The sequence below is a fragment of the Actinopolyspora mzabensis genome (assembly GCF_900101095.1).
GTDB lineage: Bacteria > Actinomycetota > Actinomycetes > Mycobacteriales > Pseudonocardiaceae > Actinopolyspora > Actinopolyspora mzabensis.
This window is the reverse complement of the sequence record NZ_FNFM01000008.1, coordinates 172,581-229,327: the sequence shown is the minus strand read 5'-3', so window position 1 is coordinate 229,327 and position 56,747 is coordinate 172,581. Positions and strand designations below refer to the sequence as shown.

Annotated in this window: 54 protein-coding genes, 1 pseudogene and 1 riboswitch (2 of these 56 cut by a window edge); of the genes and pseudogenes, 29 read left to right on the top strand and 26 right to left on the bottom strand. The window is 68.1% G+C overall.

Annotated features, from left to right (window positions below):
• On the top strand, positions 1-203 hold the final stretch of the coding sequence (locus BLR41_RS15055) for a PhzF family phenazine biosynthesis protein (protein WP_092629073.1). Its footprint begins 664 nt before the window's first position; only the last 203 of its 867 coding nucleotides appear in the window; its start codon lies off the left edge, out of view; its stop codon occupies positions 201-203.
• 213 nt (positions 204-416) lie between these two features.
• On the opposite strand, the gene BLR41_RS15050 is transcribed toward BLR41_RS15055, so the two are convergent.
• A complete protein-coding gene (locus BLR41_RS15050; RefSeq protein ID WP_092629071.1) occupies positions 417-887 on the bottom strand; it encodes a RidA family protein in 471 nt (156 codons plus the stop codon).
• Between the two features lie 352 nt (positions 888-1,239).
• Here BLR41_RS15050 and BLR41_RS15045 point away from each other — a divergent pair, with 352 nt between their 5' ends.
• Positions 1,240-2,280 (top strand): zinc-binding dehydrogenase, encoded by a 1,041-nt coding sequence (locus tag BLR41_RS15045; RefSeq protein WP_092629069.1) that lies wholly within the window; start codon positions 1,240-1,242, stop codon positions 2,278-2,280.
• A gap of 84 nt (positions 2,281-2,364) precedes the next feature.
• Entirely contained in the window at positions 2,365-2,868 is a 504-nt protein-coding gene (locus BLR41_RS15040; protein ID WP_092629067.1) for a GNAT family N-acetyltransferase, read from the top strand.
• Positions 2,869-2,936: 68 nt separating this feature from the next.
• Here BLR41_RS15040 and BLR41_RS15035 read toward each other — a convergent pair whose 3' ends face one another.
• Positions 2,937-4,109 carry a trans-sulfuration enzyme family protein gene (locus BLR41_RS15035; RefSeq protein ID WP_092629065.1) on the bottom strand — a complete coding sequence of 391 codons (1,173 nt, stop codon included), beginning with the start codon at positions 4,107-4,109 and terminating at the stop codon, positions 2,937-2,939.
• Positions 4,110-5,181: 1,072 nt separating this feature from the next.
• On the opposite strand from BLR41_RS15035, the gene BLR41_RS22540 reads away from it, so the two are divergent.
• Complete coding sequence (locus BLR41_RS22540; protein ID WP_143013085.1) at positions 5,182-5,619, top strand: hypothetical protein; 438 nt, start codon at positions 5,182-5,184, stop codon at positions 5,617-5,619.
• Positions 5,620-6,276: 657 nt separating this feature from the next.
• A complete protein-coding gene (locus tag BLR41_RS15015) occupies positions 6,277-7,218 on the top strand; it encodes a threonine/serine dehydratase (protein ID WP_092629060.1) in 942 nt (313 codons plus the stop codon).
• A 259-nt stretch (positions 7,219-7,477) separates the two neighbouring features.
• Here the strand turns inward: BLR41_RS15015 and BLR41_RS15010 are convergent, their stop codons facing one another.
• The 11 genes from BLR41_RS15010 to BLR41_RS22900 form a co-directional block, all read right to left on the bottom strand.
• Complete coding sequence (locus BLR41_RS15010; RefSeq protein ID WP_092629058.1) at positions 7,478-9,157, bottom strand: flavin-containing monooxygenase; 1,680 nt, start codon at positions 9,155-9,157, stop codon at positions 7,478-7,480.
• The gene (locus tag BLR41_RS15005) at positions 9,154-10,095 is read right to left on the bottom strand and encodes an alpha/beta hydrolase (protein WP_092629057.1); all 942 of its coding nucleotides are present in this window, start codon (positions 10,093-10,095) and stop codon (positions 9,154-9,156) included. The genes BLR41_RS15010 and BLR41_RS15005 overlap by 4 nt, the downstream gene beginning before the upstream one ends.
• Before the next feature lie 180 nt (positions 10,096-10,275).
• A complete protein-coding gene (locus BLR41_RS15000) occupies positions 10,276-10,845 on the bottom strand; it encodes an STM3941 family protein (protein ID WP_092629056.1) in 570 nt (189 codons plus the stop codon).
• A gap of 166 nt (positions 10,846-11,011) precedes the next feature.
• Positions 11,012-11,521, bottom strand: coding sequence for a hypothetical protein (locus BLR41_RS14995; protein WP_092629248.1), 510 nt, complete (start codon positions 11,519-11,521; stop codon positions 11,012-11,014).
• Positions 11,522-11,707: 186 nt separating this feature from the next.
• On the bottom strand, positions 11,708-12,322 hold the full coding sequence (locus tag BLR41_RS14990) for a DUF4333 domain-containing protein (RefSeq protein ID WP_092629054.1): 615 nt from the start codon (positions 12,320-12,322) through the stop codon (positions 11,708-11,710).
• Positions 12,323-12,464: 142 nt separating this feature from the next.
• On the bottom strand, positions 12,465-13,130 hold the full coding sequence (locus BLR41_RS14985; protein ID WP_092629053.1) for a hypothetical protein: 666 nt from the start codon (positions 13,128-13,130) through the stop codon (positions 12,465-12,467).
• Positions 13,127-13,963: a hypothetical protein gene (locus BLR41_RS14980; RefSeq protein WP_143013084.1), complete on the bottom strand. Its 837-nt coding sequence runs from the start codon at positions 13,961-13,963 to the stop codon at positions 13,127-13,129. The genes BLR41_RS14985 and BLR41_RS14980 overlap by 4 nt, the downstream gene beginning before the upstream one ends.
• Before the next feature lie 724 nt (positions 13,964-14,687).
• Positions 14,688-15,317, bottom strand: a complete 630-nt coding sequence (locus tag BLR41_RS14975) for a phosphatase PAP2 family protein (RefSeq protein WP_092629050.1) — start codon at positions 15,315-15,317, stop codon at positions 14,688-14,690.
• A gap of 16 nt (positions 15,318-15,333) precedes the next feature.
• Positions 15,334-15,795 (bottom strand): helix-turn-helix domain-containing protein, encoded by a 462-nt coding sequence (locus tag BLR41_RS14970; protein ID WP_092629246.1) that lies wholly within the window; start codon positions 15,793-15,795, stop codon positions 15,334-15,336.
• Between the two features lie 868 nt (positions 15,796-16,663).
• The gene (locus BLR41_RS14965) at positions 16,664-17,287 is read right to left on the bottom strand and encodes a DUF3558 domain-containing protein (RefSeq protein WP_176797997.1); all 624 of its coding nucleotides are present in this window, start codon (positions 17,285-17,287) and stop codon (positions 16,664-16,666) included.
• 4 nt (positions 17,288-17,291) lie between these two features.
• Positions 17,292-17,639, bottom strand: coding sequence for a hypothetical protein (locus BLR41_RS22900; RefSeq protein WP_176797996.1), 348 nt, complete (start codon positions 17,637-17,639; stop codon positions 17,292-17,294).
• A gap of 389 nt (positions 17,640-18,028) precedes the next feature.
• Between BLR41_RS22900 and cas6e the strand changes: the two genes are divergently transcribed.
• Positions 18,029-18,865, top strand: coding sequence for a type I-E CRISPR-associated protein Cas6/Cse3/CasE (gene cas6e, locus BLR41_RS14960; protein WP_092629244.1), 837 nt, complete (start codon positions 18,029-18,031; stop codon positions 18,863-18,865).
• Between the two features lie 149 nt (positions 18,866-19,014).
• On the opposite strand, the gene BLR41_RS14955 is transcribed toward cas6e, so the two are convergent.
• From BLR41_RS14955 to BLR41_RS14940, 4 genes are all read right to left on the bottom strand, one after another.
• Positions 19,015-19,212: a DUF397 domain-containing protein gene (locus tag BLR41_RS14955; RefSeq protein ID WP_092629045.1), complete on the bottom strand. Its 198-nt coding sequence runs from the start codon at positions 19,210-19,212 to the stop codon at positions 19,015-19,017.
• Positions 19,213-19,357: 145 nt separating this feature from the next.
• Positions 19,358-19,555, bottom strand: a complete 198-nt coding sequence (locus tag BLR41_RS14950; RefSeq protein WP_092629043.1) for a DUF397 domain-containing protein — start codon at positions 19,553-19,555, stop codon at positions 19,358-19,360.
• Positions 19,556-19,703: 148 nt separating this feature from the next.
• A complete protein-coding gene (locus BLR41_RS14945; protein WP_092629042.1) occupies positions 19,704-19,895 on the bottom strand; it encodes a DUF397 domain-containing protein in 192 nt (63 codons plus the stop codon).
• Between the two features lie 2 nt (positions 19,896-19,897).
• Positions 19,898-20,749, bottom strand: coding sequence for a helix-turn-helix domain-containing protein (locus BLR41_RS14940; RefSeq protein WP_092629040.1), 852 nt, complete (start codon positions 20,747-20,749; stop codon positions 19,898-19,900).
• A 139-nt stretch (positions 20,750-20,888) separates the two neighbouring features.
• Here BLR41_RS14940 and BLR41_RS14935 point away from each other — a divergent pair, with 139 nt between their 5' ends.
• From BLR41_RS14935 to BLR41_RS14885, 10 genes are all read left to right on the top strand, one after another.
• Positions 20,889-21,134, top strand: coding sequence for an HC3 family zinc finger protein (locus BLR41_RS14935; RefSeq protein WP_092629039.1), 246 nt, complete (start codon positions 20,889-20,891; stop codon positions 21,132-21,134).
• Positions 21,131-21,379 (top strand): hypothetical protein, encoded by a 249-nt coding sequence (locus tag BLR41_RS14930; protein WP_092629038.1) that lies wholly within the window; start codon positions 21,131-21,133, stop codon positions 21,377-21,379. Before BLR41_RS14935 ends, BLR41_RS14930 begins: the two co-directional genes overlap by 4 nt.
• A complete protein-coding gene (locus BLR41_RS22535) occupies positions 21,372-21,998 on the top strand; it encodes a hypothetical protein (protein ID WP_143013082.1) in 627 nt (208 codons plus the stop codon). The genes BLR41_RS14930 and BLR41_RS22535 overlap by 8 nt, the downstream gene beginning before the upstream one ends.
• 415 nt (positions 21,999-22,413) lie before the next feature.
• Positions 22,414-22,677, top strand: a complete 264-nt coding sequence (locus BLR41_RS14915; protein ID WP_092629034.1) for a GlsB/YeaQ/YmgE family stress response membrane protein — start codon at positions 22,414-22,416, stop codon at positions 22,675-22,677.
• Between the two features lie 316 nt (positions 22,678-22,993).
• The gene (locus BLR41_RS14910; RefSeq protein ID WP_092629032.1) at positions 22,994-24,592 is read left to right on the top strand and encodes a CocE/NonD family hydrolase; all 1,599 of its coding nucleotides are present in this window, start codon (positions 22,994-22,996) and stop codon (positions 24,590-24,592) included.
• 381 nt (positions 24,593-24,973) lie between these two features.
• A complete protein-coding gene (locus BLR41_RS14905; RefSeq protein WP_245694258.1) occupies positions 24,974-25,750 on the top strand; it encodes an SAM-dependent methyltransferase in 777 nt (258 codons plus the stop codon).
• A 303-nt stretch (positions 25,751-26,053) separates the two neighbouring features.
• Positions 26,054-26,803, top strand: coding sequence for a S1 family peptidase (locus tag BLR41_RS14900; RefSeq protein ID WP_218120154.1), 750 nt, complete (start codon positions 26,054-26,056; stop codon positions 26,801-26,803).
• Between the two features lie 406 nt (positions 26,804-27,209).
• Positions 27,210-27,794: a diaminobutyrate acetyltransferase gene (gene ectA, locus BLR41_RS14895; protein ID WP_092629030.1), complete on the top strand. Its 585-nt coding sequence runs from the start codon at positions 27,210-27,212 to the stop codon at positions 27,792-27,794.
• Between the two features lie 145 nt (positions 27,795-27,939).
• On the top strand, positions 27,940-29,187 hold the full coding sequence (gene ectB, locus BLR41_RS14890) for a diaminobutyrate--2-oxoglutarate transaminase (protein WP_092629239.1): 1,248 nt from the start codon (positions 27,940-27,942) through the stop codon (positions 29,185-29,187).
• Positions 29,188-29,247: 60 nt separating this feature from the next.
• Positions 29,248-29,640, top strand: coding sequence for an ectoine synthase (locus BLR41_RS14885; RefSeq protein WP_092629028.1), 393 nt, complete (start codon positions 29,248-29,250; stop codon positions 29,638-29,640).
• Positions 29,641-29,716: 76 nt separating this feature from the next.
• Here the strand turns inward: BLR41_RS14885 and BLR41_RS14880 are convergent, their stop codons facing one another.
• Positions 29,717-30,751 carry an ADP-ribosylglycohydrolase family protein gene (locus BLR41_RS14880; protein ID WP_245694254.1) on the bottom strand — a complete coding sequence of 345 codons (1,035 nt, stop codon included), beginning with the start codon at positions 30,749-30,751 and terminating at the stop codon, positions 29,717-29,719.
• A 311-nt stretch (positions 30,752-31,062) separates the two neighbouring features.
• Here BLR41_RS14880 and BLR41_RS14875 point away from each other — a divergent pair, with 311 nt between their 5' ends.
• Complete coding sequence (locus BLR41_RS14875; protein ID WP_092629027.1) at positions 31,063-33,963, top strand: AfsR/SARP family transcriptional regulator; 2,901 nt, start codon at positions 31,063-31,065, stop codon at positions 33,961-33,963.
• A gap of 377 nt (positions 33,964-34,340) precedes the next feature.
• On the opposite strand, the gene BLR41_RS14870 is transcribed toward BLR41_RS14875, so the two are convergent.
• Complete coding sequence (locus BLR41_RS14870; protein WP_092629235.1) at positions 34,341-35,183, bottom strand: SGNH/GDSL hydrolase family protein; 843 nt, start codon at positions 35,181-35,183, stop codon at positions 34,341-34,343.
• A gap of 788 nt (positions 35,184-35,971) precedes the next feature.
• On the opposite strand from BLR41_RS14870, the gene BLR41_RS22895 reads away from it, so the two are divergent.
• The 3 genes from BLR41_RS22895 to BLR41_RS14850 all read left to right on the top strand — a co-directional run bounded on the left by BLR41_RS22895 (position 35,972) and on the right by BLR41_RS14850 (position 39,914).
• Complete coding sequence (locus tag BLR41_RS22895) at positions 35,972-38,248, top strand: hypothetical protein (RefSeq protein ID WP_176797995.1); 2,277 nt, start codon at positions 35,972-35,974, stop codon at positions 38,246-38,248.
• 132 nt (positions 38,249-38,380) lie between these two features.
• Positions 38,381-39,136, top strand: coding sequence for an ESX secretion-associated protein EspG (locus tag BLR41_RS14855; protein WP_092629022.1), 756 nt, complete (start codon positions 38,381-38,383; stop codon positions 39,134-39,136).
• A gap of 79 nt (positions 39,137-39,215) precedes the next feature.
• Positions 39,216-39,914 carry a DUF3159 domain-containing protein gene (locus BLR41_RS14850; RefSeq protein ID WP_218120152.1) on the top strand — a complete coding sequence of 233 codons (699 nt, stop codon included), beginning with the start codon at positions 39,216-39,218 and terminating at the stop codon, positions 39,912-39,914.
• A 92-nt stretch (positions 39,915-40,006) separates the two neighbouring features.
• On the opposite strand, the gene BLR41_RS14845 is transcribed toward BLR41_RS14850, so the two are convergent.
• Both BLR41_RS14845 and BLR41_RS14840 read right to left on the bottom strand, forming a co-directional pair.
• Positions 40,007-41,017, bottom strand: a complete 1,011-nt coding sequence (locus tag BLR41_RS14845; RefSeq protein ID WP_092629020.1) for an N-acetylglucosamine kinase — start codon at positions 41,015-41,017, stop codon at positions 40,007-40,009.
• A gap of 223 nt (positions 41,018-41,240) precedes the next feature.
• A complete protein-coding gene (locus BLR41_RS14840; RefSeq protein ID WP_092629018.1) occupies positions 41,241-42,311 on the bottom strand; it encodes an SIS domain-containing protein in 1,071 nt (356 codons plus the stop codon).
• A gap of 238 nt (positions 42,312-42,549) precedes the next feature.
• On the opposite strand from BLR41_RS14840, the gene BLR41_RS14835 reads away from it, so the two are divergent.
• On the top strand, positions 42,550-43,308 hold the full coding sequence (locus BLR41_RS14835) for a GntR family transcriptional regulator (protein WP_092629232.1): 759 nt from the start codon (positions 42,550-42,552) through the stop codon (positions 43,306-43,308).
• Here the strand turns inward: BLR41_RS14835 and BLR41_RS14830 are convergent.
• A complete protein-coding gene (locus BLR41_RS14830) occupies positions 43,289-44,266 on the bottom strand; it encodes a threonine ammonia-lyase (protein WP_092629017.1) in 978 nt (325 codons plus the stop codon). The two genes, BLR41_RS14835 and BLR41_RS14830, sit on opposite strands and share 20 nt — an antisense overlap.
• Positions 44,267-44,495: 229 nt before the next feature.
• Here BLR41_RS14830 and BLR41_RS14825 point away from each other — a divergent pair, with 229 nt between their 5' ends.
• Together BLR41_RS14825 and BLR41_RS14820 are read left to right on the top strand one after the other, a co-directional pair.
• Positions 44,496-45,587 (top strand): hypothetical protein, encoded by a 1,092-nt coding sequence (locus BLR41_RS14825; RefSeq protein ID WP_092629015.1) that lies wholly within the window; start codon positions 44,496-44,498, stop codon positions 45,585-45,587.
• A gap of 196 nt (positions 45,588-45,783) precedes the next feature.
• Positions 45,784-46,911 (top strand): S1 family peptidase, encoded by a 1,128-nt coding sequence (locus tag BLR41_RS14820; protein ID WP_092629014.1) that lies wholly within the window; start codon positions 45,784-45,786, stop codon positions 46,909-46,911.
• Between the two features lie 380 nt (positions 46,912-47,291).
• Here BLR41_RS14820 and thiE read toward each other — a convergent pair whose 3' ends face one another.
• Positions 47,292-47,966: a thiamine phosphate synthase gene (gene thiE, locus BLR41_RS14815; protein ID WP_092629013.1), complete on the bottom strand. Its 675-nt coding sequence runs from the start codon at positions 47,964-47,966 to the stop codon at positions 47,292-47,294.
• Between the two features lie 137 nt (positions 47,967-48,103).
• A riboswitch (TPP riboswitch) is annotated at positions 48,104-48,210 on the top strand.
• Here thiE and thiO point away from each other — a divergent pair.
• The 6 genes and pseudogenes from thiO to thiG (BLR41_RS14785) all read left to right on the top strand — a co-directional run.
• Positions 48,201-49,316, top strand: coding sequence for a glycine oxidase ThiO (gene thiO / locus BLR41_RS14810; protein WP_092629011.1), 1,116 nt, complete (start codon positions 48,201-48,203; stop codon positions 49,314-49,316). Its footprint overlaps the riboswitch before it by 10 nt.
• Complete coding sequence (thiS, locus tag BLR41_RS14805) at positions 49,313-49,513, top strand: sulfur carrier protein ThiS (protein WP_092629009.1); 201 nt, start codon at positions 49,313-49,315, stop codon at positions 49,511-49,513. The genes thiO and thiS overlap by 4 nt, the downstream gene beginning before the upstream one ends.
• Before the next feature lie 2 nt (positions 49,514-49,515).
• A complete protein-coding gene (gene thiG / locus BLR41_RS14800; protein WP_092629007.1) occupies positions 49,516-50,280 on the top strand; it encodes a thiazole synthase in 765 nt (254 codons plus the stop codon).
• Between the two features lie 98 nt (positions 50,281-50,378).
• A complete protein-coding gene (locus tag BLR41_RS14795; RefSeq protein ID WP_092629005.1) occupies positions 50,379-50,861 on the top strand; it encodes a helix-turn-helix domain-containing protein in 483 nt (160 codons plus the stop codon).
• 2 nt (positions 50,862-50,863) lie between these two features.
• A complete protein-coding gene (locus BLR41_RS14790) occupies positions 50,864-51,418 on the top strand; it encodes a VapC50 family PIN domain-containing toxin (protein WP_281240963.1) in 555 nt (184 codons plus the stop codon).
• Between the two features lie 119 nt (positions 51,419-51,537).
• Positions 51,538-51,789, top strand: a pseudogene (gene thiG / locus BLR41_RS14785) (thiazole synthase); the annotation flags it as partial.
• A gap of 63 nt (positions 51,790-51,852) precedes the next feature.
• Here the strand turns inward: thiG (BLR41_RS14785) and BLR41_RS14780 are convergent.
• From BLR41_RS14780 to thiC, 3 genes are all read right to left on the bottom strand, one after another.
• On the bottom strand, positions 51,853-53,826 hold the full coding sequence (locus tag BLR41_RS14780) for an FUSC family protein (protein ID WP_092629003.1): 1,974 nt from the start codon (positions 53,824-53,826) through the stop codon (positions 51,853-51,855).
• A gap of 248 nt (positions 53,827-54,074) precedes the next feature.
• Positions 54,075-54,953, bottom strand: a complete 879-nt coding sequence (thiD, locus tag BLR41_RS14775; RefSeq protein WP_092629001.1) for a bifunctional hydroxymethylpyrimidine kinase/phosphomethylpyrimidine kinase — start codon at positions 54,951-54,953, stop codon at positions 54,075-54,077.
• A 580-nt stretch (positions 54,954-55,533) separates the two neighbouring features.
• On the bottom strand, positions 55,534-56,747 hold the 3' portion of the coding sequence (gene thiC / locus BLR41_RS14765; RefSeq protein WP_092628999.1) for a phosphomethylpyrimidine synthase ThiC. Its footprint extends 442 nt past the window's final position; only the last 1,214 of its 1,656 coding nucleotides appear in the window; its start codon lies off the right edge, out of view; it ends in the stop codon at positions 55,534-55,536.

The window sequence follows — 56,747 nt, the reverse complement described above, 5'->3', positions numbered from 1 at the left end:
TCGGCGATATCACGGAAGACCCTGCAACGGGCGCCGCCGCGGCGGCGACAGGGGCGTACCTGAGAGCTGTCGGCGCGGTGAAGCCGCCCGCCCGATTCCGGATCCGGCAGGGTGATCACGTCGGGCGTCCGAGCCTGCTGCGAGTGACGGTGCCCGATACGGGAGGCATCGTCGTTACGGGTGGTGCGGCGCGGATCGATTGACTGATCGGCGCTGCCCACGACTCGAGGCGTGCACCGCGGGGACGTCTTCACGTCCCACGGCAGACCGACGACGTCAACCGCCACGCGGGCCGTTGCGGCGGCTGAAGGAGGTCGGAAAAGGCGGGCCACGGCGAGCGAACTTCGCGCCGCGAACCGAGGGGAGGCCGGACGCCCGCACGGTGCCCCTGGCCTTTCCCTCGTTCGGAGCCGGAGCTACTCGATAGTCAAGATCAACTCGACCTCGACGGGGGAGTCGAACGGCAGTACGGCCATCCCCACCGCTGAACGCGCGTGAACTCCCGCATCGCCGAAGATCTCCCCGAGAACCTCGGAGGCCCCGTTGATCACGGCCGCTTGCCCGGTGAAGGACGGGTCCGAGGCCACGAACCCCACGACCTTGACGACGCGGGTGATCCGGTCGAGCGATCCGATGACGCTCTTCGCCGCGGCCAACCCGTTGAGGGCGCACCGGCGGGCGTAACCCTTGGCGTCCTCGGCCGTCACGAGGTCGGCCCCTTCGCCGACTTTGCCGGTCTCCGGCAGTGCCCCGTCGACCATGGGGAGCTGGCCGGAGACGTGGACGTGGTCACCGTCGACGACCGCGGGCGTGTAGGCGGCGAGCGGCGGGACCACGACGGGGAGCTCGATCCCGAGCTCGACGAGACGAGCGTCGATCCTCGACAACAGTCGATCTCCTTCTGCTTTTCGGATGTCACCTGGGCGGTGCCCGCAGGGTACTCCGGGCGTTTCGTCGGATGGCTCGGCGCTGGCGGCCTCCGAGTCGGTCGAGTGCCGCGCGAGGAACGCTCACGGCAGGGCCGGGCAGCGGCCGTACGTGGCGGTGAGGTTCGGAGCCCGGTACGAGTGGCGAACGGACCCGCCCACCAGTTCACCCGTCGGTCGGAGTTCGGCCCCGGTGTGGAACGCTCTCGTCGAACAGCACCGGGCAGGACTTGGCGCCGGTCTTCGCTCGGAAGTTCCGCGTGTCACATGCTAGGTTTTATATACAGACCTGTCTATATATTGGAGGTGTGCGATGCGCGCTGTGCTGCTCACTGGACACGGCGGTCCCGAAAAGCTCGAACACCGCGACGACGTGGCGACCCCGGAGCCCGGCCCCGGGCAGCTGCTGGTCCGGGTAGGTGCCGGTGCCCTGAACAACACCGACCTCTGGACCAGGGAGGGCGCCTACGGCCTGCCCGGCGACCCCACCGCGCTCGCCGGATGGCGCGGGCCGATCTCGTTCCCCCGGATACAGGGCGGTGACGTGGCGGGCGTGGTCGAATCAGGCGGCGCCGGAGTGCCGAGCGAGCGCGTCGGGCGTCGGGTACTGGTCGATCCGGCCGACTACCGGGACGAAGGACCCCACGCCCCGCCCGTCGGCCTGCTGGGCAGTGAGTACGACGGTGGTTTCGCCGAGTACGTGCTCGTCGCCGACCGGCAGGCCCACGACGTGACCGACTCGCCGCTGTCGGACGAGGAACTGGCCGCGCTGCCGATCGCCTACGGCACCGCGATGGGCATGTTGGAACGCGCCGGAGTGACTTCGGGCGAGAAGATCCTGGTCACCGGAGCTTCCGGCGGGGTGGGGCTGGCCGTGGTCCAGCTGGCCGCCGCTCGCGGAGCGGAAGTGCTGGCGATCACCAGCGGCGGCAAGGAGGCCGAGGTCCGTGCTGTCGGGGCGAACCGGGTGGCGCTGCGGGACGCCGCCGATCTCACCGACCGGGTGCGGGAGTTCGCTCCCGAGGGGCTCGACGCGGTGGCCGACGTCGTCGGCGGCCCGCAGCTGGGACGCCTGCTGTCGCTGCTGCGGGACGACGGCCGCTGCGTCGTCGCCGGGGCCATCGCCCAGGCGGTGATCGAATTCGACCTGCGCCGGTTGTACCTGCACAACCTCAGCTTGATCGGATCCTCGATGCACACCCGCGCGCACTTCGCCGAACTCGTGGCGGCGGCGCGTGCGGGCGAACCGCGTCCGCGCGTCGCGGAGCGCTACTCGCTCGACGAGATCCACTCGGCACAGCGGCGGTTCCGCGCGGGCGACTACGTCGGCAAGATCGTGGTGGTGCCAAGCTGAGATGGTCGAGGAAACCGAGGAACATCTCGGCTCGGGCTTCGCGGGGATCGAGGAGGGCCGAGAACCGGAACTATCCTCACCCGCGTGACCGAGACGCGACAGTGGCAGCTCGAAACCGCCGCCCCGGAGGACGCCCCTCCGATACACCGTCTTCGCAGGCAGCTGGAGGACTGGCTGTACGACCGGGGGATCGAGCAGTGGCCGCGCGGTGAGGTCTCGTTCGACAGGATCGCGAGCGAGGTCGAGCGCGCGGAGTGGCACCGCGTGCGGCTGCCGGATCTCGGCGTCGTCGCGGCGATGCGGGTGCTGTGGTCCGATCCCGACTTCTGGGGTGCGGACCCCACGCCCGCCGTCTACGTCCATGGGCTCATGGTCGACCGCTCGATGGCCCGAACCGGGATGGGCACCTTCCTGCTGGAAAGCGCCGCCGACATCGGCCGCGCCGCTGGCCTGGACACCTTTCGGCTCGACTGCGCCGAGGCCAACGACGTGCTGCGTTCCTACTACGCCGCCCACGGCTTCCAGGAGGTGGGCAGGCACGTCATCCGTGGTCTGTTTCCCGTGGTCCTGTTCGAGAAGCGGATCTGACCTCGCTCGGAGTTCCGGTTCGCCGGCCGAGACGGAATCGGAAATCGGTTCTCGTCCCAGCTCAGCGTTCACAACCCCTCGGCCGCTTCCAGCACGTCGTTAACGAGATCGGCGCTGTCCTCCACCCCGGCAGCCAGCCGGACCAGACCGGGCGGAATGTCGGCCTCGCGCAGCTGCTGCTCGTCGAGCACTCCGCTCCACATCGCGCTGGGATGCACGGCCAAGCTCTCCACACCGCCGAGGCTGGCCGCACGCCTGGGATAGCGCATCCGGTCCAGAAAAGTATTCGCGGCCTGGTGACCACCGTTGAACTCCACTGCCACCACTCCACCGAAACCGTCCATCTGTTCCGCCGCGAGCTCGTGCTGCGGATGTTTCCGCAACCCCGGGTAGTGCACCACCGCCACGCTCGGATGAGTCTCCAGCGCCTCGGCGATGGCCTGCCCGTTCTCGTTGTGCTGCCGCATCCGCAGCGGCAGCGTGCGCAGTCCGCGCAGCAGTAGCCACGCGTCGAACGGGCCGAGAGTCGTCCCGGTGATTATCCCGGTCTCCCAGATGCGGTCCACCAGTTCGGCCGGGCCGGCCACGATTCCGGCGGAGACGTCCGAGTGGCCGTTGAGGTACTTGGTCGCGCTGTGCCACACCAGGTCCGCGCCGAGATCGAGCGGCCGCTGATTCACCGGGCTGGCGAAGGTGTTGTCCACAAGGGTCAGTGCTCCGTGCCGCCGGGCCAGTTCGGTCACCGCGCGCAGGTCGGTGATCCGCAGCAGCGGGTTGCTAGGAGTTTCGAGCAGCACGAGCCGGGTTCGCGGTGTCATCGCCCGCTCGAAAGCCTCCGGATCGGTCTGATCCACCTGCGTGGTTTCCACCCCGAACCTCGGTAGCAGGTTCGTCAGCAGCGAGGCCGTTCCGCCGTAGGTGCTTTGTTGGCCGATCACGTGGTCACCCGCCGAGACGAGTCCGAGTAGACTCGTGGTGACCGCGCCCATCCCCGATGAGGTGACCAGTGCGGCTTCGGCGTTCTCCAGTTCGGCGAGCACACTCGCCACGTGGGTGTGGTTGGGGTTTCCGTAGCGGGTGTAGAAGTCGTGGCCGCGGGGTTCGTTCGCCGCCGCGCTGAAGGATCGCTGGTCCTCGGAGTGGAAGTTCGCCGACTGGTGGATCGGCGGCACCACGGTACGAGTCCCGTCAGAGATGCCGCGATCCACGTGAATCACTCGTGTGCGGTCTTCCTCAGTCATAATTCTCCCATCCGGCGGCGATGCCCGGCTCCATCGTGCATGAAATGTGCTCTTCCGGGTACATCGTGTCTCCGGCTGCGAAACGTTTCGAAACCACATTGTGTTCCAGCGCGGCGCCGAACCTCCTGCCCGGACCTACGACACCGACGACATGCCCGGTGGAGCCGCGAAATCGATGCTTGTCTGATTCCCTACCAGCACTGATCTGACACCGGCGCGTTTGAAGTGGGGTTACCGCGCCGACTATCCCCGGCGCGCCAGGAGCAGCGCAGGCTGGCCGAGCTCCTGCTGTAACCCTGGGAGGAAGTGGCGAGTTGATAATGAGCACGAGGTGTCGTCGCGGAAAAGCTGTGTCGTGCTTTTCGCGCTGATACGTAGTTTCGCCATATGAAGTTACTAGTTCGACGGAGCAGTCTTGCACCGGCTACCGTTCGACATGAACCAGCAATTACTACTATACGTAGTTTTGTTGCCCTAGAGGTTCACTCTTTCAGGGTAAAGCTAGCTCTTTGAAGGAGCAGAGTTGCGCTGTGTTATAACATGATGGCTAATTTCACTCAGAAGGTGACTTCTTGGGAGAGTCATGTCGAACAATCCGATCCAGCGGACGGTTTCGTTCTGGAGGGTGCTCCGGTCGAGTGATCGAAGTCCTGTGGAACCTGCCGATTGGGAAGGTGTACTGACTAAGTGGGGACATCAAAGTACTCACGGGCCTGTGGAGCACGAGATAGAGGGTGGCGATGTACTGAGAGGAAAAATATTCACCCACGAAAATATAGATCACTTGGTGCTGACTAAGGGGCGTGATGATGTGCCAAGGCAGCAGCATCTGGGCACGGGGGAGGTGGCCGAGGTTCCCGTGGATGGGGAAGAGTGGCAGGTCATCGAATCCTCTTTCGTTTCCTTTCTGGATTTCGGGAATGTCTTCGGCTTAATGCGGTCGGCTGGTGCTTCGCCGTCTCCCCAGGCGATAGCGAAGTAGATCAATGGGAGTGGTGTTTTTAGCGAAAAGATCATAGCTGAGCCGGTCATAGACCGTGACAAGTGGGAAAGAGTGCGCAAAGCTGGCGGAGTGTCCCGTCTGGAGATAGCGGGTCCCACGAGTCTGGCCTCTCGGCTTTCAGACGGCCCGCTGGGACAGTTGGCCGCTCTCGGGGAGACGGGGGAGTTCCGATTCGAAATCAAGCTCACGGCTGGACGTTCGAAGAAAAGAAACCATGAGGAACGTAACAAATTGTTCCGTGTGGTTGACTTCTTATGTCGCAGTGTGGATCTCGAGGAGTTGTACAAGGCAAAAGCGCAGGTCTTCGACGAGGAGGGCAATAATTCCGAGGACGGGGCCGTGGATCTGTTGAAGCAGCGCTTCAGTCAGCAGCGTTCCGTGGAGGTGAGGGGAAGCGGTTCCGTACGTTCGATCACCGAGTTGTCGGCCTTCGATGCGATTATGGCCGTGGCGAAAGAACTCAGGGAGGACTTAGCAAGTTCGGTAGGGACAGAGATCCTCCCGTGACGTGATGGCGGTGGCTGATGAAGAGCTCGCGGAGCTTACTGGACCGACCCTCCCTGGATTGGGTGCTCGTTGTCCTCCTCTTAGGAGGAAGTGTCGGGAGCCCGCTCGACGAGTGGTTCACCGCAGCCTCCGATTCGGCGCAGCTGCAGGCTATGGCGACGACGAGTCAATTGCTCGGAACTTTGTCCGCCTTCGCGACAGCGGCTTTGTTCTTCTACGCAGGTTTGGACAATCCTTCTGCTCGATCAGTGCGACGTCGTTGGGGGGGCGCACGTGGCGGGCGTCTTCCTTCGGGCGCTCTTGCTGATGTTCCTCGGTTCATTGGTGTGTACATTCACAGGGCTCGGGGTTCCCACGAAGAGCGCTACTCTGATTTTCTTTGCCGCGTTGACAGTCTCATTGATAAAAATGACTCGACTTACTCTGGTGGTTTTTTTGCTCATGCGTGGTCAATCTTATGACGACGAGGAGCTGCCGAAGCTCACCGAAACCGGCCGGTGAGAGATGTTTTGCCGCGATTAAGCCGGTACCAGGTGGTCGCCGTCGGACGGTGGTGCTCATGCCTTGGAGTGGTCTGTCCGAATCACTTCGGAGAGAGGACCGATATCCGTCCCGCCCCGCTGCGCATCTCCGGTCGGGGCCGGGCAGGCTGGAACAGTGACAACTCATTCGGATGTCGAGAAGGCAAGGCGGCGAATCGCGGACAGCGTGCGGCGTACCCCGCTCTTCGACCTGGATCCAGAGCTGGTTCCCGGCGCGGCGAGCGTCCGGCTCAAGCTCGAACAGTTGCAGCACACCGGCTCGTTCAAGGCGCGCGGCGCGTACTACCGGGTGGCTTCGGCCCTTGCCGAGGGCAGGATCGGCGAGGCCGGTGTGGTCGCGGCCTCCGGCGGCAACGCGGGTATGGCCGTGGCGCACGCGGCTTCCCGGCACGGTGTGCCCGCGCGGGTCTACGTTCCTGCCAACGCGCCGGCCTTCAAGCAGGCGAAGCTGCGGGAACTGGGTGCGGAGGTCGTGGCGGTCGGTGAGGTCTACGCCGATGCCTACCGGGCCGCCGTCAAGGAGGTCGAGGAGAACGGCGCGGTGTTCTGCCACGCCTACGACCAGCCCGAGATGTGCGCGGGTAACGGCACGCTGGGCACGGAACTGCTCGAACAGACCGGCGGCGAACTGGACACCGTGCTGTTGGCCGTCGGCGGGGGCGGACTGATGGCCGGTGTCGCCGCCGCGCTCGAATCCCGTGCGCGGGTGGTGGGGGTGGAACCGACCGGCATTCCGACGCTGCACACCGCGCTGGCCGAGGGCGGCCCAACCGACGTGGCGGTCTCCGGTGTCGCCAAGGACTCGCTCGGCGCCACCCGCCTCGGCGAGATCGCCTACGAGGTGGCGACGCGAACGGGGGTGCGTTCGGTGCTGGTCGACGACGAGCACATCGTCGCGGCGCGGAAGTACCTGTGGCAGCGCTACCGGCTGGTCGTGGAACACGGCACGGCGGCGGCGCTGGCCGCGCTGTTCGCCGGGGTCTACCGCCCTGCCGAGGGCGAGCGCCTCGCCGTGGTGCTCTGCGGCGCCAACACCGACCTCACCGACCTCGGTTGAAACCCCGCCATCCGAACACCGTCGATTTCTCGCGAAATCGCCGCGCCTGCCAAGTATTCAAGCCGAACCCCAACCACTCCCGCGGGCCGAACTCCCACCATCCTCGCAGCAGTACCGACCGCGGGTTCTCCCGTGCGGCTCTCGCGAGGAAGGCCCGACGTTGTGTAGGTCGCTACCCGATGTCGGGCCTCCCCGCAGCGAGAGCCGTGCGAGAGGTTCCGCCAAGCGACCACCCACGCAACCCACTCCGGAACATCCACTAGCGAAGCGAGAAACCCGAATACCCGCTGTCGGCCACCTGTTCGCACCACTCCCGATAAGCGGCGACCCCGCCCACGTAGGCCAGCAGCACGCGGGGTTTGCCCGGCACGTTGGCCCCGATGTACCACGAGTCGGCGGTGGGGTAGAGCGTGGCGTTGCCCGCTTCGGCGGCGTGGTCGAGCCACTCCCGCTCGGCCCGCTCGGTGGCCTCGATCTCGGTGAGGTCGTTGGCTGCCAGGTACGAGAGGCAGTCGGTGATCCAGTCCACGTGCTGCTCGATGGACACGATCATGTTGCTCAGCACCGAGGGGCTGGTCGGTCCGGTCACGGTGAACAGGTTGGGAAAGCCAGACACGGCCAACCCCAGGTAGGTCCGTGGCCCGGCCGACCAGTACTCCCGCAGTTTGCGCCCGCCCCTGCCCCGGATGTCGACCGCCTCCAGCGCGCCGGTCATGGCGTCGAACCCGGTGGCGAACACCAGCGTGTCCAGTTCGTACTCCCGCCGCGTGGTGCGCACTCCGGTTTCGACGATCCCGGTAAGCGGGGTGGACCGCAGGTCGACCAGGCGCACGTGTTCCCGGTTGAACGTCTCGTAGTACCCGGTTTCCAGGCAGGGCCGCTTGGTTCCTATCGGGAACTCGCGCGGCGAGAGCGTCTCGGCGATGTCCGGGTCGTGCACCTTGTCGCGGATCCTGGCGCGCACGAACTCGGCGGCGGTCTCGTTGGCGGTCGGGTCGACGAGAATGTCGGCGTAGCTCGCCGGGATGCCGAACAGGCTGCCCTCCCACCAGCCCTGCCGGTAGGTTTCCTCGCGCTGCTCCGGTGAGTCTTCGAGCGCCGAGCGTTCGGCGGGTTGTCGGGGCACCCCGGCGTGCGAGTCGCGCTGCGCCGCGCGCCACTGCCGGTAGTTCGCCTTCCGTTCGGTGACCTCGGTCTCGCGGAGCGGCCGGTTGAAGGCGGGCATGCTGAAGTTCGGGGTGCGCTGGAACACCGTGAGTTCGGCTGCCTGTTCGGCCAGTTCCGGGATTGCCTGGATACCGGAGGATCCGGTGCCGATCACCCCGACCCGTTGCCCGGCGAGGTCCACGCCCTCGTGCGGCCAGCGACCGGTGTGGTGCACCGCGCCGCCGAACCGTTCGATTCCGGGCAGTTCCGGTGGTTTGCTCGCTGAGAGGCAGCCGGTCGCCATGATCAGAAACCGTGTCGACACCGACTCACCGGTGTGGGTGCGCACCAGCCAGCGGTGCGTGTGCTCGTCGTAGTGCGCCTCGGTGATCCGGGTGTCGAACGTGATGTCGCGCCGCAGGTCGAACCGGTCGGCGACGTGCTCGATGTAGCGCAGGATCTCGGGCTGTGCCGCGTACTTCTCCGTCCAGGTCCACTCCTGCTCCAGTTCCGGCGAGAACGAGTAGGAGTAGGACATGCTCTCCACGTCGCACCGCGCGCCGGGGTAGCGGTTCCAGTACCAGGTGCCGCCCACGTCGGAACCGTTCTCGAACACCCGCACCCGTAGTCCGAGCTCACGCAGCCGGTGAAGCTGGTAGAGCCCGGCCAGACCCGCTCCCACCACCACCGCGTCCGGTTCGGCTGATTCGGCTTCCGGAGAGTTCGGTGCCGGTGACTCCGATTTGGACACTGCCGCCTCCCGTGCGAGTGTGGTCCTCGACGTCAGCTTCATTCCCACCGTCGTGGGAGGTACTCCTCGACCGCTTCGACGATGTAGTCCACTCCGGCCGCGCTGCCGGGAAGCACGTCGAGCTGGGTGAGAAAGCCGTGCGTCTGTCCGGTGAAGCAGTGGTGCCGAACCGGCACGCCCGCTCGACGCAGCCGTTCGGCGTAGGCGTCGCCCTCGTCGCGCAGCACGTCGTGCTCCGCGGTCAGCACCACGGCGGGCGGTAGTCCGGACAGCTCGGCCGCACGCAGCGGCGAGGCATCGAACTCGCCGCGCCGCGCGTGGTCCGGCAGGTAGTGATCCCAGAACCACATCATCGCTTCCCGGGTGAGTACCAGCTGATTCTCCGCCGCCACGTACGAGGCGGTGTCGAAGTCGTGGTCGGTGACCGGGTAGACGAGTATCTGCAGCGCGACTTCGGGGCCGTCTTCACGCGTGGCGCGCCGTGCGACCACCGCCGCGAGATTCCCGCCCGCGCTGTCGCCCGCCACCAGCAGCGGCATCTCCGCGTTGCCCAGCGCGGCGCGCTGCTTGTCGGCCCAACGCAGCGCCGCCAGCGCGTCCTCGACGGCGGTGGGGTAGCGGTGTTCCGGCGCGAGCCGGTAGTCCACCAACGCGACGGCGCAGCCGGTGCGGGCGGCAAGGGTGCGTCCGAGCTGTTCGAAAAGGGCCGCGTCACCGAGCACCCAGCCGCCGCCGTGGTAGTAGACCAGCGTCCCGCGCGGTGACTCGTTCGGTGTGAGCAGTCGGATCGGGATCGACTCGTCGTCCACCGGTAACTCGACCAGCTCCACGTGGCGCATCTCCGGAGCGGGCGGCGCATCCGCGGGTTGTTGGGCAGCCATGAACTCGCGCGCCTCGGCCGGGGTCATCTCCTGCAGCGGTTTCGAGCCCTGTTCCGTCATCCGAGCCAGCAGCGCGCTGGTCGCGTCGTCGAGCGCCAATTCGGCTCCGTGTTCGTGTCCGTTCTCGGTCCACGGTGAATATGCGACGCGCTCGGCCGTTGTGTAAACACAACTTTTTGCCGCGTGGGATCGTTCCCTCGAACGTCGTAATCCTCGTGGTGCCGGGGAGGTTGGGCGGCACGTGACGGAAGTCGTTGGAGCAGGACCTCGGGTTTCGACTCAGCGCCAGGTGGTGGTCTTCTCGGCGGCCAGCCGGATCTCGGCCGCCAGCTGCGAGATCGGCATCGCGACCATGTTCTGCGAGATGTTGACCGGTGTCCCCATCATCCTGGCGTTGCTGCGCACCAGGAAGCCACGCCAGCCCGTGGTGCGGTCGAGCACCGTGCTGGGGTCGAACAGCGTGACGCTGAGCATGCGCTGGGTGCCGTCGTTGTCGGCCATGGCCCCGGAGATCTCCCGCCAGGGCACGAAGCCCACGCCGGTGAACGAGGCGTGGTCGTACAGTCCCTCGTTGTCCAGCACCACCACGGGTTTCGGCTTGGCCAGCCGCACGGCGCCGTAGATCAGGCAGCCGCCGAAGAACACGATCGCCAGCGCGCTCAGCGCGAGGAAGACCCCCGCGAGCGGGGCCGAACTCATGGCGGTGACCGCCTGGTAGCAGATGAACACCCCGAAGAGCACGAATACCAGCGCGCCCAGGATCACCAGCGGCAGCCGGATCCGGTTCGGGTAGATCGCTAATCGGTAGTCCCGCTGCCCGGGCTGTCCGTTGCGTTGGACCCCTCTCATCCGTTCTCGCTCCTCCTGTAAGGCTGCGCGCCCCGCCGCCCGGCTCGGGAGTGCCGGCGTCGGAGCCATTCCGAGGAGTAGAGCCTGCCATGTCGGCCGGGCGAGTCGCGCATCGCGGTTGAGGATCACGGTTCGACAGAGGTCGGAGGGGTGCGGTGTTTCGGTTTCAGCCCCGGGACGCGCGCCGCCGTGGACGGTACCCGTCGATCATCTCGTCCAGTGGATACCGATCGTGCTCGGCCAGGTAGCGGTCGAGCAGTCCCGCGTCCCGTGCGGAGAGCCCGACCAGCGGTCGGCGTAGCCGGATGCTCCAGCTTTTCGTCATCCCGTCGAACAGCTCCAGCTCACCCACGATCGGGGAAAGCTCCACACCACCGGGCCAGGCCGGGAGTTCGGTGATACGCAGCTCGCAGCCCACCGGGTAGCTGCGCCCCCCGAGCTCGACCGGTTCGTCCAGTTCGGCCACGGTGGAGCGCACCTCGCCGGTGGTGACCACCCTGCCCCGGTCCCGCGTGGGGTTTCCGAAGCAGCCGCGCGTGGTGTACAGGTAAAGCCGGTCGCCCGGGGCGAGTGCGCGCACTTCGGCGCGCTTGAAGTCCGGAAACGCCATCCGCTGTTGCCGCAGCACCCAGTCGAGCGCTTGCCGGTCGCCGATGACGAGCAGATAGTTCGCCATGCGGGCAGCGTAGGGAACCCGCTCGTTCAACGGGGGCGACCGGGTGGTGTTCCCGGTCGGTACGGCAGTACCACGTGGCGTCGGAGTCTTCCGGCGCAGGAAGCTGCATCGGGAAAACAGCACGTGGGCCGAGCGAGGCCCGGCCCACAACCGCGATCGGAACCGAAACGGCGCCGCTCGGGCGCCTTACCGGGGGTAGTGCAGCTCGCGGACGCGGTAGTTCCCCTCGGTGTCGACCACCAGAATCGGCGCTCGCAGCACTCGTCCGCCGCCGAGGTCGACGGTGCAGCTGAACGATGCCTCCGGCTTTACCCTCTTCCCCGCTGGGCAGGAAACCTGTTTCACGTTCCGGTAGGCGTATTCCTCGGTGAGGATCCGCTCGGTGGCTTTTTCCACGGCCCGGGGGTCGAACACCCGCTCAGCTCCCGCCGTGTTGGCGTACAGGGTGATCCCTCCGGCGCCGAGCACCACGAGCACCCCGAGCGTGAGCAGCGTGATCTTCAGGCCGGTCCGTTTCCGCCGCTGCTGCCGGGCGTCCGCGGCGGTTCCGGCAGGCCGGGGGTAATGGGGGAGTCCGGGCTGTTGCGGGGGCGGCGGGCCGTACCAACCCTGCGGTGGCTGGTTGGCTGGTGGTTGGTGGGGTGGTATCTGGCTCGGTGGATGTTGGCCCGGTGGCGGCTGATTGAACGGTGGCTGGTGGGGCTGTTGCTGGTCGAACGGTGGCTGGTTGGGTGGCGGACCGCCGGGTGCGGGCGGCGGAGTTCCGTTGTTGGGGTTGAAGTGGGGCTGGGGATGGTTCACGAGTTCTCCCGATCGGGATCTCCGAGCGGCCCGATTCGATGTGGAAGTTGTCGTCTCCCGAGAGGAACGGCGCGAAGCACGGCTCCGCGCACGTCGCGACAACAGACGAACCGACCACTCGGCGAGGTCATTTCGGTGTGGGTCAGCCGAACAGGGCCTTGGTGTATGCCTTCGCGATGGCCTTGTGGGTGGAGTTCATGTGGCTGTAGTCGAGTTCTTCGTCGGTCAACAAGCCGCGCGCGCTGTCCGTTTCTGCCTTGACGAACAGCACTCCCCCGGCGTTCGCCATGGTGCCGGTGGCGATGGTGTACTCGACGTAGTGCCGCGCGCCCCGATCCTGATGATTGACCCAGGCCGGATGCCCGGCCACTGTGGTGCGCTTGTTGCCGTCGACGATCTTGTAGCCGTGCATCGGCTGCGCGAACAGTTTCAAACTGATCGAGAACCGCTGCGTGTTGTCCGGCCCGGACTGCTCGGTGGTTATGCGGCAGGCTTTGGACTGGTCCCTGGTGAGATAGCGGTAGTACTCGTTGCCCTCGCCCATGAGCCGGTCCAGCCGGTTGGTGTCCAGTGTCGAGCACAACATCGCACCGGCGGTCCGTGCGCCCTGGTTCATCCAGACCCGCATTATGTTGTTCGCGGGTTTCGTCGGGGTGAAGTCCCGGCAGTTCGACAGCCGGTGCGTGGCACAGACCGAGGTGTGCGCCGTGCCGCTGACCTCGGTGGTGCAACCGGCCGTGACGGCGCCGAGTAGCAGCGCCAGCGCACTCCCCAGCAGCCTGCGGAAGGTCGATCCGTTCGTCTTCATGAGGCGGCCCTGTCCAGCACGATCTTGGCGAATTCCCGGCTCCGGTCGCAGCTTTGGGTGGTGACGGAGATGTTCTGCGTCAGTGGGCCCAAATCGCCCTGGATCCCGTGCGGCTGCTTCAGGTAGGGAACGGACAGCTCGCAGGTACCGTTCCGGGGATCTTCGTGAAGGAATCCGGGGCGCCCGGCGAATGTGATCGAGCTGTAGTTCTCATCCGGGCTCGTCTCACTGGGTGGGCTGGAAACGGTGAACTCCACAGCGGCCCGTTTCTGCCTCGAGAAGTCCTCGCCCGAGTCCTCCAGAGTGCAGTCAGCCGGGTCGTGTCGAACCATCTCGGTTGCCCGCACCGGAGTGATGACGGGTTTCAGGTTGTTCACCGCCCAGCTCATCGCCTCGCACGGCGACTGCGTTCCGAGCAGCAACGTGGGCTCCCTCGGGTGCTCGTCACGCATCGGGGGGTCGAAGAACAGTGGTGCGACGGCCTTCAGATACTTCTTCCCGAACTCGCAGTTGTGGCTTTTGAACTCCTTCTCCCGCTTTTCGTTCACGATGTATACGGAGGAATTGACATCGAGTTCTATCGCGCGGTGCGCGGTGATCGGAAGCAGATAGCTGCATTGCCGGGTCTTGTGCTCGCCCACTATCATCGCTTGCTGATAGAAGCGTCCGTCGCTCGTGCGGACCAGCTTCGACTCCTGCCGGTCCTTCGGCGCCCACTTGGCGCCCACGGTGATGTCGAAGACCCAGTCCCGGCTGAAGGTCTCCATCTCCCGCCACACACGCAGCGTGCATTCGTTGATCTTGTCGCCCGGCGCGATCCGCTGGTTCGGCAAACCGGTGATATCGCTCGCCGTCTTCGGTTTGTGCAGTGCACAAGGTGCTATGGGCAGGATTTTCCGATCGATTCGTGTCGACTCGACCGCTTCCCGTCGTTTCGAGAACGGCAGCGCCTTCAAGTATTGCGGTACTTGGACGCTCGACTTCCGTTGCTCGGTCTCGGCTCCGGTCGATGCGCAGGAAGCGAGCGTCAGGCTGACCAGTATCGCTCCCACAGCCGGAGCCCATCGGCTCCGTCCGAACATGTTTCCCCCTGTTGTTGTGGCCACAGTGGTAGTCGACCGCGCTGGCCTTCCCCCGAGACGCGCTCCGAGTGCCCCCACCGCGCGATGCGAGCTCGATCTGTCGCGCTCACGTTATAGATCGGACGCGCGAGTTGTCCCGAGAGATGCGGAAAATGTGTCGCGGGTATCCACCGTGGACATCTCGGAACGATCGGCAGCTCGGACTCCCGTGGGGATCGCTACATGACACCGATGTCGAGGCGCACGTCGTGCCCGGCAGGACGACCGAACCGAAGGGGATCACGGCTTGAGTGCTCGCGCGAAGTGGCTCGTCGTGCTGGGGGCGTTCCTGATCCTGCTCGCGCTGCTGATGTGGTGGGATGGAATGCCTGGCAGCAGTTCGAGTACGACATGCGCCATCCCGAACAGAGCGGCTGGATGGACTGAACTCGCGCTCGCCGAGCGGTCGAACCGCCGATTCGCCGAGCCACACCACTCAGAGCGCGGTGTTCCCGCCGAGCAGTAGCGCGAACGAGCCGCCGCCGATGACCGCTCCGGTCAGCGCGCCGATGGTGACCTGGGCCGGTGTGTGGTCGTCGACGGCGACCCGGGACCACGCGACGGCCAGTGTCGCCAGTGCCCCCCACCACAGCGCGGGGCCGTAGAGCAGCGCCAGCACCGTTACCGCACCCGCTGCCACGGCGGTGTGCATCGAGATCTTCCAGAAGACCGTGATGGTGCCGGTGACCAACAGGCTGATGATCATGCTGATGTCCAGCGCGATCAGTTTCTCCGGGGCACGGCCCGCGATCAACAGCGCCAGCCCGATCATGCTGAGCGCGATCAGGGCGGTGAACGGCACCAGCCTGCCCTGGCGGTCGCGGACGTGGTGCCCGTCCCACCTGCCGGTGCGACTGCCCCAGACCACCACCCCCATCGGCAGCACGCTGCTGGTCAGCGCCACGACCATTCCCCACAGCAGGGTGGCACCGAACTCCGCCGTGGCCTGACCGGCCACCACCAGCGGCAGTGCCAGCACGATCACCCAGGGGGCGAGAACCTCGGTGACGACGCGGGCGAACAGGTGCTTGCGCTCGGCCGGGGAGCGGGTCTCGCGGGTCGACATCGGCACATCTTACGTCTTACGCCGTGTGGTCGCGGTCGGTCTTGCGGCGGGCGCGTTGGTGGCGGGGACGCGCGTTGTAGGCGTCGAGGCTGTCGATGAGGTTGGAGACGGTGTTGCGGTCCCGCCGGTCCAGCCCGGCGAAGCGCTGGGCGATGTCGCGTGCCTCGGTGTCGCGCCAGGTCTTCAGGTCGGCGATCTGAGCGTCGATGCGCTCGGTGACCTCGTCGTCGAAGAAGTATCCGGCGGGCACGCCGAAGAACTCCGCCAGCGCCTCCACGTAGTGGATCTTGGGATTGGTTCGGGTGCCGGTTTTGAGCTGACTGATGTACTGCGCCGACATCGCGCCCGGCAGGTGCCGGATTCCCGCCTCGATCTCGCGGTAGCTGTAGGTGCCGCGGTCCGGTGGGTGCACCGTGGCGATGAGATGGGCGAGCTTGCCCGCGAAAGTGTTTTCGCGTCCGGCTTTGTTGGCACTCATAGCGTTCTTCTCGTCCGCCAGTTTGTTGGTGAGTTTCCCCAGGTCCAAGCGTCGTAAACGACTGTTGACAGTGTTTCACCGTGATGGTTTACAGTGATAATGCTACTGTCAACAGTAGCAAACGCCGATCCGGGATCATAGCTTCCGGAGCCCAGCGCCCCGTGGAAACGCGAAATATTTCCGGGGAGTTGACCTGCGGCAGCGTGCTCGCCCCGTTCTGGGGGTACGGGGCGAGCACCTCCGTGGTCGTCCGCTTCTCTTGCTCGGTATCCCCGTGTGCTCCGGTGCTCGGTGCTCGGTGCTCGGTGCTCGGTGCCCGGCTCTCCGCTGTCCGGTGCCCGGCGATTTCGCGAGAAATTGACGCCGCTGCGCTGAGTCCGTACCTCACCGCGAACCGTCCACAGCGCTCTTTTGTGTACTCGTATGTCCGCTGTGGATGAGACTTCGATAGCTGTTCGGGTCAACGACCCCGAACTCCCGTGGTACCCCACACATCCCGGAGCGCTGACAAGACGGTTGGTCGATGATCCCCGCATGCGCGGGGCCTACGATCTCGGCGCCGTCGAGGCAGGCCGCGCGGCGGGTCTATCCCCGCGTGCGCGGGGCCTACGGCGGCATGAGTTCCACGCTCGAAACGAGCTACGGTCCATCCCCGTGCGCGGGGCCTACCTGGCCAAGCAGGTGGGAGTGCTCAAGGTCTGCGGTCCATCCCCGCGTGCGCGGGGCCTACCCACCATTTGGCGGATGTGGCGGCGGGCCGGTGGGTCCATCCCCGCGTGCGCGGGGCCTACACTCACTGCGCTGGGATTCTAGCGCGGCGAAGGCGCTGTGAACACCACTCCGTCACGCCTCATCGGACAGAACCAACTCACTCAGCGGCGGGCCAGGACGGCAACGAGAGCCGGAGGGTCTTCTTCGCCAGCGCACACGGCTCGGCACTACCGGTGTCATCCGACGGGACAGTGGCGAACGACTGCACGAGCTGATCGCTCTGCACGGCGACGTGCATCCCGCACGACCCGGACTCCATCGGCTTGACCTTGTTGGACCGCACTCCCGGATACCCGTGAACCGTTATCCGCTCGAAGTCGACGTACTCAGACTCGCGCGCGTAGTAGGTATCCAGCGAACGCCCCTGTGTGGGCGATAGCGAAACCGTCGTGGTTGCGTTTTCGTTCTCCCAGGTACAGCGATATGATCCGGGATCGGAAATATCGTTTTCCGATTTCCTACCTTGCGGCTGGACCCCGAGTTTCGACGCGGCTTCCTGGGGGAAGAGCTCGCACACCCCTACTGCGGTGGCGTCCTTGGGGCTCGGGATCGCCGAATCGGATGAGGACGCCGACGAGGACGGACTCTTCCCCGTGGTGGTGGCCGCCGAATCCCCGTTCTGCTCCGCCGAACCGGAGGAGCACCCGGCCAGCACCACGCTCAGCAACACACCGCCCGCGACGAGAGCACCACGCCGCATCCTGCTCCACGCACTTCGCACGGTCTCAGCTCCGCCTCTCGGTATCCCGCTGCGCCACCGAGGCGTTCTCCTCGGCCAACCCGTACTCGGCCAGCACCGCGTTGTACGCCTCGATCTTCTCTTGCAGTATTTTGTGAATGTCGCGAGCAGCGCTACGCAGCGACCCCTCATCACCGGTCATGCGCTGTTGGAACGCCTCGCGAGCTTTGTCGGTGGTGTCGTCAAACGCGGTGAGTTCACCGGGATTGATGTGCTGGGACTGTTGCTCCAGATCAAGAGCTTCATCTCTGGCCGCTATAAGATCTTTGATCGCCCCTCGTAGTTTGTCGTAATCGACACGTGCTGTCTCCCCACTCCGACTCACGAGTCCCATACCCGGCCTCACATCCTGCCGGGTCGGCACACGCCGTGTCAGCGGAACCACCGGATCGTCACGAGGACGCAGGGCGCTTCTCGCGCCGTTTCGGGCGCGCGGGTGAGCACACCGTGGCGGCTTCCGCCCTGATCACTCTTCGACGCGGCGATGTTTCGTGCCCGGCACTCCGGCGGCGATTTCGCGAGAAATCGACGCCCGTAGAGCCTGGATGGGTACTGGACTCATAATCGTCCACAGTGCTTATTCGTGCGAATGCTCACTGTGCGAGCGCTCGATCTCCGCGGACGACCCCACGCCGTCGTGGATCGCGGATACCGTGTGGCTGTCCGTGACGCGACGAGCACCTGGTGTGCGCGATCCGTTCGCGCTGCTGGGGTGGTGAACCGATGAGCTACCTGTCCCGCATCCGAATCAACCCGCTGCGCTCGGGCAGCCGTGACCTGCTCGGCAACCCCCGCAGGCTGCACGGGGCGGTCATGGGCGGACTGGCCGACGATCCCGAGCGGCAGCGCCCGCTGTGGCGGCTGGACAGCGACAACCCGCACCGGCCGAAACTGCTGGTGCTCTCCGAGTCCAAACCGGACTGGACGCATCTGGTCGAGCAGGCCGGTTGGCCGCACGCCGAAGGCGAGCACTACGAGCTGCGCGAGTACGAGCCGCTGCTGACTCGGCTGGCGGTGGGGGAGGAGTTCACCTTCCGGGTGACCGCGAATCCGGTGCGGAACGCGGTCGAGGCCGCGAGACCGACCCAGCCGAACGATTCGGGTAAGGGTTCGCTGGGGCGCTCGCCGCGGACGGCTCACCGTACCGCCGAGGCCCAGCTGGGCTGGTTCCTGCAACGCACCGAGAAGTGGGGATTCTCGGTGCCGGGAGCTTCGTCCGGAACGAGCGCGATCGAACACTCCAGTGTCGCGGCGAGCGCTGATTCCACCGATGCGACCGGCGGCGCCGTGACGGCCGAGGCTGCTCGTGTGGGTACCGCCGACGTGTCGGAGTTCGCGGGAGACGTGCGGATCACCGCACGGGAAAGGCACTCCTTCGCCAAGAAGCGGGGTTCGAAACCCGTGGTGCTGCACACCGCCACATTCGAGGGACGGTTACGAGTTACCTCGGTGGAGCTGCTGCGGCGGGCACTGCTGCACGGCGTCGGACCCGCCAAGGCCTACGGCTGCGGGTTGCTCACGCTCGCACCGTTGCCCCCGGATTCCGACGCGGCTGACTGAGTCCTCTCACCCACAGCGACTACGCGACGCGTTGCTGAACCGTACTCCACGACATCGGAGGAGTCACTGCGGTGGCGCGGCGATTTCGTGGGAAATTTACGCCCCGCCGCCCCGCAGCTGGGGGAAGCGGGGCGCTCGCGGCGCCTCGCTCAGCCGAAGTGGTCGGCCTTCAGTGCTTGCAGGAAGGTCTGCCACTGCTGGTGGGTGGTGGTGAAGTAGCCCGCTGTGCGGTCCTTGCTGTCGCGGACGGCCGCGCCTTCGGTGGTACGACCCACCTCGACGCAGGTCTGCGTAGCGCTGCTGCGGCTGGACTTCCGCCAACTGTTGGGCTCGTGCGAAATGCTCATGAGTGGAATCCTTGGCGCTGAGGTCGTTTCGAGTTTGGGGTTGATCGTGGATGGAGAGTTCGCTATCGACCAACAAGTGATCGCGGTGGCAGAGAATGATCTTTCGAACCCGTCATGAATCCGGGGAAAAATTCACGAGATGTGCTCAGTTGAATTGATCGACCTTCACGGCTATCAGGAAATCGTGCCACTGCCGATGCGTGGTGGTGATGTGTCCGGCTGCGCGGTCTTTGCTGTCGCGGACGGCGGCGCCGTCGGTGGTGCGACCGATCTCGACGCAATGTGAGGTGTTCTGCGAACGAGTGGATTTCCGCCAATTGTTGGGCTCGTGCGGCGTGTTCATGAGTAGGCTCCGTTGCGTTGAGCGCGCTGTCGAACTTGAGTCTCACGTCCGGAGCGGGAAGCTCACCACGCCCGAACGGGTGGTGTCAGCGGCCGGAACGGCACCCCTGTCCGATTACAGGGGTGCCGCGCTCGTAGCTGTGCCTCGCTCAGTCGAAGTGGTCGGTTTTCAGGGCTCGCAGGAAGGTTCGCCACTGCCGATGCGTGGTGGTGAAGTAACCGGCCGTGGGGTCCTTGCTGTCGCGGACGGCCGCGCCGTCGGCGGTGCGACCCACCTCGACGCAGTTCGTCTGTGTGCTGCTGCGGCTCGACTTTCGCCAGTCGACTGGCTCCTGGGACATGCTCATACTGATTTCTCCAGCTCTGTTATGACGTTTGCGATGAGCGCGGTGGACTCCGCTGCCGTCATCGAAACCTGTTTCACCTTATCCACCGCAGTACGGTATGCCGCTATATCGTCCGCTTCATGGAAGAAAAGCGCTGCGCGCCTGTTCTCCAGGTGCACGATCGGTGAGTCGGCGTCGAAGTCGATCAGCACGAACGGACCTTCAAGCGCTGGGGTCCAACCTGCAGAAGCCGGCACGATACGCAGGTCGACGTTGGGCATCTCAGTAGCACTCAGTAGGTACTTGAGCTGGTCGAGAACGACCTCGCTGCCACCTATCTCCTGATGAAGAGCAGCTTCGCCGATCAGCGCGAGGAAGCGCGCTGGATTTCGCCTTGTGAGTGCTTCACGGCGTCCGACGCGTACCACCACGCGAGTTTCAACTTCCGACTTTGGAACTTCGCCTGCGATCATGATGGCTCTGGCGTAGTCAGCTGTTTGCAGCAGACCAGGTATCAGCAGTGGAGCCACATCGGTGATGTGGCTGGCGTTGCATTCGAAGTCGATCAACGCAGCCATCTGTCGCTCACGGTCGCCACTTCGTACTGAGAGCCACTGTGGATCGTCGGTTCCACGGGCCATTTCCAGCAGTTCAGAGCGTTCTCTGCCGTTTACGCCCGTAGCGGCGAGTATCGAAGCCACGTCTTCCGTTTCCGGTGAGCGCGTGCCGGTTTCCCAACGGGAAATAGCGCTGTGGGAGAGCTCAAGTTGGTCCGCCAGTCCTCGAACCGTGTAGCCAGCAGCTTTGCGTGCCTCTCTGAGACGAGTGCCCAGTGCTTTGGCCTTTGGCGTGCCGTTGGTGCCAGCCATGCACCACATCCTAGGTGAGCGTGCGGTTCCTACAGGTATCACCTGATCGAGGCATTGATCGTTTGGTGACAAGGTGACAAATTCTGGAACCAGTGGCACCAAAAGCGCCGCTTCGCTGATTCTGATTTTGGAGGCAACCATGTCCCACCCCTTCACCTGGGTTCCAGCTGAGGAACAGCGGCACGCGAGCAGGGATCCGGTGCCGCCGCCCGCCCTGGAGTTTCCGCCGGAGCTGACCGTGTCCGCGCTGTGCGGCCGGGAGGTGCTCACGGCCACCGGCGACATCCCCTGGTTGTGGCCGACCTGCCCGGACTGCGACCGCGCCACCCGCGAACTGGTCGGTGCCCCGCCCCGCCACGACGCGAACGAAGGTGAAGCGCGATGAGCTCTGACCACATCCGGTTGGCCGGGTTCCTGCGGCTCTGCCAGTGGCACTGCGACGAGGCGGCCTTCGCGATGGGCGGCGGGCGCTTCGGCACCGATCGCTGCCGCGAACTGGCGGAAGAACTCTCCGAGACGTCGATCGCACTGCGGCGCTACGCCGACTCGCGGGACAGGCCGCCGAAATCCGCCCTTCCCGAGGGGTACGGAGCCGAAAACCGCATCGTCGAGGGCGATCCCGATGTCTGACCCGCTACTCGTGCCGATCCTGCTGGTAGCGCTGGCGATACTCCTGGCGCTCTGGCCGCAGCACCCCGATCCCGCCCCGCGCCCGCACACCAGGCACGGCGGTGCCGGACCGGGCACGTTGACGGTCCGACAACTGCAAGCCCAACTCGCGGGTATTGCCGGTGATTCCAGTGGTTCCACTGGCACCAAGCTCCGGGCCGTAGCCACGGCGAGCACGGCTACTGGTTCCAGCGACCTCCCTGAGCCCGGTGCTGTCGTGCCGACACAATCGCGATCCGAACCCGAACCGATCCGCTGGCCCGAAACCGACCCCGACGAACAGCTCGAATCCCGCGGGAGTGTTCACCACGCCTTCCGGGAGCACTACGACGAATCCCACGGCGCGATCCCGGCGACATCGAATTCACCGGCGACTCCCGACGTGGCCGCTCTCGCCGCATGGCAAACGGCATCCCGAAGCTCGAAGCCGCACCACGCGGCGGTACGCAAAGCCCCCGGCCCGCACCACCGCCACACTTCCCGGTGCCAACCGGCACCGATGCCAGTCGGCGCCTTACCCGACGCCGATCCGAACCTGGCGCTGCTGGGCCGCGTCCTCGAAGGACTGCGCCGCCTCTGAAGCCTCGTCCGTCCCCGCGAATCCACAGCGCCACTTCCGTTCCCGGGACAGCCGCTGATCTCGGAACGGCAACCGAACCACCCCGTTGACCACGGGCCACGGCGACGATCCCCGACACTCCGCCGTGGACCCGTCCGCCGTCCCGCCCCGCGCGGCTCCCTCCCCCACTCGCCGCGCGGGGCGGGGTGGCTCCCCGTCGATTTCCCGCGAACTCGCCGCGCGATGGGACAGCGGTGATGCTCGGCTCCGTGGGGACGGGTCTACCGATCGGCGACACGCCAGGCCCCGGCCTCCGGGACCGGCACCCGAACTGTGATGATCGGTGGTGCCATCGAGCCTGCTCCGTTTGGGTGACTATCAACCGGGGTAGTGATCGAACAGGCGGAGAGACCCCACCCTCGACAAGGAGTTCGCCGTGAGCATCCTCAGTTGGATCCTGTTCGGTCTGATCGCTGGAGCAGTGGCCAAGCTGATCCTGCCTGGCAAGGATCCCGGCGGCATCATCGTGACCATCGTCATCGGCATAGTCGGAGGCCTGCTCGGCGGCTGGCTGGGCAGCTCCTTCTTCGGCGGCGGCGGGATATCCGGCTTCAACCTGGCCAGCTTCGGCTGGGCGGTGCTCGGATCGCTGATCCTGCTGCTGCTTTACCGCCTCGTCTTCCACAAGTCCCGAGGCTGATCCCACCGACGGCCACCTCGCGGGGGTGGCCGGGTAGCTGAGCGCCGTGTCGGTGCCTCGCGGCGTCGGGCCGCTCCCGAAGCAGCGGCGGCCCACGCCGCGAACCGCCTCCCGCGCGCCCGCTCACCCAGCACGCACGGTGCCCCGCTCCTCCGGCCGATCCAGGAACCGGGGCAATCGGAACGCCCGTTTCGGGGCACTTCGCCGCCGACTGTTGCTACTCGTCAGTAGGACGGTGTTTACTGACCGGCCTGTGTGATGGATCACCACAAGGCCGGGGCGGCCCCTCCGCCGCGGCCGGAAGGGCCAGGCAACGGTGCGCCGAATACTCTCGACAGCCGCCGCGACCCTCATCGCCGCACTGTGCGGTTCCCTGCTCGCCCCGGCCGCCACGGCCGAGACGAACGGGGTGACCGTGCACCGGGCGAGCATCCCCGGGTCGGGTGGCATCACGCTGCGAGCCAAAGTCATCGAACCCACCGGCGAGTCGGCCGAGCCACGACCGCTGCTGGTGATGCCCGCCAGCTGGGCCACCCCCAACATCGAGTACGTGGGGGCCGCCGCCCGGCTGGCCTACGAGTCGGGCTACGTGGTCGTCAGCTACACCGCTCGCGGGTTCTACGCCTCCGGCGGCGAGGTCGAGGTCGCGGGCGAGGAGGACGTCGCCGACGCCAGCGAGGTCATCGACTGGGCCGTGGCCAACACCTCCGCCGGGGAGGAGAACGTCGGCATGGCCGGAATCTCCTACGGGGCGGGCATCAGCGCGCTGACCGCCGCGTCCGACCCCAGGGTGGACGCGATAGCGGCCATGAGCGGCTGGGCCGACCTCGTCGCCTCGCTGTACCCCAACCGCACGGTCAACGCCTCCGGCGCGGAACTGCTGCTGGGAGTCGGCGAACTCACCGGGAGGTTCGGCGCCGACCTCACCGAGCTGGAGAACGCCTACCGCGAGCACCGCACCGAGGAGGCGCTGCACTTGGCGGAGGAGCGCTCCCCGATCAATAAGCTCGACGAGCTCAACGCCAACGGCACCGCGGTTATGCTCGCCAACTCCTGGCAGGACTCGCTGTTCCCACCGAAGCAGATCACCGACCTGTTCAGCGGCCTGACCGGCCCCAAGCGGCTCATGCTCGCACCCGGGGACCACGCCACGGCCGAGCTCTTCGGGGCGGCGGGCCTGCCCAACCACATCTGGGACACCGCGGCCCGCTGGTTCGACCAGCAGCTGCGCGGGGTGGACGAGGGCATGGCCGACAGCGCGGTGGAGATCCAACCGATGAACGGTTCCGAGTGGAAGCGGTACCCGGACTGGCGGTCGGTTACCGACCACGCCACCACCCGCGAACTCACCGAACCCGGCCGGCGCCACCTGTTCGCCCCCGAGACCGGCGGGCTGAGCACCGAGCGCGGCCCCGGATGGCGGCACTCGATCGACAGCGGTGATCCCACGCTGGCCAACAGCGGCCTCGTGCTGGTCAGCGGCGCGCTGCAGGGCTACGCCCGGATCCCGGTCGGCGTGTCGGTGCCGCTCGTGGACCGGGACGACGCGGCGGTGTGGGCGACCGAGCCCTACGCGGACGGCGTGAACGTCACCGGCACCCCGCGGCTGCGGGTGAACGTCACCCCGGAAGACGAGAGCGTCTCGCTGTTCGCCTACCTCTACGACGTCGGTCCGCTCGGCAACGGGAGCCTCATCAGCCACAAGCCGGTAACACTTCGCAATGATTCCCCCGGGGTGCGGAGCCGGGTGGACATCTCGCTGCGACCCACTTCCTGGCAGGTGGCCGAGGGGCACCGACTGGTGCTGGTGGTCGACACTGTGGACGGTCGTTACCGCGACGAGAGCTCCGGCGGCGAGGTGGCGTTCGGTTCCTCGGCCGAACAGCCCGCCACATTGCGCGTTCCGGTGGGTTGACACGATTTCCGCTCCGACGCGCGCCTGCTGTTCAGCTCGCCGGTGGTGTCCGTGCCGGTGGTGCGGGCACCACTGTGACCGGCCGAGAACGGATCCGAAAAACCGCTCGAACCGTTCGGATCCGTTCGGTTGTGCTATCCGGATTCGATCGAATACGAATAGTGTCCGAAAAGTAGCGCAACGGAGTTTTTCTCGATGTTCGCGGTATGTTTTCGCCACGGGCGGCGACACCGCTCCACAATCGCCGCCCGCGGCTGTACCGTGGCGGATATGACGGATGTTCGTCCACCGGACGCGTTACAACGCGAAGGTGCCGATGATGAGCCACCGAGAAGACCCTTAAGGCGCATATCGGGAGATCTGCAGGTCAGGGGCGTGGACATGCAGCGCCCCAACGCCGCACGCATGTTCGATTATTACCTCGGAGGTACGGCCAATTTCGCGGTGGACAGGCAGGCCGTCGACCGGCTGGTTGCCGAGGTCCCCGAAGCCCGGGTTTACGCACGTGCCACGCGGGCCTTTCTCGGACGATTGATCCGTTTTCTTAGTCATCGCGGAATCGATCAGTTTCTCGATCTGGGGTCGGGAATGCCGACCGTCGGGAATGTGCACGAAATAGCCCGCCGGTGCCGCTCCGACGCGCGAGTCGCCTATGTGGATGTCGAGCCCGAGGTCGTGGCGCACGCCAGGCAACTGCTGCGCGGAGTCGACAACGTGACCGTCACCCACGCCGACATCCGAGAGCCGGAAACGTTGCTGGCGGCGCCGGAGGTCACCGAGCTGCTCGACTTCACCCGCCCGGTCGCGATACTGGCCGTGTCGATCCTGCCCTACATTCCGGACGCCGACGATCCAGCCGCGATCGTGGCCGCCTACCGGGACAACTGCGTGCCGGGCAGCTATCTGGCCGTCTCGCACAGCACACCGCTGACGATGTCCGAGGAGCAGGTGCGCCACAGCGAGTCGGCCTACCAGGGCACCCGCACGCCGCTGGCCGTTCGTGAGATCGAGCGGATCCGCGAGCTGCTCCCCGGCTACTCGCTCGTGGAGCCCGGGCTGGTCCCGCTGCCGCAGTGGCGGCCGGAGCCCGACATCAACGCCCAGCAGGACGCCACCGCATCCGCCAACGCCGTAGGAGCGCTCGGCTACCTTCCTTGAGAAAGGTTCTCGGCGCTCGGGAGGCTCAGGTGGTCGCTCGGGGCGTCGATTTCGCGAGAAATCGACGCCGCGCCGAGCGCGCATCCGATGCACGTGCAGGGGACACGTGCGTGGTTCGTGGGGGCCATCCGTTTCCGGGTCGGCCCGGAACGGTCGAGGGCAGCCCGGTTTCGAGCGTTACCAGGTCACATGCTTCGTTGGCGATTAGTGACCAAATTGTTGATTCCGCCACTCGATCGAGTGATCTTTAGGGGTGTCCTGATCACGCAGCGACACAGCTGCTGTCCCAAAAGGAGCCCCAGCTTGTCACTAGCAAGAATCCTCACCCGGACTGCCGCCGCCGCACTGATCGCGGTCGGCATGGCCGCTCCGGCCCAGGCAGCCGTCTCCGCGCCGGTCGCCGATGACTCCGGCCCGGAGACGATGATCATCGACGGTAGCTACGCCGACGATGCCCCGTGGGCGGCGCGGATGTTCGCCGACGGCAGGCAGGCGTGCAGCGCCTCGGTGATCGCTCCGAAGTGGATACTCACCGCGCAGCACTGTGTCCAGGGCGCCAATCAGGTCAGCTTCCGAGTGGGCAGCCTCGACCAGACCCAGGGCCGTGAGGTGTTCGCCGTCCCGGGCGGGGTGAACGTCCATCCCAGCGCCGACCTGGCACTGGTCAATGTGGGCAGTTCGGTCGACGTCGAGTACGCCCCGATCGGCGCCCCCGGTGCCGCCGAGGTCGGCGAGACCGTGCAGACCTACGGCTGGGGCGCCACCTGCACCGACCGCCCCGAGATCGAGTGCCAGTCCCAGCGGCTGAAGGTCGCCGACGTGACCGTGACCGACACCTCCTGCTCCGACTACCGCGGCGGAACCGCGATCTGCGCCTACCGCGGTGACGGTATCCCCGCGGGAGGTGACTCCGGTGGCCCGATGTTCGCCACCGCCGCCGACGGGGAGTACGTGCAGGTGGGAGTGGCCTCCACCAGCGACCGCTCCTCGCGTACCGCCTACACCAACGTGACCAGCTACAGCAGCTGGATCGGCTCCCTCGCGGGCGTGTGACGCGGTTTCCTCCCCGCGACAGCTCCACTCGGTTTCCCCGTCGCCGTTCCCGGCGGCGGGGAAATGTGTTCGGAACCACAATTTTTGGGACTTCCGCCCGCGTTGTTTCGGGCCGAGAATTGATCTTTCCCGAACTCTCGGTGTCTCGTTACCGTGGAAATCGGTCGCGGCACGGGGCAATGATCGTATCCAGTGCGAAAAATGGATATTTTCGCTGTTTTCGCAGTTCAAAGCGCTTGCATTGATCTTTTCGGGATAAGCGGAGCTCGCCGTCAGCGACCATGCCCCGCGGTCGCAAGAAATTTGTTGTGCTTGTCACGGGGTATTTCGCTCCACGCCTGGTGGTGGAAATGTCGATCTTTTCTCGCCTGGCGATTTCACCGGTGCGTGGTTAGTTTCGTGAGACATGACCGGCGAAAATCCTGGCCATCGTGGCGCACGGCCCGATGGCGTGAGTGGGTCAGCCGGGCGGGTGGAGATCGACACTCCGACCGTCGCGGACGGCCCGGAGCTGTACCGGATCACGCGTGATTCGGGGGTGCTGGATGTCAACTCCCCCTACGCATACCTGCTGTGGTGCCGCGATTTCGCGACCACCTCGTTGGTGGCGCGTTCGCACGACGGGGTGGTGGGCTTCGCGATCGGATACGTCCGACCCGACGCCGTGAACACCCTCGTGGTGTGGCAGATCGGCGTCGACGCGGAGCTGCGCGGTCGCGGGGTGGCGAGCCGGCTGCTGGAACGACTGCTCGACACGGCGGCGCGGAACGGCATCCGCTACCTGGAAACCACCATCACCGCCGACAACGCGGCCTCGATCAACCTCTTCTCCGCGCTGGCGCGCGACCACGGCGCTCCGCTCGAGGTGAGCCCGCTGTTCCCGGCCGAGCTCTTCCCGGACTCCCACTTCGGCGAGGACCTCTACCGCATCGGACCGTTCGCCACCGCCGGTGCCACGGCACCCGGCACGCCCACGGAGTCCGTCGTGTGAGGTTCCACACCACACCCACCCGAGCCGGTTCGCGGTGAAAACCCGAGCCGCGAACCATCCAGCCGTGCGCACGCACGGCACGACACCCAACCGGCCCGGCGGCCGAGGCGTCACGAGCGCTTCGAACCGGACCGAACGGAGGATCGTGAAAGACGTCTTCGCAACCCAGGAATCAGAGGTCCGCAGCTACAGCCGGACCTGGCCCGCGGTCTTCGATCGTGCGCTGGGCAGCTGGATCTACGACGAGCACGGGCACGCCTACCTCGACTTCTTCGCGGGGGCGGGCGCGCTCAACTACGGGCACAACAACCCGCTGCTCAAACGCAAACTGATCGAATACATCGAGCGGGACGGGATACACCACGGGCTCGACCAGGCCACGGTCGCCAGGGGCGAGTTCCTGCGCACCATCGACGAGAAGCTGTTCCGGCCGCGCGGGCTCAACTACAAGGTGCAGTTCCCCGGGCCCACGGGCACCAACTCGGTCGAGGCCGCGCTGAAGCTGGCACGCAAGATCACCGGACGCGAGTCGATCATCAGCTTCACCAACGCCTTCCACGGCATGACGCTGGGCTCGCTCTCGGTCACCGGCAACTCGATGAAGCGCGGCGGGGCGGGCGTCCCGCTGGTGCACGCCACGCCGATGCCCTACGACAACTACTTCGACGGCCAGGTAGACGACTTCCTCTACTTCGAGTCGTTGTTGCAGGACAGCGGCAGCGGCCTGAACGCGCCCGCCGCGGTGATCGTGGAGACCCTGCAGGGCGAGGGCGGCATCAACGACACCCGCGCCGAGTGGCTGCGCGGGCTGTCCGAGCTGTGCGAGCGGCACGGCATCCTGCTCATCGTCGACGACGTGCAGATGGGCTGCGGCAGGACCGGCCCGTTCTTCAGCTTCGAGCAGGCGGGCATCGAGCCGGACATCGTCTGCCTGTCCAAGTCCATCGGCGGTTACGGGAGTCCGCTGGCGCTGACCCTGATCAAGCCGGAACACGACGTCTGGGAACCCGGCGAGCACAACGGCACCTTCCGCGGCAACAACCCGGCCCTGGTCACGGCCACCGAGGCGCTGCGGCAGTACTGGAGCGACGACGAACTGGAACGCGCCACCCTCGCCAAGGGCGAGCGCGTCGGCGAGGCGCTGCTGGAACTCGGCTCCGACTACCCCGGCCTGCTGGCCAAGGGGCGTGGCCTAGCACGCGGCCTCGGTTTCGCCGAGCCCGAGATGGCGGGCAAGGTAGCCAAGGCCGCCTTCGACCGGGGGATGATCCTGGAGACCTCCGGTCCCAGCGACGAGGTGGTCAAGGTGATGCCCCCGTTGACGATCACCGAGGACGAGCTGGAGCGGGGCCTCCGGATCGTTCAGGACTCCGTGCGCTCGGTACTGGCCTGAAGCACCCGCGCCGAGAACCCCGAAACCGCCCCGAGAACCCCGAAACACCGAGGAGACGAGTTGATCGTTCGTACCGTCCGCGACGTCGAGGACACCGAATCCGACATCAAAACCGAGAACTGGCGCAGCAAACGGATCATCCTCGCCAAGGAGAAGGCCGGGTTCTCGGTGCACGAGACCACGCTGTACGCGGGCACGGTCAACGAGTTCTGGTACGCCAACCACATCGAGGCGGTGTTCGTGTACGAGGGCGAGGGCGAGATCACCGAGCACGCCACCGGGGAGACGCATTCCCTCGGGCCGGGCTCGCTGTACCTGCTCGACGAGCACGACAAGCATCAGGTGCGCCCCAGGACCGACATGCGCACGGTCTGCGTGTTCAACCCGCCGGTCACCGGCAGGGAGGTGCACGACGAGAACGGGGTGTATCCCCTGGTGACCGAGGAGGAGTGAACCGAGGGGCCGAGCGAGCAGCGGCCCCGTAGCCGCGGGAGTGGTCGTCCTCGGTGCGACGTCGCCGGGGCGGCGCTCAACCCAGGCTCAGGTACCGCCGGTCGTTGAACTTCTCGCCCACGCAGGACGCGCCGAGGTCATGGCCGATCCGCTCTATCACGTCGGCCAGCTCCAGCCGGTTGAGCCAGTCCCGCGGCAGCGCGGCGGTGCCGTGCCTGGCACCCAGGATCGCTCCGGTGATGGCCGCGGTGGTGTCGCTGTGCCCCGAGTGGTTGGCGGCCAGCCACAGCGCGTCGCGGAACTGTTCGCGCTTGGGCAGGGCCAGCGCGCAGTAGGCCCCTATGGCCAGCGCCTCCGGGCCGACCCAGCCCTGTCCCAGCCGCTGGACGTATGCCGTGCGCACGTCGATGCGGGCGAGGGTCGCGGCGTCGGCCAGTCCCGTGGCGGTCTCGCCGTCCTCCCGCAGCACCCTGCCCGCCGCTTGGTCCACCGCATGCGGAATTCGCCTGCCCTGCACCGCCAGCAGGTGAATCAGCGCGGCCATGGCTCCCGCCGAAGCCCATCCCCCGGGAGCGCCGTGGGTCAGCGCGCCGAACTGGCAGCCCAGTGTGTAGGACATCTCGACGGTGGGTGCGAATCCGGCTCCGGCCGCGCGGTCCACCGCGCCGCAGCCCTTGGAACTGTTGATCGGTTCCTCGGGGGTTCCCAGCAGGTCCTCCTGCAGCGCTCGCAGGCTGGTCAGGCCAGGGGAGCGGTTCACGTAGAGCTCCGGCTCGGCCAGCAGGCCGGTCGCGCCGTAGTGCGGTTTGTCCTCCTGCTGGGTCAGCAGCCACCTGCGATAGGCGGCGCCCGTCGCCTCCACCGGCCGCCACCGGCCGCCGTTGTTGCCGGTAGCCCAGGCGTGCAGGTATCCCTCGCCGGTGAACAGCAGCATCTGCGCGGCGTCGCCGAGCAGTGCCTGCGCCGGTGGTTCGGTTACTCCGTCGGGACCGTAGCGCGCACGGATGTCGCCGTGCTCCTCGAACTCGACCGGAACTCCGAGGGAGTCGCCCAGCGCCGCACCGAGCAAGCACCCCACGGCACGATCCACCACCGTGGACGACGTCGACACCCGGGATACCTCCACAGTGGTCTTGCGCGCGTTCTGATCCTCACCCGACTCTACTGGCCCGTCACAGCCACTTGGTAGCGATCTGTGCAATTGCACGGTGGAGTTTGCTCACAGATTGTGATGTTCGGCGAAATATGAAAGTTGATCTTAGTCTGTTGGGGTGAAGCCGGGTGAATCCGAACACGTTTGTCGGTTTTAGTGGTTAACGTGGGTCGGTTTCGGGCCGGTCGTTCGCGGGGCGACACCCCTGCGATCGCCGGCACGGAACCGGGAAAGATATACGCGAAAGTGGGATCGAGCTTCGGGGGGATATGCCACCGCACGACAACCCGGCCGAGCACCCGAAGAGCGGCTACGAGTTCGGGCTACTCGGGCCGCTCGAAGTGCGTTACGGCGGGCAACTGCAGCCGTTGGGCAACTCGGCGATGCGCAGTGCGTTGGCCTGCCTGCTGCTCGAACCGAACCAGGTCGTGTCGATGGACAGCTTGATCGACACCCTTTGGGGGGAGCAACCACCGCGCACGGCGCGGACCATCGTCCACGGCTACGTGTCGCGTATTCGCAAGCTGTTCACCCCCGAGGAAGGCACCGCGGATCCGGAAAACCCCGCGCTGGTCACCCGTGCCCCCGGATACCTGCTCCAGGTGGACAGCGACCGGATCGACGCGCACCGGGCTCGAGCCCTTGTCAACCAGGCCGGAAACCTCGAACCCGGAGAACGTTCCCGAGTGCTCTCCCGCGCACTGTGGCTGTGGCGTGGCCCGGTGCTCTCCGACATCTCCTCGGAGCGGCTGCACCGCATGGTCGCCCCCAACCTGGACGAACTGCGCATGGTGGCGCTGGAGGAGCGCATCGGGGCCGATCTGGAACTGGGCGAACACCACGGGATTCTCGTCGAGCTGTCCGAGCTGGTCGAGAAGCACCCACTGCGCGAGCGGCTCACCGGCCAGTTGATGCTCGCCTACTACCGATCGGGACAACGTGCCAGGGCCCAGTCCTGCTATCACACGCTGCGGGAACTGCTGGCCGACGAACTCGGCATCGATCCGGGGCCGGAACTGCGCTCGCTGTACGAACGACTGCTGCGCGACGACGAGACGCTGACCGCCCCGAACCGGGCCGTCGCAGCCTCCGCCACCCCCGCCTGTGACGTGACCCCGGTACGACCGGCCGAGCTGCCCCCGCCGGTGGCAGGTTTCGTCGGAAGGACCACCGAGTCCGCGGCGCTGGACCGGATGCTGTCCGAACAGGACAGCGAATCGGCCAGCGTGCTCGCCGCGATCACCGGCATCGCCGGGATCGGCAAGAGCGCGTTGGCGGTCACCTGGGCCCACCGAGTCGCGCACCGCTTCCCGGACGGCCAGCTCTACGCCTCGCTGCGCGGCTTCGACCACGAGCGTTCCCCGCTCCCACCGGGTGAGGTGCTCACCGGTTTCCTCAAGAGCCTGGGCATCGCCGACGACGCCATACCGATCGACCTGAACGAACGGGTAGCCCTGTACCGCTCGCAGTTGGCGCGGCGCCGCGTGCTCATCCTGCTCGACGACGCCAGGGACGCCGAGCAGGTGAGCCCGCTGTTACCCAGCAGCGACGGATCGTTCGTGCTGGTCACCAGCAGGAAACGACTCGACGGTCTGGTGGTGCGCAGCGGGGCCAGGGCGCTGCCGCTGGAGACCCTGCCCACCACCGCGGCCGTGGAGCTGCTGGACCGGGCAGGTGTGCCGGGCAGATCCCGCTCCGAGCCGCAGGCCGCGCGAAAACTCGCCGCCCTGTGCGGCGGGCTGCCGCTGGCGTTGCGCATCGCCGCCGCGCGACTGGCTGCCAACCCAGGGCGCGCGGTGGGCGACCTCGTCGGCGAGCTCACCGACGAGCAAAACCGGCTCACCGGGCTCGACATCGACGACACCGACATCAGCGTCCGCCGCGCCTTCGACATCTCCTACCGCAACCTGCACCCCAGCCAGGCGTGGACATTCCGGCTGTTGGGGCTGGTTCCCGGCCACACCTTCACCGCGCACGCGGTGGCCGCGCTGTGCGGCACCGAGCCCGAGACGGCCCGCCGCAGACTGCGAGCACTGACACTGGCCCACCTCATCAGCGAACCCAGGCCGGACCGGTTCGCGATGCACGACCTGTTACGGGTCTACGCGCGCGAACTCGTGTTCGCCGCCGCAGACGAGACCGGGGAGGAATCGGAGACCGCGCTGCGCGGGCTGCTGGAGCACTACCTCACCGCCGCCGACCATGCCAGGAGATTTCTGCGCCCACCGCGTGACGAGTTGGACTTCTCGGCGACGGAGTGGGAGGTTCCGGAGATCACCGGCAGGGCCGATGCGCTGGAGTGGTTCGACGCCGAGTGGCCCAACCTGGTGGCCGCCATCGAAACGGCAGCCGACCGGCGATGGCACCGGATGGCCTGGTGGCTGGTGCGCCTGCAGTTCAACTACCTGATGGTTCGGTGCCCCTGGGAGGACTGGGTGACCATCTACACCAGCGGACTCGAATCGGCGCGCCGCATCGGCGACGAGACCGGCACGGTACTGATGCTGGCCGGGCTCGGGGTGGTGCACTCCCGCTCGGGCAGCCCCGAGGTGGCCCTGAGCTACTACGCGGAGTCCCAGCGGCTCGCGACGAAGCTGTCCGACTGCGGCGAGCTGGCCATGACGCAGGTCAACATGGCCAGCGCGCTGTTCCGGCTGGGACGCTACCCGGAAGCGCGGCAGCACTGTGAGGACGCGCTGCGGACCTACCGGTCGCTGGGGGACCGGTACCGGGAAGCGGGAGCACTGAACAATCTGGCCCAGGTGGAGCAGGTGATCGGCAACCGTGCGGAGGCGCTGACGTACCTGCACGAGGCCGAAAAACGCTACCGGGAAGCCGACGATCTCGAAATTCTGGCCATGGTGCTCAACAACTGTGGTGAAGTGAGTGTCGAACTGGACAGGATCGACAGCGCGCGACGCTACTACGGGGAGGCGCTCGAAGTGGCGCAGCGCTGTGGCTCGACCATGCGCCAGGCCGCGGCGTATCTGGGGTTGGGTGACGTCGCCTCGCTGCGCGAGGATCACCAGGTGGCTCGGCGGCGATGGGAGACGGCACTGTCCATTTTCGAGGCCGGCGGCTCGCCGCGCGCCGCGGAGCCGCGGGAACGGTTGCGCCTCGGTGCGACACCCACCGGGGAAGCCGAGGTGCGGCGCTGCTCCGGCGTTTAGTCAGCGTTTAGCGTGCTCTTAGTGATACCTGCCAACGTGTGAATGTGCGTTCCGACCGACCGTTTCGGTCCCGGTCACGATCGCACCGAGGCGGCTCTCGGGGGGCGTGAGTCGGCCGAGAAGAGGCGGTGCGGAGAGCTCGACCCGTCGAGTTGTCCACCGCCCACAACAAAGGGGTCAGGTTATTCCCGGCTTCTTCGGAACCGGGAAGGACATGGGGGTGGGTGCGGACTCCGTGTTCTGGGGGATTCCACAACGACACGGGGTCCGCGCTCGCGTTCCTGCCCGGCCCACACCGAGGGCCGGGCGGTTCGACCCGTCGCCGCTCCGTTCCGGCGGTGACCGGTAGCGCTTCGTCGGCTCCGGACGCGGCAGGGTCAGCTGTGCTCCGAAGCGCTCTGGAGGGGGCGCGGCGAGGGTCGCTTGGGCTCTCTGCCGTCTCCCGAGGACGTGCCGCGCAACCGGCGGCCGACCCACGGCCCCAGATGTTCACCGATCCAGCGCAGATCCTCGCCGCGCCGTTCCGACCAGGAACGCTCCGTCCGAGACGGCCACGGTTGTCGCCAGTCCTCGTCCACTCGCAGCCCCAGGATCTCCGCGGCGTGCAGTGCCACGCGGTGGTGTCCCTCCCGGGACAGGTGCAGTCTGTCCTCGCTCCAGGCACGCTCATCCTGTAGCACCCGCATCGACCAGAGGTCCACGACATAGCAGCCGTGTCGCCGCGCGATCGCCCAGAGGTGTGAGTTGTAGGTGCCGACCTTGCCGCGTACCAGCCGCATCACCGCCGTCCGCCGCGTGTCGAAGCCGGTGCCGATCAGCACGTCCGCCCCCGTCGCACGCAGTTCGGCCACCGCGCTCTCGAAGCGGCTCGCCAACTCGTCCGGGTCGGCGAACGGTCGGATCATGTCGTTGCCCCCGGCGGTGAACGCGGCGAGATCCGGCCGCATCTCCACGGCGTGTGGCAACTGCTCCCGCAGGATCTGGTCGAGCAACTTCCCCCGCACCGCCGTGTTGGCGTAGCGCAGCCCGGGGTGCTCGGTCGCCAGCCGCTCCGCCAGCCTGTCGGCCCAGCCCCGGAACGTCGCCCGGTCGGGACCCGGATCGTTCAGCCCCTCCGTGAAGCTGTCACCCAGCGCCACGAACGTCCGCCACTTCCGAGCTCCGCTCCCGGACTCGTTCTCCGGCGTGAATTTCCCCGAGGTCGCTGACTCCTCACTCATCGGGACCGCCTTTCGTGTTCTCTCGTCTTCGCCCGCGGTGCCGTAGCCGGAAAACACATTGGACCTCGGTTGGTCACCTACGCCAGCGTCGGTGACCACTTCAGTGACCAACGGCACGTGGATGCTGTGGCGGAGCTCCGCGTGCGTGGTCGGGTAGCCGGCACGTGAGTCGGCGCCTTGGGAGTGTTGGGCCGGCTCTTGAGTAGCGACCTACGCGGCGAGCGGCCCGGCCTTGCAATGCATCCGACTCACGCACCGGGGATACGCGCGCTGCTTACGCCGCATGGTTGCTTCCCGACGAGGGTTCCGAGGGGCGCGGAAGTTTCGTGGGAAATTGACGCCGCCCCGAGGTCGGGCGGCGGTGCCGCCTGCCGGGGTGGTCGGAGCGAGGCCTGCGTCGAAGCGGCGCGGCGATTTCGTGGGAAATTGACGGCAGCCGGATGAGGAACCGCCCCACGAGTGGGGCGCGAGCGGGGCGCCCATGTCGCTCGTCGGAGTTAACGCCGCAGTGTGCCGTGGGCCCTACTTGCGAGTGATGGTTGTGTTCGGGTGAACAGTCCGTTTCGTATCGTTGAGTCGGTGCAGTGTTCCGTCGGTTACAGCAAAACCCCCCGCGCGCGTGGCGCGGCTGCTAACCTCCGGCGGGAGTAACGAGACGATCAAGGGGATATCGACGATCGGAAGTGGTCGGTGGTGCTACCTCGATCACTTGAATGGGGAACGCGAAGCATGCCTGCTGACGTCGGAGCGAGTGTGTCTGCCGACAGCATCGAAGCTCTGGGGGAGTCGTGACGAGTCCGCGGGAACCGATGCCCGGTTCGATGGAGCGGCACGAGGTTCGGCCGGGGTTTCCGCGGTCGGAGCAGTGGCCCGCCTCCGTACCATCGGGTACCCCCGTCACCGGGGCGACGCCGCCCGAGGAGTTGCGCGGAACCGATTCCGCCGCTGAACCGGTGCGGCGTGGCTCCGCGCAGCCGAACGAATCCGACTCCGCGCACGCTCACCGACCCGCGGGGCCCGGTTCGGCCTCCCGAGCTCTCGGGTCCGCGACTCGGTTCGACCTGCGCGCCGAATTCGCCACCGCCGCGGCCCAGTCCGATCCGCTCGCGCTGTACAGCCGCCTCGACCGACTGCTGGAGCGTTTCGAGTACGAATGGTCCAGCCCCCCACATCGGAAGCGGGGGTGGGCCGAGCAGACCGAGAACGCGGGCGCCGCCCTCGCCGGGGAACTCGACGGCTCGGGAGCGGGGGCACCGGCACGCGCCGAACCCGTCTCGGGCCCGCTGCCACTGCCGCACGCGGTCAACAACGGGGAACAACGACGCCACGCCGCCCCCGAACGAGCACCACATCAGGAGAGCTCCGGAACCGCGAGCGGCACGTTCAGCGGTGCCATACCGCTCCCCGCCGAACAGCGCCACGATGCCGGACAGCACGCCGCGCCGACAGCGGGGAACGAACCGGGACCGGAGTCGTCCGCCGCGGGGCAGCTCCCGGCGGGACCTCCTGCCGCGGCAGCCGCCGCACCGCCCCCTCAGGACGAATCCGCGCCCCGGCACGGCGATTCCGCCGAGGAACGGGAACAACCACGGGGAAGGCACGCCGGAATGACCGGCTCGCTGGAAGCCGGGGACCCCACGGTCTCCCCGGCTCCGGAGCGGGAATCCGCGCGGTCCGAACGCGAGGACGACCACCCCACCAGGCCGTTGGGCAGCGCCGCGGACATCCTCGGCCTGTCGCCGGAACAGGCCCTCCCACCCGAGTCCGTGGTCGAGATCGGTACGGAGGAGTACGACGAAACCGCGAACTCCGGGCGGCACGCTTCCGCCGGGGCGGCGGAGCCGTCCGCCGCCCGGTCCGGTCCGGTTGTCGAACCCGGCCCCACGCTGGCACCCGGCCCCACCTTGGAACCCGGCCCCACCGTCGAATCCGAGTCCACTGTGGTCTCCGGTTCCCCTGAGGGATCCGGGGCCGTCGCCCGTTCCGAGTCCCTCGGTCCCGGATCCGCCCCCGCTGCCGCGGATGGGGGATCCGCCACCGCGTATCCGGCCGAATCCGCCGGTTCCGGCGCGGGAACGGCTCCCGCCGAACCGGGGCCCGCACCCGAATCACACCCCCCACCTCCCGAAGCGCGGCAGCCCGGCCCGAGGGGACCGGTGCCGCCGTCCCAGCCGCCGCGTGAGAACGGGGGGCAACCGGCGCCGCAGGCCGGCCCCGCCAGCGGGCCGTTACCCGCCCCGCCTTCTCCCGGCTCACTCCCGCCTGGTTCACCGCCCCCCGCTTCGCGGCCACCCGGTGAGCCGCCGCTCCGGGGAAACACTCCACCCGGGGGGCAGGCTTCGGTGCGGCCACCGGCGAATCCGGCCAGCGGGCCGTTCCCCGTGCCGCAGCCTCCCCGGCAACCGATGCCCCCACCTCCGCAGGGCCCACCTCCGCGGAGCCAGTCTCCGCAGGGCCAACCCCCGCAGGGACAGCCTCCGCAGGGACAGCCTCCGCAGGGACAGCCCGCTCCGAGACCGCCCGCACGGCCGCCCCAACCGCCCCCTGCGAACGGGAGCGTCGGGCCGTCGAGCGCCCCGTTCCCCGCTCCCGCCGTGGCACGGGCCGTGCCGGAGGGCACCTCTTCGGCAACGTCATCCCCACCTCCGCCGCAGCCCCAACCGCAGCAGCCCCAATCACAACCCTTCGCGGCTGTTCCGGAGGAGCGGGACGGCCGTAACCGGCCGTCGGAGCCCTCGGTCGCGCCGACGGCCCAGCCGCCCAGGTACGAGCCGCGCCCCGACGGAGGATTCGGCCCGATGGGTTCCGGCGGCTGGTCAGGCTCCGGGAACTCCAACTACGCGGCCAAGGGCAAGTTCCAGCAGGATCCTGCCGAGCAGAGCGGCGACGAGCGTCCCAGGACGAACGAGCTACGCAGCGGACAGGGCTACAACCGTGACGACGACGAGGAACAGCCGAGGTTCCTGGTGCAGGCGGACGATCTCTACGGCACCGACTTCGGATCCGACCGGTTGGTGGCACCACCGGTCATCGGAGAGGGACCGTCCGGCTACCCGGGCTTTTGACACCGGAATTCTCCGGCTTCCCCCACCGTGAGTTCTCCCGCGGCGGAACATCTCGCACGGTTCGCACCGCGAGAGGTTCCGCCGAGCGAGTACCCGGAAACCGAGACGACAAAGTCATACTAGGAACCCCGAATGGTCGACACGATCACTCTTTCGTTGCCCGCGCTGGACGTGCTGGGCGAGCACCTACGGCTCGATGTGCGGCGCTATCCGTTCGAGATTCCCGCCATCGCCGATACACCGGCGGAACGGGGGGACGTGGTCCGGCGAGTCTGGAGTGAACTGGAGACGGCGGGGTTGGCCGTGGACGGTCGGCCCGAGCCGGAAGTGGCCGACGCGCTCTACCTGATTTCCAGTTCCGAGTGCTCGATCGCGGCCGCCGGGTTGCTCGACGTCCGAAACGGGCAGCGGATGGCGGCGCGAGCCGTGGCAACCGGAGAAGTGGGGGTCGCGGGCGTGATCACCGGGCGCGGGCTCCAGCTCGACTTCATGGCGCCGGAAACGCTGCCCGAGGTCTGCGCACGGCTGCTTCCTCCCGCACCTCCCGGATCGGGACGCGAAACCGGGGTGCCGCTGCGGCTGCTCCGCGACTCCGAGCACCGTTCCGCCGGAGGCGTGGCCTCGGCCGGTGCGGAGTCGCCCTCCGACGTGGAAGAGATCACGAGGCTGCACAAGTACCGTCTCGGACACTTCGTGGTGGCGGGAACCGGCGAGGACGGCAGTCGGTTCCGCATGCCCACGCTGACGTGGTTCGACACCGATCGCGGTCGCTACACCATGTGCTACGGGCGTTCGGAGGAAGGCGAGACACTCTTCTGCGCACCAGCCGACCAGCAGGGCATCGCCGCACGGCTCGGGGAGCAACTGCGCTCGGTCCGGGAAGGCTGAGGTTTTCGAGCACCGGTGTAAGGCACCACACGTCGATCGATGTGTGCGTGCGGCGGCGTGGGTAAGGCAGGCTTAAGTCGTGGACAGCGACAGTACCGGGCACGGCACGGAGGCGAGCGGGGCCGAGCGCGACTCGTTGCTGCGGCTGCTGGGAGGTCGGGCCAGTGCGCTCGACGCGAGCCTGCCACCGGTGGCCTTCGGGCTGGGTTGGGTGCTCAGCGGTGAGTCCATCGCCGTTGCCGGGATCTCCGCCGTCGCGGTGGGAGTCGTGATCGGTGTCTGGCGGCTCCTGAGCGGTGCGCGTCCGCTGGCCGTGCTGTTCAGCCTGCTCGCCGTGCTGGTGGGGTCGATCATCGCGCTGCGTACCGGGCAGGCGGTCGATTTCTACCTCGTTCGGCTGGTTTCCAACGCGGCCAGCGGACTGGCCTGGATGATCAGTATCGCGGTGCGTTGGCCGCTGCTCGGGCTGGTGGTGGGCACGTTGCTCGGGCAGCGCACGCGGTGGCGGCGCGATCCCGATCTGTTGCGCGCCTACAGCAGGGCCAGCTGGGTCTGGGTGGGGCAGTACGTCACGCGGCTGGTGGTCTTCGTTCCGCTCTGGATGATCAACGCCGTGGTGCCGTTGAGTATCGCCCAGGTGGTACTGACCTGGCCGTTGGTGGTGCTGTGCGTCGTGGTCAGTTGGTGGGTGCTGCGGCGTACGCTTCCGGCGGACCACCCCGGCATCCGGCATGCCCGCCGCCCGGAGGAGGCGGTGCACCGGACCTCCGGTCGTTAGAGCTCGGCGGTGCGAAGGCCGGGTGTGCGACCGCTCCCCACGCGAGGACGGCGAAACCGGGCGCGATCACCAGCCCGGCCGCTGACCGCCGGTCAGCCGGGTTCCGACTCCAGCAGCCTGCCGTGCAGCCACCGCGCGTGCTCCTCGTCGAGCAGCGGTTCGGCCGCCAACCACGCCGCTCCGGCCGCGCCGGAGCCCGCGTTGGCCAGCGGCGCGGTGCTCCGGGCGCGCAGCTCCCGACGCACCGCCTCGTCGAACACTCCCTCCCCGGCGAGCAGACTGCCCGCCAGCACGATCGGTGACTCGTCGGGCTCCTTGCGCACCGACAGCGCGTCGGCGGCCAGTATCCGAGCCCCTTTCGCCAGGATCTCCGCCGCCTTGCCGCCGCCCTCAGCTGCCGATGCGGTCACCAGCGGCGCCAGTTCGGCCAACCGCGTCGGCGGGCCGTTGCCGAGCAGCGCGACGAGCCTGCGCACCAGAACCGGCTCGGGATCGGCCGCCGTCGCCGAGGCCGGAAGCAGCTCGTCGAGCACCGAGCTCACCAGCGGGTCGTGCTTCGCCTCGCCGCTGTCGAGCGCGCGCAGCGTCGAGCTCACGGCCTCCCGGCCGAGCCAGAACGCCGAGCCCTCGTCGCCGAGCAGCCAGCCGTAACCACCCAGCGTGCGTTCCAGGCGGTGCCGCTCGATCCGGGCGGTGATCGAACCCGTTCCCGCGATCAGCACGGTGCCGTCGGGTTCCGCGGTACCGGCGGCGAAGGCCACCTCGCTGTCGCTGACGGTCCGCATCGCGCACCTCAGTCCCAGCATCCGCCAAGCCTGCTCGAACACCCCGGAGACCACCGGGTCGGTGAGCTTGCTGATCCCGGCCATCCCCAGCACCGCGGCGCTCACGCGTTCCGGGGGCGTGTCCGACAGCGCCGTGCGAACCGCGCGTGCGACCTGTTCGACGGCCCGCTCCGGGGGGTGGGTGTTGGGGTTGCCGCCACCCGCGTGCCCCGTCCCGAGCGTTCGTCCGCTCGTGTCGGTGAGCAAGGCACGACTGGAAGTGCCACCCACGTCCAGTCCGAGCAGCAGCCGACCCGCCGTGTCGTCGATATCGGTCAATTCTGTCCCCCTCCGAACCCGGTGATCCCCGCTGCGCCGAGCGGAGTAGCCTGGCGGTGCCCGTCTCACCCCCGCCCCCTCGGTGAGGCGGGCTTCTAGGTGCTCCGGGCGGACCCGAGCGACCCCGGTGCGGGTACGCGAGGTCGTGTTGTGCGGCCACGGATCCGTGACGTCGTGATCCTCGCTCGGCACGGCGAGTTCCGCCACGTGGCGTTCCGGCGTGTCACCGGGTGCGGGTGACCTTGTGCAGCCCGCGTGGGCTGTCCGGGTCGGCCCCCCGTTCCAGTGCCAGCGCCAGGGCCAGTCGTTGCACCGGCAACACCTCCAGCAGTGGTGCCAGCTCCTCGGGGCTTTCCGGCAGGCCGATGCTGTGCGCGCAGGGCATGCTCGCCGCGGCCGAGCCGATCGCGCAGATGTCGGCCCCCCGCTCGTGCACCGTGCTCAGCACCTCGTTCATGGCCGAGCCGCCCTTACCGGCGCTGCACAGCGCGAGCACGGCGGTTTCGGAGTCCACGGCCGCGACCGGGCCGTGCAGCAGGTCCGCGCCGCTGTAGGCGCGTGCCGAGAGGTAGCTGGTCTCGGCGAGCTTGAGCGCCGCCTCGGCGGCGGTCGCCGAGGAGTAGCCCCGTCCGGTGGTCAGCATCCGGTCGGCGAAGCGGTAGCGCCGCACCGCCTCGTCCAACTCGTCCGAGGGCTCCAGCGCGCGTCGGGCCAGTTCGGGCAGTTCGGCGGCTCGTTCCGCCCGCCCGCCGCGTATCGCGTCGATCAGCAGGTACAGCGTGAGCAGCGTCGCGCTGTAGGTCTTCGTGGCGGCCACGGCTCGTTCGGTGCCCGCGCGGATGTCCGCCGAGAGCTCTGCGGCGTGGTTCAGGGCCGAGTCCGGGTTGTTGGTCACCGCCACCGTGGTGGCTCCGTTGCGACGCGCGGCCTGGGTGACTTCCAGCATGTCCGGGGAGCCGCCGCTCTGGCTGACCGAGATCAGCAGTACTTCGCTCAGATCGGGCCGGGCGTCGTAGAGCGTGGTGGTCGACGGGGAGACCAGCCCCGCGGGCAGCTGCAGCAGTACCTCGACCAGGTACTTGGCGTACAGCGCCGCGTGGTCGCTGGAGCCGCGTGCGGCCAGCAGCGCGAAGCGGGGTCTGCGTTCCGCGATGCGCCGGGCGACCTCGGCCAGCTCGGGGTGGTTGCCGAGCAGGCCGTCGAACACCGCGGGCTGTTCGGCGATCTCGGCGCTCATGTGCCTGCCGGGATGCTGAGCCTGCTCGTCGGCCCCGGCTCCGGGGTCCTCGCTCATGTCGTGGTCCGTTCGTGGTCGTGCGAGAATTTCGGTCTAGACCAATGCTACCGATAGCTCCGGCGGGCCGACAGCCCTGCTTGTCCACCGGAATCGCGGGGCCGCACCACGAGCTGTGACCCCGCGCATATCGACGAGGGGGAAGCGGGATGCGATTCCTACTGTGCCGTGAAACTCCGGCATGCTGGAATCGGTAGTGCTGATCGCCCCGTTCGAAGGCGCGACGGTAGGAGGAAACATGCTCGAAGCGTCGGTGCCCGGCGGGGCCGACATGCCGACCAAGAACCAACGCGAGCCCAAGTACTGGGGGTTGAAGCAGCATCTGCTGGACATGCTTCGCTCCATGCCCGCTGGGTCCTCGATACCGACCGAGCGGTCGCTGGCCGCCGAGTTCGACGTCTCCCGCACCACGGTCCGGCAGGCGCTGGCCGAACTGACGGTGGAGGGCAGGCTGCTGCGTGTCCAGGGCAAGGGCACGTTCGCCGCGCAACCCAAGGTGGCCCAGCGGTTGCAGCTGAGCAGCTACACCGAGGACATGCGCGCCCAGGGCAGGCAGCCCGACTCCCGGCTGTTGGAGATGAACGAGGAGCCCGCCGAGCGCGAACTGGCCCACCTGCTCGGCATCGGTTCCGGCAGCCCGGTGCTGCGGATGCGCAGGCTGCGGTTGGCCGACGACGAGGCGATGGCCATCGAGACCACCCATCTGCCGCTGAGCCGCTTCAAGGGGCTGACCCAGCTCGTGGAGGCGGGGGCCTCGCTGTACCAGGTGCTGCGCGAGCGGTACGGCATCTCCTTCGCCAGCGCGGAGGAGACCATCGAGACCGCGCTGGCCAGCCCGGAGGAGGCGGAACTGCTCGGTGCCGACGTGGGGCTGCCGATGCTGCTGCTGTCCCGGCACTCCTTTCACCAGGACGGCACCCCGGTGGAGTGGGTGCGCTCGATCTACCGGGGAGACCGCTACAAGTTCGTCGCCAGTCTCAATCCGCCAATGAACTGACCAGCGCCGCACGGTCGATGTTTCCGCCACTGACCACCGCCACCGTCGGGGTCGTCTCCGACTCCCGCGGGCGGTGGCGGTGCGCGGCCGTGGTCACCGCCCCGCTGGGCTCCGCGACCAGTCGGCAGCTCTCGGCGAGGAAACCCACCGCCTCGCCGATCTCGGTCTCGGAGACCGTGACGATGTCGTCGACCAGCTCACGGATGTGGGCGAAGGTGAACTCGGAGGGTTGCGCGGTCAGCCCGTCGGCCCGGGTGCCGGTGCGCGCCGCCACCGACCAGTGGCGGCGTTCGCCCGCGTAGAAGCTCTCCCTGGCGTCCGCGGCCAGTTCCGGTTCCACCCCCACCAGCCGCACGCGGGCACGACAGGCCGCCAGCCCGGCGGCGACTCCCGAGATCAACCCGCCGCCGCTGACCGGCACCAGTACCCTCACCTCGGGCAGCCCCAGCGCGTCGACGTCCTCGGCGATCTCCAGCCCCACCGTGGCCTGCCCCGCGACCACGGCCGCGTCGTCGAACGGTGGGATCAGCCGCGCGCCGCGCCGCTCGGCGATCTCCTCGGCACGCGATTCCCGTTCCGAGACCTCCACCGGCACGATCTCGGCCCCTAGCGCACGCGCCGCCGCTACTTTCGCCGCCGGGGCCGTGTGCGGCACCACCACGGTCGCCGGGACACCGAACACCTTCCCGGCGTGGGCCACGGCACGCGCGTGGTTCCCGCTGGAGTAGGCGACTATCCCCCTGGCACGGGTCCGCTCGTCCAGCACCGCCGTGGCATGCAGCGCGCCCCTGATCTTGAAGGCCCCGGTAGGCTGCAGACTCTCCGGTTTGAGCAGCAACGGAGCGCTCCGCTCGGCCTCGGGTACCGGAAGCAGCGGGGTGCGCACCGGTCCTTCCGGGCCCAGCCCGTCCAGGACCTCCCGCGCCGTACGCGCGTCCTCGTTCGTGACCAACGGCATGCGGGAATCCTCACCGATGGTGTGAACGCGGGAGGAGCCGGGTCTCCGGCCCCGGTCGTGACGGGGTCTCACGATGCGCTCGCCTCCCGGGCCGCGCTGATCGCTCGCCCGAAAGATGTTTTCCCGGTGCGTTACATCGAGTGGGAGTACTCACTAGCTGGGCTCTCCCGGGAGCAGCACGCCGAGATCGTCCGTTGGACGTGCGAGGTGACGAGTGCGTGGGAGAGATATGAGCCAACAGCAGGATCCGGACATCCAGCGGGAGGAGGAGTCCGACAAGGCCGAGCCCAAGCGCTCGACGAAGCCGTTCGACAAACTCGGTGTTTCGCCCGCCCAGGTGACCGGCACCGGGCTGGCCGCCGCCACGGCGGCGGTGCTCGGTGGTCAACTCGGGATAGCCGGGACGGTTTCCGGGGCGGCACTGACCAGTGTGGTGATCACGCTCGGCGGGGCGGTTTACCAGCGCTCGTTGGAGTCGACCAGGGAGAGGGCGGCCAACGCGGCGCTGAGGCGAGCGGCCCGACGCAGGACGACGCAAGCAGCGGACGCGTCCGGGTGGGTGGATCCGCACGCGCCCACCAAACCGATCGAACACCGACCGAACGCGGGGACGGCGAACGCGGGGACGGGCAGTTCCGGGAAGGACGTCGCCGGTGGCTCCCCGGCGACCGAGCGGCCCGACGCGGAGCCCACCAGACGACTCGTGGTGCCGGACGCCACCAGGCGGATACGTCCCGTGGGGGACGGCGACTCGTCGCGGGAACCGACAACCGTCATCGGCGGTGCCACGGGCGGCGGGAGCGCCGGGAACGGGAACACGGTCGTGAACCGCGCGGGCGCGGCGGGTGAGGGGGAATCCCCCGGTGGCAAGCGACGCGGCTTCAACTGGCGCGTGGTCGCCCTCACCAGCGGACTGGCGTTCGTGCTGTGCATGGTGCTGATCACCGGTTACGAGAGCATCACCGGCGACTCGGTCTCCGGCGACTCCGGCGGGACCACCGTGGGAAGCATGTTCCGACCTGGCGGTGCCGGGGCGCGGACCGAGCCGTCCGAAACGGGTGAACGGGTGCCCGCCTCCGAGTCGAGCTCTACGCCCGAACCCTCCGAATCCGCCGAGTTCTCCGAACCCTCCGACACGAGCACCGCCCCGAGCGAGACCTCGACGCCCGAGGAGTCCGCCGAGCGGCAGCCCAGCAGCACCGGGGATTCGACGAGCACCAACGAGTCCGAAACCAGCGAGACATCGGAGACCGGCTCGGCCGAGTCCACACCGGACGCGCGTCTCAGGCAGACTGCTCGACCCTCGGCACCCGGCGAGTGAGCAATCCGGTTCGTTCGTTTCATCCGTTATTTCGATCACGCGAAGTGGCTGCGAAAACACAACACGAGTTATTCCGCTGATACCTCTCCGATATCGCGGTGAGATCTGCTAGGTTGCGCATCAATGTTGGCGCGGTGATCGCCCAACGTCGCTCACGCGACCGTGGAAATTTTCCCGCTTTCGAGGGAGGCCGTCAGTGAAGTTAGGGATCGCCTGCCGCCTCGTGGGGACCCTGTTGTTGGCGACGGCCACCGTCGCGACCGCGGCACCGGCCGCCTCGGCAGTCGAGGACACGAACACCGCTGAACCGGACGGGGCCGCTTCGCTGCTCAAGGCGATGCAGCGCGACCTCGGGCTCAGCGCACGCGAATCCCGGCTGCGACTGTACCGGGAGAGCATAGCCGAGCAGGTCCGCCACACGCTGCGGCGCACGCTGGGGAACTCCTACGGCGGCGCGCACTACGACGCCGCGAGCGGGCGGCTGGTGGTCGGCGTGACCGAGCGCTCCCGGCTGGCCGACGCTCGCGCCGCCGGTGCACGGGCCGAACTGGTCGAGTACAGCTCCCGGTACCTCGAAGGCATCGCCGAGCGCCTCGACGAATCACTGCGCGGCGCTCCGGCCGGAGTGAACGGGCACTACGTGGACACCGCGGACAACTCGGTGGTACTCACCGCCGAGAGGGGCAGCGCGCAGCGGGTGCGGGAGTTCCTCGACTCCACCGGAGTGCCCACCGAGGCGGTACGAATCACCGAGACCCCGAGCGAGCCGCGACTCTACGCCGACGTGATCGGCGGCAACCCCTACTACGTGGGCGGCGACACCCGCTGCTCGATCGGGTTCGCCGTGCGGGGCGGTTTCCTCAGCGCGGGGCACTGCGCCACCACCGGGGACGGCACCAGCAGCCCCGACGGGTCGGTGGCGGGGGCCTCCTTCCCCGGCGACGACTTCTCCTTCGTGCGCAGCTCGGCACCCGGCAAACCGCTGGTCAACGACTACGGTGGTGGCACCGTCAACATCGCGGGCTCCACCGAGGCGCCGGTGGGCTCCTCGGTGTGCCGCTCCGGCTCCACCACCGGCTGGCACTGCGGCACGATCGTCGGCAAGCACCAGAGTGTGCGCTATCCCGAGGGCATCGTCGAAGGGCTCACCCGTACCGACGTCTGCGCCGAACCCGGCGACTCCGGTGGCTCGTTCGTCTCCGGGCAGCAGGCGCAGGGGATCACCTCCGGGGGGTGGGGCAACTGCACCTCCGGTGGGACCACCTTCTTCCAGCCGGTCAACGAGGCACTGCAGCGCTACGACGTCTCCCTCCTGACCGGCTGATTCGCGGTTGGCCGCTCGGCCCGCGTGGCGGTGCGGGAACCGGAGCAGTGCCCACCGAACGGACGGTGATCGGTCCCGTCGACGTGCGAGCGACGGGAACGACTCCGGACGGCGGCCCCCGGCCCCCTCCCAGCGGGGGTCGCCGTCACCAGGGGGCGCCGTCGATTTCCCGCGAAATCGTCACCCCCCCTGTTCCGGGGATGTGGTGCTCCGCGGGGGCGGTCTCGATTTCTCGCGAAATCACCGGGTGGTGCCGCCGATCGCCGGGAGATACGGCCGGGCGGGAAGTGGCATCGTCCCGGCTCGGGGCGCAAACACCCGATCCGATCGTCCACCGCTTCGCCCCGGCCTCGGCCCACCAGCTGTCGGCCCACCAGGTGTCAGCCGACCAGGCGGGAGCGCAGTTGCGCGGCGGCCTCCCTGGGATTCTCCGCCTCGGTGATCGCGCGGACCACCACCACGCGCTCGGCGCCCGCCGCCATTACCTCGTCCAGGTTCTCCGGGCCGATACCGCCGATCGCGAACCACGGCCTGCCGTGGCCGTGGTGCTCGGCGGCGTGCCGCACCAGCTCGGTCCCGGCGGCCTCGCGGCCGGGCTTCGTTGGAGTGGTCCACACCGGGCCGGTGCAGAAGTAGTCCACCCCGCGCTCGGTGGCCGCCGAGTCGGCCTGCACCACGTCGTGCGTGGAACGACCGATGATCATCTGGTCGCCGACGATGCCGCGGGCGGTGGCCACCGGGAGGTCGTCCTGCCCCAGGTGCAGCACGTCCGCGTCCACGGCGAGCGCGATGTCCGCGCGATCGTTGACCGCCAGCAGCGCGTCGTGCCGGACACAGGAGTCGGCCAGCACCCGCAACGCCGCCAGCTCCTCGCGGGCCTCCAGCGGAGCGCCGGATTCGTCCTTGTCCCGCAGCTGGATGATGTCCACACCGCCCGCCAGCGCCTCGTCCACGAACTCGGCGAGGTCACCGCGTTCCCGGCGCGCGTCGGTGCACAAGTACAGCCGCGCCTGATCCAGCCGGGCGCGCATTCCGTAGCCGTCCATTCCGGGCATGCGTCCAGGGTAGGTCACCCGGTGGGAGGTGGCGCCAGTCACATTCCCCAGCGGGGCGCGGATGGTCCTACCCAGGGTGACCGGTGGCTCGTCGGGTGCTACCTGACGCGGGCGGAGTTCATCGCCTAGGCTGTGCGGTGGGTACCCGCGGGAGTCCGGCCGAACGGACTGAGAGGGGGCTGAAGCCCCGACCGCCGAACCTGATCCGGATCATGCCGGCGCAGGGAGTGAGCATTGACCAAGGAACGACATCACGACATCGCCCTGGTTGGCGGCGGTGTGATCGGGCTGTCCTGCGCGTGGCGGTTGGCCACGCTGGGCTGCCGAGTACGGCTGGTCGACCCGGAACCGGCGAGCGGTGCCTCGCACGTCGCGGGCGGGATGCTGGCGCCGCTGGCCGAGACCTGGTTCGGCGAGGAGGAGCTGCTCGAACTGGGCACGGCCTCGTTGCGCCGCTGGCCCGACTTCGCCGCCGAACTGGCCCGCGCCGCCGACGCGCCCTCCGGGCTCGGTGAGCGGGGCACGCTCGTCGTCGGGGCCGACAGCGCCGACCGCGAGCAGCTGCACGAGATCGCCGAGCACTTGGCCAAGCTGGGCCGGACGGTGACCAGGCACTCCGGCAGGGCACTGCGCAGGCTGGAACCCTCGCTGGCCCCCGCCGTGCACGGCGGCCTGGAAGTGCCGGGCGACCTCTCGGTCGACAACCGCACCACGCTCGCCGCGTTGCGCGAGGCCGCGCGGCGAGCCGGGGTGGAGTTCCACGCCGAACCGGCCCGCCGCGTCCGGCCCGGCGCGGTGGAACTCGCCGATTCCGAGTTGCGCTGCGACGCGGTGGTGATCGCGGCGGGCAGCGGCTCCGGGCAACTCCACGAGGGGCTGGCCGAGCTGGTCCGTCCCGTCAAGGGCGAGATCCTGCGGCTGAGTCGCAGGAGCACCGCGCTGCCACCCCCGGCACACACCATCCGAGGCCCGGTGCACGGCAGGCCGGTCTACCTGGTGCCGCGCCCGGACGGCCTGGTCGTGGGTGCCACGCAGTACGAGAACGGATTCGACACGCGGGTCACCGTGAGCGGGGTGCGTGACCTGATCGGCGACGCCGAGCGGCTGGTGGCAGGACTCGGCGAGTACGAACTGGCCGAGGCCACGGCCGGGCTGCGTCCCGGCACACCGGACAACCTGCCGCTGATCGGCTGGCTGGAACCAGGGGTGCTCGTCGCCACCGGGCACCACCGCAACGGGTTCCTGCACGCGCCGATCACCGCCGACGCGGTCACCGCGCTGCTGCGGGGCGGCGACGTGCCCGCCGAGACCGAACCCGCCGATCCGACGCGAAGTGGAGTTCGACGATGAACGTCACGATCAACGGAGAGCGCTACGAGTTCGAGCGGGGTGCGACCCTCGCCGACGCGCTGGAACGTTTCCGCAGCCCGTCCCGCGGGGTGGCCGTGGCGCTGGACGGCGCCGTGGTTCCCCGTGACCGCTGGCGGGAGACCGAACTCGGCACGGCCGCGACGGTGGAGATCGTCACCGCCGTGCAAGGAGGATGAGCATGGACGATCCGCTGGTCATAGCCGGACACGAATTCGGGTCGCGGCTGATTACCGGAACGGGGGGTTCGGCCAGCCTGACCGCGCTGGAGCAGGCGCTGATCGCCTCCGGTACCGAGCTGACCACCGTGGCGATGCGCCGCGCCGATGCCGGTGGAACCACCGGGGTGTTCGATCTGCTGCATCGGCTCGGCATAGCTCCGCTGCCCAACACCGCAGGCTGCCGCAGCGCGGCCGAGGCGGTGCTCACCGCGCAGCTGGCACGTGAGGCCCTGGGCACGAACTGGATCAAGCTGGAAGTCGTGATCGATGAGGAAACGCTGCTGCCCGATCCGGTGGAGCTGACCGACGCCGCCGAGCAGCTGATCGACCAGGGCTTCGTGGTGCTCGCCTACACCAACGACGACCCCGCGCTCGCCACGCGGCTGGAACAGCTCGGTTGCGCGGCTGTGATGCCGCTGGGTTCGCCGATCGGGACGGGGCTGGGCATCCGCAACCCGCACAACATCGAGATGATCTGCTCCCGAGCTGCGGTGCCGATCGTGCTCGACGCCGGGATCGGCACCGCCTCGGACGCCGCGTTCGCCATGGAACTGGGGTGTGACGCGGTGCTGTTGGCCTCGGCCGTCACCCGCGCGCACGATCCGGAACGCATGGCCGCCGCGATGCGCTCCGGCGTGGAGGCGGGGCGGCTGGCCGTGCAGGCGGGCCGGATCCCGCGTCGCTACTGGGCCGAGGCCTCCAGCCCCGGCAGGCCGATGGGGTGAGGGTGTAACGGCCGCTCTTGCTTTTCGCTTTTTTCGCTTTTTGTGTTTGTTTCCTGTAGGGTGATATTGCGAGTCATCGAGAGCTGTAGGGAGTCGTGATGACAGCAGCACTGGAACAGCACACCGTGCTTCCCCCGGAGGAGATCGACGAGGCCGGTCTGAAGCGATTCGCTGCGGCCTTGGAGGACACGTCTTCGCTGCGGGATGGAAAGGCCGGCCTGATCGGGCCGGACGGTACGCGAGTGGACCTTCCCGAAGAGGTTTATGCGGTTTTGCGGGACGTGGCCGAGGCCATGTCGCAAGGTCTGGCTATCACGGTCGCACCGCACAACACTCAGTTGACCACGCAGGAAGCGGCCGAGATGCTCAACATCTCGCGTCCGACGCTGACCAGACTGCTTCGTGAGGGCGAGATCGCCTACGAAGTGCGTGGTCGTCACCGTCGTGTCCGGCTGGCCGATGTCCTGGAGTACCAGCACCGATCGAGGCAGGAACGCCGTGCGGCGCTGGCGGAGGAGTCGCGTACCACCGCTCACGACGGAACGGCTGACGAGATCGACGAGTTCGTTCGGACACGTTGATAGTGTCTTTTCCGGTTTACCTGGATGCCTGCTGCTTGGTTCCCATCAACCTCACGGACGTGTTGCTGCGGCTGGCCGAGGCGCACACCTACAGGCCGTTGTGGTCGGACCAGGTGTTGGAAGAGGTCGAGCGCAACCTGCCGCGGATCGGTTCGATGACCGCGGTCAAGGCGCGGCGTCGGGTAGAGGTGATGCGCTCGAGGTTCAGCGACGCACTCGTCACCGACTACGAGTCACTCGTGCCGTCCATGACCAACGACTCGAAAGATCGCCATGTGCTCGCGGCAGCGGTCCGGAGCGGAGCCGCTGCCATCGTCACCGCCAACACCAAGGACTTCCCCCCGGAGTCGACTGAGCCTTACGACATCGATGTCGTTACCCCGGATGAATTCCTGCTCGATCAGCTCGATCTGCATCCAGGACCGACTCTGCGATGCCTGAACGAGCTTGTCGCCGACCGCCGCTGTCCTCCGGAAGACCTGTTTTCCTTCTTGGTGAAATTGACCAAGACCACTCCCGATTTCTGCGCGGCCGTTCAGCACCGTCTGGGTGTGTAGCCGTCTCTCGGTGCCACACGGGGGATCTGTCGTTGTGGCCATGCAGCGGGTTGATCGCTGCCCGGAGTGAGTTGACGACGGGGGCGATACGCCGTGCCGACGGTGCGCTCAGGTCTTCGATCTGCTCCCGTGCTGCGGTGCCGATCGTGCTCGACGCCGGGATCGGCACCGCCTCGGACGCCGCGTTCGCCATGGAACTGGGGTGTGACGCGGTGCTGCTGGCTTCGGCCGTCACCCGCGCGCACGATCCGGAACGCATGGCCGCCGCGATGCGCTCCGGCGTGGAGGCGGGGCGGCTGGCCGTGCAGGCGGGCCGGATCCCGCGTCGCTACTGGGCCGAGGCCTCCAGCCCCGGCAGGCCGATGGGGTGAGTTACTTGTCCGACGGAGCTGTTGTTTCCGCGGCTCACGGTGGCGGGCCGTGCGACGCCGGACTCAACGGATCCGCAGCCGTTCCGGGCGCACGAACGAGATGGTGTAGCTCTTCCACGGGTCGTTGTAGCCGAACGTCTCGTCGATCGCGGCCCTGGCGTGCAGCGCGTTCTCCAACAGGGAACTCGCCAGCAGCTCGGTGGCGGGCGCCTGCCCGGACGGGATGTCGGGTATCCGTGCCGTGGTGTTGCCGCCCAGCAGGTCGTCGACCGCGCTCAGCGCCGGTACCGCCAGCGCCCGCTCGGAATCGGGTCGGAACGCCAACGTCGCCAGGTCCTGTCGCAGCGCGTCCAGCGCCACCGCCGCGGCCCTGCTGCTGCGCTCCGCCTCCTCCTCCACCGTGTCGGAACCGTCCAGTTTGGCCGGTAGACCGAGCAGGTCCTGGGTGCGCCGCAGCGCGAGCACGTGCGCCGCTCGCAGCGGCTCCCGCAGCTCGGCCCCGCGACCGGCCGCGCGGACGCTGCGCAGCAGTTCCGAGACCGACCAGACGGTGGCGCGCACCGTCCCACGCACGTCCGGCACCAGGCTGCCCGGCAGCACCAGGTAGCTCACGAATCCCACGCTGAGCGCGATCGCGGCACCGATCGCCGTGTTGGCCGCGAAGCTGATCGTCGCGTTGACCAGCGAACGCTCGTCCAGCTCCACGATCCGGGCGAGCACGGTGATGGCGATCAGCGCCCCCAGCAGCACGCGGTAGTCGTTGCGCAGCCGCTCCACCCGCAGCAGCATCGCCGCTGTGAACAGCGGTATCAGCAGCGTGGCGTAGGGCAGCAGCACGATAACCACGGCCAGCACGATCACCCCCAGCACCGCTCCACCGGTGCGTTCCAGCGCCCCGTTCATGCTGTCCCGCGCCGCCGGTTGCAGCACCACGTACAGGCTCAGCAGCAGGGTGGAGGCGGAAGGGTCCCGCAGCAGCAGCACGATCACCATGCCCACCGTCACGGCCAGGGTGCAGCGCAGCGCGTGTCGGAACAGCGAGGAGCGCAGCGACAGATGCGCTCGCACCGCCCCCACGGCCTGCTGCCTGCGGCCACCGCGCGCCGCGGGAGTGGTCGCCGTGTGGTCCCGCTGCAGCACCGCGCGGCGCACCCGGTCGAACCCTTCGTTGATGCCGCGCACCGCGTCCGGCACCTGCCGGTTGGCCGCACCTTCCAGCACCTCCGGACGGGTGCGGGCCAGTCCGTTCAGACCGGTGCACACCCGCGAGCGGACCGCCACGGCCAGCTCGGCCGCGATCTCGTCGGCCCGCGCGGCGATACGGTAGAGCCATTCCCGCTGTTCACCGTGCGACTGCTGCGCCTGCGCCAGCAGTACCTCGCGAGCGGCCCGGAACCGTGCGGCGCCGGCCAGCACCTGTCCCAGCCAGCCGACCCTGCCGTCGGCGCGCCAGGCGTCGGCCGCGCCCTCGACCACGCCCGGACCGGGGGTGGTCAACGTGCGCGCCACGGTCGCGCGGATCGTCCTGCTCGGATCGGTCAGGCCCACCAGCACCCGCAGCAGCAGCGCGAACAGCGCGCCGAGCACCGCGGCGGCGGCCAGCCGCCATGCCGGTTCCCCCGCGCCGATCCCGGTGGTGGTGGAAAGCAGCGTCGCGGCGGCGAAGGTCTGCCCGAAGGTGCGGTAACGCTCCCCCAGCGCGGGCAGCATGCCCGAGCCGAACACCACGGTGGCCACCAGGGCCCCCGCGAGCACCGGTGAGTTCGTCAGCAGCGGACCGACGGCCAGCACCGCCGTGATGGCGGGCGCGAATCTCGCGAACATGCGCAGGTCGGCGCGCAGCGAGTGCCCGCCGGAGGAGATCAGGGTGAGCACCGCCGTCATCCCCGCGATGATCAGCGGTTCTCCGACGTCGGACAGCCGACCCGCGATGGTCGCCACCACCACGGCCAGCAGCACTGCCGTGGTGTACTGCCGCTGTCGCGGGTCTGGCGCGCCCGCCTCGGTGGACAGCTCTGCCCGTAGTCGTTTCAGCACCGGATTCGCCCCACGCTTCGCCTGGTGTGTGCTCGTACTGACGTATCGACGGCGATGCCGACGATCGGCTGTTACCAGGGCAGGGGTCCCCGAACCACTCTGCCGTGGTAATTCAGTCCCTCGTCGGATACGTCGACACACCCCACGATCAGGGTTACCGAACAGCGAGCGAAATCACTCGTTCGTAGGGCTTTTCGGCAATTTCTCGCGAAATCGCCGCGCCCGAAACCGCCGGGACGGGATGGTACTCACTGGATCGAGCGACTGCTGATCCGCCAGAACGTCGAGACCGGACCGACCCCGCTGCCCAGCGGGTAGGCGTGCCGTACCGAGCGGCTGACGAACCGCTTGCCCAGCCGGACCGCCCGCTCCATCGGCGCGCCGCGCGCCAGCGCGGCGGTGATCGCGGACGCGAAGGCGTCACCGGCGCCGTGGGTGTGCACCGTGGAGTACCGGGGTCCGGGCAGGGTGACCGCCTCCCGCCCGTCGAACAGCAGGTCCACGCACTCCGGGTCCTCGGGCAGGTGCCCGCTCTTGATCAGCACGTACTCGGGGCCGAAGTCGTGCATCGCCTTGGCCGCCTCCCAGAGCTGGTCCCGGTCGCGGACCTCGATGCCGGTCAACAGCCGCACCTCGTCGAGGTTCGGAGTCACCAGCGTGGCCCGCGGGAACGCCTCGTCGCGCAGCGCCGCCAGCGCGTCGGCCCGCAGCAGCGGTTCGCCATTGCGCGAGGCGGCCACCGGATCGAGCACCAGCGGGGTGCGGCCGTCCCGCCCGATGCCCTGCCGGTCGCAGGCGGCCAGCACCGCCTCGATGCACGCCGCGGAGGGCAGCACCCCGGTCTTGGCGGCGTGCACCCCGATGTCGGAGGCGACCGACTCGACCTGGGCCGCCACCGTCTCCGGCGGGATCTCGACCATGTCGGAGACCCCGAGCGTGTTCTGCACGGTCACCGCGGTCACCGCGGTCATGCCGTGCACGCCGCAGGAGAAGAAGGTGCGCAGGTCGGCGTGCATGCCCGCGCTGCCTCCCGAGTCCGACCCCGCGATCGTCAGGGCCGTGGGCGGGGCCGTGTCGTTGGCGGGCCGGATTCCGGTGCCCGTGGGTGTGGAGTCCATCGAACTCATCGTAGAAGTTCCCGCGCTGTGAGTGGGCCGGGTGGATGGGGTGGCTCGGTTACCGCACGGTGTGCCCCACGGGACCAACGTCCAGCACAGCCGTGGACCGAGGAATCGGAGCGAGTCGTCCGGCGAGCTCCGCGAGCGGGAAGAGCGGGCCAACAGTCACCTGGTGCGTGTTCGTCGGTTCGATGCGCCAACATCGGATCCATGCGCACCACACTTCGGTTGGACGACGATGTTCACCTCGCGGTCGAGGAGCGGGCCCGTCGCGAGGGCCGCTCGACTGGGCAGACCCTGTCCGAACTCGTCCGTCAGCCGTTGCAGACCTCAGGTGAACTCCGGTCGAGGAGCGTCCCCAATCGCGGATTCAGGCCGTTGCCAACCCGAGGGGCTGCCGTGTCGAACGCCCTCGTGGATCAACTCCGGGCGGAAGAATCGGTATGAGTACGTCACTGTGCGCACGTACCCGGCGTGCTGCCGTTCCGGAAACACCCGGAGCGGTCCGGTACTTGCCCGATTGAACCGTTCGGGGTGTTCCCGGAACGTCGGAACACCCCGAACGGTTTCACGCGGGACAGTGCGGGACTTACTCGGCCATCGGGAGATAGACCTCCCCGCCGGAGGCGGCGAACTCCTCGGACTTCTCCCGCATCCCGGCGTCGATGGCTTCCACGCTGTCCAGCCCGTGCTTCGCGGCGTAGTCGCGCACGTCCTGCGTGATCTTCATCGAGCAGAACTTCGGCCCGCACATGGAGCAGAAGTGCGCCGTCTTCGCGGGCTCAGCGGGCAACGTCTCGTCGTGGTAGGCACGCGCGGTGTCGGGGTCCAGCGAGAGATTGAACTGGTCGTTCCAGCGGAACTCGAAGCGCGCCTTGGACAGCTCGTCGTCCCGTTCCTGCGCACGGGGGTGCCCCTTGGCGAGGTCGGCCGAGTGCGCCGCGATCTTGTACGCGATCACACCCGTCTTGACGTCGTCCCGGTTCGGCAGTCCCAGGTGCTCCTTCGGGGTGACGTAGCACAGCATCGCGGTGCCCGCCCTGCCGATCTCGGCCGCCCCGATGGCCGAGGTGATGTGGTCGTACGCCGGAGCGATGTCGGTGGCCAGCGGCCCGAGGGTGTAGAACGGGGCCTCGCCGCACAGCTCCTCCTCGCGGCGGACGTTCTCCTCGATCTTGTGCATCGGCACGTGTCCCGGGCCCTCGATCATCACCTGCACGCCGTGCTCCCGCGCGATGTGGGTGAGCTCGCCGAGGGTCTCCAGCTCGGCGAACTGGGCCCGGTCGTTGGCGTCGGCGATCGAACCGGGCCGCAGCCCGTCGCCCAGCGAGAACGTGACGTCGTAGGAGCGCAGGATCCCGCACAGCTCGGAGAACCGCTCGTACAGGAAGCTCTCCCGGTGGTGTGCCAGGCACCAGGCGGCCATGATCGAGCCGCCGCGCGAGACGATGCCGGTCACCCGTTGGGCCGTCATCGGGACGTAGCGCAGCAGCACCCCGGCGTGCACCGTCATGTAGTCCACGCCCTGCTCGCACTGCTCGATCACGGTGTCGCGGTAGATCTCCCAGGTCAGCTTGGCCGGGTCGCTGTCGACCTTCTCCATCGCCTGGTAGATCGGGACCGTGCCGATCGGCACCGGTGAGTTGCGCAGGATGGCTTCCCTGGTCTCGTGGATGCGGCTGCCGGTCGACAGGTCCATGATCGTGTCGGCGCCCCAGCGGCTCGCCCAGACCATCTTCTCCACCTCCTCCTCGACCGAGGAGGTGACGGCGGAGTTGCCGATGTTGGCGTTGACCTTCACCA

What these genes read in the sequence shown, in the direction of transcription:
- BLR41_RS15045 (WP_092629069.1), top strand. Translation starts at nt 1,240, where the DNA reads ATGCGCGCTGTGCTGCTCACTGGACACGGCGGTCCCGAAAAGCTCGAA.
- BLR41_RS15035 (WP_092629065.1), bottom strand. Translation starts at nt 4,109, where the DNA reads ATGACTGAGGAAGACCGCACACGAGTGATTCACGTGGATCGCGGCATC.
- BLR41_RS15010 (WP_092629058.1), bottom strand. Translation starts at nt 9,157, where the DNA reads ATGAAGCTGACGTCGAGGACCACACTCGCACGGGAGGCGGCAGTGTCC.
- BLR41_RS15000 (WP_092629056.1), bottom strand. Translation starts at nt 10,845, where the DNA reads ATGAGAGGGGTCCAACGCAACGGACAGCCCGGGCAGCGGGACTACCGA.
- BLR41_RS14995 (WP_092629248.1), bottom strand. Translation starts at nt 11,521, where the DNA reads ATGGCGAACTATCTGCTCGTCATCGGCGACCGGCAAGCGCTCGACTGG.
- BLR41_RS14985 (WP_092629053.1), bottom strand. Translation starts at nt 13,130, where the DNA reads ATGAAGACGAACGGATCGACCTTCCGCAGGCTGCTGGGGAGTGCGCTG.
- BLR41_RS14975 (WP_092629050.1), bottom strand. Translation starts at nt 15,317, where the DNA reads ATGTCGACCCGCGAGACCCGCTCCCCGGCCGAGCGCAAGCACCTGTTC.
- BLR41_RS14970 (WP_092629246.1), bottom strand. Translation starts at nt 15,795, where the DNA reads ATGAGTGCCAACAAAGCCGGACGCGAAAACACTTTCGCGGGCAAGCTC.
- BLR41_RS22900 (WP_176797996.1), bottom strand. Translation starts at nt 17,639, where the DNA reads ATGGGACTCGTGAGTCGGAGTGGGGAGACAGCACGTGTCGATTACGAC.
- cas6e (WP_092629244.1), top strand. Translation starts at nt 18,029, where the DNA reads ATGAGCTACCTGTCCCGCATCCGAATCAACCCGCTGCGCTCGGGCAGC.
- BLR41_RS14955 (WP_092629045.1), bottom strand. Translation starts at nt 19,212, where the DNA reads ATGAGCATTTCGCACGAGCCCAACAGTTGGCGGAAGTCCAGCCGCAGC.
- BLR41_RS14950 (WP_092629043.1), bottom strand. Translation starts at nt 19,555, where the DNA reads ATGAACACGCCGCACGAGCCCAACAATTGGCGGAAATCCACTCGTTCG.
- BLR41_RS14945 (WP_092629042.1), bottom strand. Translation starts at nt 19,895, where the DNA reads ATGTCCCAGGAGCCAGTCGACTGGCGAAAGTCGAGCCGCAGCAGCACA.
- BLR41_RS14940 (WP_092629040.1), bottom strand. Translation starts at nt 20,749, where the DNA reads ATGGCTGGCACCAACGGCACGCCAAAGGCCAAAGCACTGGGCACTCGT.
- BLR41_RS14935 (WP_092629039.1), top strand. Translation starts at nt 20,889, where the DNA reads ATGTCCCACCCCTTCACCTGGGTTCCAGCTGAGGAACAGCGGCACGCG.
- BLR41_RS14930 (WP_092629038.1), top strand. Translation starts at nt 21,131, where the DNA reads ATGAGCTCTGACCACATCCGGTTGGCCGGGTTCCTGCGGCTCTGCCAG.
- BLR41_RS22535 (WP_143013082.1), top strand. Translation starts at nt 21,372, where the DNA reads ATGTCTGACCCGCTACTCGTGCCGATCCTGCTGGTAGCGCTGGCGATA.
- BLR41_RS14905 (WP_245694258.1), top strand. Translation starts at nt 24,974, where the DNA reads ATGCAGCGCCCCAACGCCGCACGCATGTTCGATTATTACCTCGGAGGT.
- ectA (WP_092629030.1), top strand. Translation starts at nt 27,210, where the DNA reads ATGACCGGCGAAAATCCTGGCCATCGTGGCGCACGGCCCGATGGCGTG.
- BLR41_RS14875 (WP_092629027.1), top strand. Translation starts at nt 31,063, where the DNA reads ATGCCACCGCACGACAACCCGGCCGAGCACCCGAAGAGCGGCTACGAG.
- BLR41_RS14870 (WP_092629235.1), bottom strand. Translation starts at nt 35,183, where the DNA reads ATGAGTGAGGAGTCAGCGACCTCGGGGAAATTCACGCCGGAGAACGAG.
- BLR41_RS14855 (WP_092629022.1), top strand. Translation starts at nt 38,381, where the DNA reads ATGGTCGACACGATCACTCTTTCGTTGCCCGCGCTGGACGTGCTGGGC.
- BLR41_RS14840 (WP_092629018.1), bottom strand. Translation starts at nt 42,311, where the DNA reads ATGAGCGAGGACCCCGGAGCCGGGGCCGACGAGCAGGCTCAGCATCCC.
- BLR41_RS14835 (WP_092629232.1), top strand. Translation starts at nt 42,550, where the DNA reads ATGCTCGAAGCGTCGGTGCCCGGCGGGGCCGACATGCCGACCAAGAAC.
- BLR41_RS14830 (WP_092629017.1), bottom strand. Translation starts at nt 44,266, where the DNA reads ATGCCGTTGGTCACGAACGAGGACGCGCGTACGGCGCGGGAGGTCCTG.
- BLR41_RS14825 (WP_092629015.1), top strand. Translation starts at nt 44,496, where the DNA reads ATGAGCCAACAGCAGGATCCGGACATCCAGCGGGAGGAGGAGTCCGAC.
- thiE (WP_092629013.1), bottom strand. Translation starts at nt 47,966, where the DNA reads ATGCCCGGAATGGACGGCTACGGAATGCGCGCCCGGCTGGATCAGGCG.
- thiS (WP_092629009.1), top strand. Translation starts at nt 49,313, where the DNA reads ATGAACGTCACGATCAACGGAGAGCGCTACGAGTTCGAGCGGGGTGCG.
- thiG (WP_092629007.1), top strand. Translation starts at nt 49,516, where the DNA reads ATGGACGATCCGCTGGTCATAGCCGGACACGAATTCGGGTCGCGGCTG.
- BLR41_RS14795 (WP_092629005.1), top strand. Translation starts at nt 50,379, where the DNA reads ATGACAGCAGCACTGGAACAGCACACCGTGCTTCCCCCGGAGGAGATC.
- thiD (WP_092629001.1), bottom strand. Translation starts at nt 54,953, where the DNA reads ATGAGTTCGATGGACTCCACACCCACGGGCACCGGAATCCGGCCCGCC.